General features: G+C 65.3%; 52 protein-coding genes and 1 pseudogene (2 of these 53 only partly in view). 28 read left to right on the forward strand and 25 right to left on the reverse strand.

The window, feature by feature from the left end; all coding sequences use genetic code 11:
* Positions 1-748: the 3' portion of an MFS transporter gene (locus AC1DYL_RS18925; RefSeq protein ID WP_477174362.1), read on the forward strand. The gene continues 479 nt to the left of window position 1, outside the view; the window shows 748 of its 1,227 coding nt (coding positions 480-1,227); its start codon lies off the left edge, out of view; the stop codon is at positions 746-748.
* A gap of 105 nt (positions 749-853) precedes the next feature.
* Positions 854-2,107, forward strand: a complete 1,254-nt coding sequence (locus AC1DYL_RS18930) for a multidrug effflux MFS transporter (RefSeq protein ID WP_477157611.1) — start codon at positions 854-856, stop codon at positions 2,105-2,107.
* 8 nt (positions 2,108-2,115) lie between these two features.
* Here AC1DYL_RS18930 and AC1DYL_RS18935 read toward each other — a convergent pair whose 3' ends face one another.
* Genes AC1DYL_RS18935 through ttcA form a run of 3 tightly spaced genes read right to left on the reverse strand, consistent with a single transcriptional unit; the run spans position 2,116 to position 4,607 of the window.
* Positions 2,116-2,835 carry an SAM-dependent methyltransferase gene (locus AC1DYL_RS18935; RefSeq protein WP_477174363.1) on the reverse strand — a complete coding sequence of 240 codons (720 nt, stop codon included), beginning with the start codon at positions 2,833-2,835 and terminating at the stop codon, positions 2,116-2,118.
* A 32-nt stretch (positions 2,836-2,867) separates the two neighbouring features.
* Positions 2,868-3,689, reverse strand: coding sequence for an inositol monophosphatase family protein (locus AC1DYL_RS18940; protein ID WP_477174364.1), 822 nt, complete (start codon positions 3,687-3,689; stop codon positions 2,868-2,870).
* A gap of 27 nt (positions 3,690-3,716) precedes the next feature.
* Positions 3,717-4,607 (reverse strand): tRNA 2-thiocytidine(32) synthetase TtcA, encoded by an 891-nt coding sequence (gene ttcA / locus AC1DYL_RS18945; RefSeq protein ID WP_477174365.1) that lies wholly within the window; start codon positions 4,605-4,607, stop codon positions 3,717-3,719.
* Between the two features lie 140 nt (positions 4,608-4,747).
* Between ttcA and sbmA the strand changes: the two genes are divergently transcribed.
* Positions 4,748-6,178, forward strand: a complete 1,431-nt coding sequence (gene sbmA, locus AC1DYL_RS18950; RefSeq protein WP_477174366.1) for a peptide antibiotic transporter SbmA — start codon at positions 4,748-4,750, stop codon at positions 6,176-6,178.
* Positions 6,179-6,250: 72 nt separating this feature from the next.
* Here sbmA and rpsD read toward each other — a convergent pair whose 3' ends face one another.
* The 5 genes from rpsD to AC1DYL_RS18975 all read right to left on the reverse strand — a co-directional run bounded on the left by rpsD (position 6,251) and on the right by AC1DYL_RS18975 (position 10,632).
* A complete protein-coding gene (gene rpsD / locus AC1DYL_RS18955; RefSeq protein WP_477174367.1) occupies positions 6,251-6,868 on the reverse strand; it encodes a 30S ribosomal protein S4 in 618 nt (205 codons plus the stop codon).
* A 313-nt stretch (positions 6,869-7,181) separates the two neighbouring features.
* A complete protein-coding gene (locus AC1DYL_RS18960) occupies positions 7,182-8,420 on the reverse strand; it encodes an MFS transporter (RefSeq protein ID WP_477174368.1) in 1,239 nt (412 codons plus the stop codon).
* A 60-nt stretch (positions 8,421-8,480) separates the two neighbouring features.
* Entirely contained in the window at positions 8,481-9,278 is a 798-nt protein-coding gene (locus AC1DYL_RS18965; RefSeq protein ID WP_477174369.1) for an RNA methyltransferase, read from the reverse strand.
* Positions 9,279-9,343: 65 nt separating this feature from the next.
* A complete protein-coding gene (locus tag AC1DYL_RS18970) occupies positions 9,344-9,931 on the reverse strand; it encodes a GNAT family N-acetyltransferase (RefSeq protein ID WP_477174370.1) in 588 nt (195 codons plus the stop codon).
* Positions 9,932-10,065: 134 nt separating this feature from the next.
* Positions 10,066-10,632 (reverse strand): GNAT family N-acetyltransferase, encoded by a 567-nt coding sequence (locus AC1DYL_RS18975; protein WP_477174371.1) that lies wholly within the window; start codon positions 10,630-10,632, stop codon positions 10,066-10,068.
* Between the two features lie 81 nt (positions 10,633-10,713).
* Here AC1DYL_RS18975 and AC1DYL_RS18980 point away from each other — a divergent pair, with 81 nt between their 5' ends.
* From AC1DYL_RS18980 to AC1DYL_RS18990, 3 genes are read left to right on the forward strand one after another with little or no spacing between them, the layout of a single operon-like run.
* On the forward strand, positions 10,714-11,160 hold the full coding sequence (locus AC1DYL_RS18980; RefSeq protein ID WP_477157604.1) for a GFA family protein: 447 nt from the start codon (positions 10,714-10,716) through the stop codon (positions 11,158-11,160).
* Entirely contained in the window at positions 11,157-11,486 is a 330-nt protein-coding gene (locus AC1DYL_RS18985; RefSeq protein WP_477174372.1) for a TfoX/Sxy family protein, read from the forward strand. The genes AC1DYL_RS18980 and AC1DYL_RS18985 overlap by 4 nt, the downstream gene beginning before the upstream one ends.
* Positions 11,483-11,827 carry a TfoX/Sxy family protein gene (locus tag AC1DYL_RS18990; RefSeq protein WP_477149585.1) on the forward strand — a complete coding sequence of 115 codons (345 nt, stop codon included), beginning with the start codon at positions 11,483-11,485 and terminating at the stop codon, positions 11,825-11,827. The genes AC1DYL_RS18985 and AC1DYL_RS18990 overlap by 4 nt, the downstream gene beginning before the upstream one ends.
* Positions 11,828-11,845: 18 nt before the next feature.
* On the opposite strand, the gene fabF is transcribed toward AC1DYL_RS18990, so the two are convergent.
* Positions 11,846-13,117 (reverse strand): beta-ketoacyl-ACP synthase II, encoded by a 1,272-nt coding sequence (gene fabF / locus AC1DYL_RS18995; protein WP_477174373.1) that lies wholly within the window; start codon positions 13,115-13,117, stop codon positions 11,846-11,848.
* 63 nt (positions 13,118-13,180) lie between these two features.
* The gene (locus AC1DYL_RS19000) at positions 13,181-13,675 is read right to left on the reverse strand and encodes a MarR family winged helix-turn-helix transcriptional regulator (protein ID WP_477174374.1); all 495 of its coding nucleotides are present in this window, start codon (positions 13,673-13,675) and stop codon (positions 13,181-13,183) included.
* Positions 13,676-14,029: 354 nt separating this feature from the next.
* Here AC1DYL_RS19000 and AC1DYL_RS19005 point away from each other — a divergent pair, with 354 nt between their 5' ends.
* The 5 genes from AC1DYL_RS19005 (at position 14,030) to AC1DYL_RS19025 (ending at position 18,806) form a co-directional block, all read left to right on the forward strand.
* On the forward strand, positions 14,030-15,244 hold the full coding sequence (locus AC1DYL_RS19005) for an NADP-dependent isocitrate dehydrogenase (protein WP_477174375.1): 1,215 nt from the start codon (positions 14,030-14,032) through the stop codon (positions 15,242-15,244).
* A gap of 20 nt (positions 15,245-15,264) precedes the next feature.
* A complete protein-coding gene (locus AC1DYL_RS19010) occupies positions 15,265-16,221 on the forward strand; it encodes a glycosyltransferase family 8 protein (RefSeq protein WP_477174376.1) in 957 nt (318 codons plus the stop codon).
* A gap of 119 nt (positions 16,222-16,340) precedes the next feature.
* Entirely contained in the window at positions 16,341-16,742 is a 402-nt protein-coding gene (locus tag AC1DYL_RS19015; protein ID WP_477157601.1) for a DUF6855 family protein, read from the forward strand.
* Between the two features lie 129 nt (positions 16,743-16,871).
* Complete coding sequence (locus tag AC1DYL_RS19020; protein WP_477149591.1) at positions 16,872-17,846, forward strand: DMT family transporter; 975 nt, start codon at positions 16,872-16,874, stop codon at positions 17,844-17,846.
* A complete protein-coding gene (locus AC1DYL_RS19025; protein ID WP_477174377.1) occupies positions 17,847-18,806 on the forward strand; it encodes a DMT family transporter in 960 nt (319 codons plus the stop codon).
* Here the strand turns inward: AC1DYL_RS19025 and alaS are convergent.
* The gene (alaS, locus tag AC1DYL_RS19030; RefSeq protein ID WP_477174378.1) at positions 18,803-21,445 is read right to left on the reverse strand and encodes an alanine--tRNA ligase; all 2,643 of its coding nucleotides are present in this window, start codon (positions 21,443-21,445) and stop codon (positions 18,803-18,805) included. The two genes, AC1DYL_RS19025 and alaS, sit on opposite strands and share 4 nt — an antisense overlap.
* A gap of 434 nt (positions 21,446-21,879) precedes the next feature.
* Positions 21,880-22,917: a recombinase RecA gene (recA, locus tag AC1DYL_RS19035; protein ID WP_477149594.1), complete on the reverse strand. Its 1,038-nt coding sequence runs from the start codon at positions 22,915-22,917 to the stop codon at positions 21,880-21,882.
* Between the two features lie 296 nt (positions 22,918-23,213).
* On the opposite strand from recA, the gene araD1 reads away from it, so the two are divergent.
* The 6 genes from araD1 to AC1DYL_RS19065 all read left to right on the forward strand — a co-directional run bounded on the left by araD1 (position 23,214) and on the right by AC1DYL_RS19065 (position 31,786).
* Positions 23,214-24,206, forward strand: a complete 993-nt coding sequence (gene araD1 / locus AC1DYL_RS19040) for an AraD1 family protein (RefSeq protein WP_477174379.1) — start codon at positions 23,214-23,216, stop codon at positions 24,204-24,206.
* Positions 24,207-24,473: 267 nt separating this feature from the next.
* Positions 24,474-26,573, forward strand: a complete 2,100-nt coding sequence (locus tag AC1DYL_RS19045; protein ID WP_477174380.1) for a calcium-binding protein — start codon at positions 24,474-24,476, stop codon at positions 26,571-26,573.
* 235 nt (positions 26,574-26,808) lie between these two features.
* On the forward strand, positions 26,809-28,527 hold the full coding sequence (locus AC1DYL_RS19050) for a type I secretion system permease/ATPase (RefSeq protein ID WP_477174381.1): 1,719 nt from the start codon (positions 26,809-26,811) through the stop codon (positions 28,525-28,527).
* The gene (locus AC1DYL_RS19055) at positions 28,520-29,818 is read left to right on the forward strand and encodes an HlyD family type I secretion periplasmic adaptor subunit (protein ID WP_477174382.1); all 1,299 of its coding nucleotides are present in this window, start codon (positions 28,520-28,522) and stop codon (positions 29,816-29,818) included. Before AC1DYL_RS19050 ends, AC1DYL_RS19055 begins: the two co-directional genes overlap by 8 nt.
* A gap of 304 nt (positions 29,819-30,122) precedes the next feature.
* Positions 30,123-31,169 (forward strand): aldo/keto reductase, encoded by a 1,047-nt coding sequence (locus AC1DYL_RS19060; protein ID WP_477174383.1) that lies wholly within the window; start codon positions 30,123-30,125, stop codon positions 31,167-31,169.
* A gap of 23 nt (positions 31,170-31,192) precedes the next feature.
* Positions 31,193-31,786 (forward strand): HAD-IA family hydrolase, encoded by a 594-nt coding sequence (locus tag AC1DYL_RS19065; protein WP_477174404.1) that lies wholly within the window; start codon positions 31,193-31,195, stop codon positions 31,784-31,786.
* 3 nt (positions 31,787-31,789) lie between these two features.
* On the opposite strand, the gene AC1DYL_RS19070 is transcribed toward AC1DYL_RS19065, so the two are convergent.
* From AC1DYL_RS19070 to flgB, 8 genes are all read right to left on the reverse strand, one after another.
* Positions 31,790-32,968, reverse strand: coding sequence for a class I SAM-dependent methyltransferase (locus AC1DYL_RS19070; protein WP_477174384.1), 1,179 nt, complete (start codon positions 32,966-32,968; stop codon positions 31,790-31,792).
* A gap of 43 nt (positions 32,969-33,011) precedes the next feature.
* Complete coding sequence (gene cckA / locus AC1DYL_RS19075) at positions 33,012-35,576, reverse strand: cell cycle histidine kinase CckA (protein ID WP_477174385.1); 2,565 nt, start codon at positions 35,574-35,576, stop codon at positions 33,012-33,014.
* Between the two features lie 146 nt (positions 35,577-35,722).
* The gene (gene flhB / locus AC1DYL_RS19080) at positions 35,723-36,811 is read right to left on the reverse strand and encodes a flagellar biosynthesis protein FlhB (protein ID WP_477174386.1); all 1,089 of its coding nucleotides are present in this window, start codon (positions 36,809-36,811) and stop codon (positions 35,723-35,725) included.
* Complete coding sequence (gene fliR, locus AC1DYL_RS19085; RefSeq protein ID WP_477174387.1) at positions 36,812-37,582, reverse strand: flagellar biosynthetic protein FliR; 771 nt, start codon at positions 37,580-37,582, stop codon at positions 36,812-36,814.
* 2 nt (positions 37,583-37,584) lie between these two features.
* Positions 37,585-37,851, reverse strand: coding sequence for a flagellar biosynthesis protein FliQ (fliQ, locus tag AC1DYL_RS19090; RefSeq protein ID WP_477149604.1), 267 nt, complete (start codon positions 37,849-37,851; stop codon positions 37,585-37,587).
* A 29-nt stretch (positions 37,852-37,880) separates the two neighbouring features.
* Positions 37,881-38,207 carry a flagellar hook-basal body complex protein FliE gene (fliE, locus tag AC1DYL_RS19095; protein ID WP_477149605.1) on the reverse strand — a complete coding sequence of 109 codons (327 nt, stop codon included), beginning with the start codon at positions 38,205-38,207 and terminating at the stop codon, positions 37,881-37,883.
* Between the two features lie 23 nt (positions 38,208-38,230).
* Complete coding sequence (gene flgC / locus AC1DYL_RS19100; RefSeq protein WP_477157587.1) at positions 38,231-38,644, reverse strand: flagellar basal body rod protein FlgC; 414 nt, start codon at positions 38,642-38,644, stop codon at positions 38,231-38,233.
* Positions 38,645-38,647: 3 nt separating this feature from the next.
* Positions 38,648-39,046, reverse strand: coding sequence for a flagellar basal body rod protein FlgB (flgB, locus tag AC1DYL_RS19105; RefSeq protein ID WP_477149607.1), 399 nt, complete (start codon positions 39,044-39,046; stop codon positions 38,648-38,650).
* 190 nt (positions 39,047-39,236) lie between these two features.
* On the opposite strand from flgB, the gene AC1DYL_RS19110 reads away from it, so the two are divergent.
* Both AC1DYL_RS19110 and fliP read left to right on the forward strand, forming a co-directional pair.
* Positions 39,237-39,854 carry a hypothetical protein gene (locus AC1DYL_RS19110; protein ID WP_477149608.1) on the forward strand — a complete coding sequence of 206 codons (618 nt, stop codon included), beginning with the start codon at positions 39,237-39,239 and terminating at the stop codon, positions 39,852-39,854.
* Positions 39,805-40,599 (forward strand): flagellar type III secretion system pore protein FliP, encoded by a 795-nt coding sequence (fliP, locus tag AC1DYL_RS19115; protein ID WP_477149609.1) that lies wholly within the window; start codon positions 39,805-39,807, stop codon positions 40,597-40,599. Before AC1DYL_RS19110 ends, fliP begins: the two co-directional genes overlap by 50 nt.
* Here fliP and AC1DYL_RS19120 read toward each other — a convergent pair.
* From AC1DYL_RS19120 to AC1DYL_RS19140, 5 genes are all read right to left on the reverse strand, one after another.
* Positions 40,596-43,970: a hypothetical protein gene (locus tag AC1DYL_RS19120; protein WP_477174388.1), complete on the reverse strand. Its 3,375-nt coding sequence runs from the start codon at positions 43,968-43,970 to the stop codon at positions 40,596-40,598. The two genes, fliP and AC1DYL_RS19120, sit on opposite strands and share 4 nt — an antisense overlap.
* Positions 43,971-44,084: 114 nt before the next feature.
* The gene (locus tag AC1DYL_RS19125) at positions 44,085-45,089 is read right to left on the reverse strand and encodes a MotE family protein (protein ID WP_477174389.1); all 1,005 of its coding nucleotides are present in this window, start codon (positions 45,087-45,089) and stop codon (positions 44,085-44,087) included.
* Positions 45,089-45,520, reverse strand: coding sequence for a DUF6468 domain-containing protein (locus AC1DYL_RS19130; RefSeq protein ID WP_477149612.1), 432 nt, complete (start codon positions 45,518-45,520; stop codon positions 45,089-45,091). Before AC1DYL_RS19130 ends, AC1DYL_RS19125 begins: the two co-directional genes overlap by 1 nt.
* Positions 45,520-46,677 (reverse strand): flagellar motor switch protein FliM, encoded by a 1,158-nt coding sequence (gene fliM / locus AC1DYL_RS19135; protein ID WP_477157584.1) that lies wholly within the window; start codon positions 46,675-46,677, stop codon positions 45,520-45,522. Before fliM ends, AC1DYL_RS19130 begins: the two co-directional genes overlap by 1 nt.
* On the reverse strand, positions 46,677-47,168 hold the full coding sequence (locus AC1DYL_RS19140; RefSeq protein WP_477149614.1) for a flagellar basal body-associated FliL family protein: 492 nt from the start codon (positions 47,166-47,168) through the stop codon (positions 46,677-46,679). The genes fliM and AC1DYL_RS19140 overlap by 1 nt, the downstream gene beginning before the upstream one ends.
* A 276-nt stretch (positions 47,169-47,444) precedes the next feature.
* Between AC1DYL_RS19140 and flgF the strand changes: the two genes are divergently transcribed.
* The 9 genes and pseudogenes from flgF to AC1DYL_RS19185 all read left to right on the forward strand — a co-directional run.
* Positions 47,445-48,182 (forward strand): flagellar basal-body rod protein FlgF, encoded by a 738-nt coding sequence (flgF, locus tag AC1DYL_RS19145; protein WP_477149615.1) that lies wholly within the window; start codon positions 47,445-47,447, stop codon positions 48,180-48,182.
* Between the two features lie 14 nt (positions 48,183-48,196).
* Entirely contained in the window at positions 48,197-48,982 is a 786-nt protein-coding gene (gene flgG / locus AC1DYL_RS19150; RefSeq protein WP_477149616.1) for a flagellar basal-body rod protein FlgG, read from the forward strand.
* A gap of 14 nt (positions 48,983-48,996) precedes the next feature.
* Complete coding sequence (flgA, locus tag AC1DYL_RS19155) at positions 48,997-49,944, forward strand: flagellar basal body P-ring formation chaperone FlgA (protein ID WP_477174390.1); 948 nt, start codon at positions 48,997-48,999, stop codon at positions 49,942-49,944.
* A 20-nt stretch (positions 49,945-49,964) separates the two neighbouring features.
* Entirely contained in the window at positions 49,965-50,705 is a 741-nt protein-coding gene (gene flgH / locus AC1DYL_RS19160) for a flagellar basal body L-ring protein FlgH (protein WP_477174391.1), read from the forward strand.
* A gap of 204 nt (positions 50,706-50,909) precedes the next feature.
* Positions 50,910-52,418: a carboxypeptidase M32 gene (locus AC1DYL_RS19165; RefSeq protein WP_477174392.1), complete on the forward strand. Its 1,509-nt coding sequence runs from the start codon at positions 50,910-50,912 to the stop codon at positions 52,416-52,418.
* Positions 52,419-52,432: 14 nt separating this feature from the next.
* Positions 52,433-54,061 (forward strand): MFS transporter, encoded by a 1,629-nt coding sequence (locus AC1DYL_RS19170; RefSeq protein WP_477174393.1) that lies wholly within the window; start codon positions 52,433-52,435, stop codon positions 54,059-54,061.
* 53 nt (positions 54,062-54,114) lie between these two features.
* A pseudogene (locus tag AC1DYL_RS19175) lies at positions 54,115-54,624 on the forward strand (ATP-binding cassette domain-containing protein); the annotation flags it as partial.
* Positions 54,625-54,744: 120 nt separating this feature from the next.
* Positions 54,745-55,722: an ABC transporter substrate-binding protein gene (locus AC1DYL_RS19180; RefSeq protein ID WP_477174394.1), complete on the forward strand. Its 978-nt coding sequence runs from the start codon at positions 54,745-54,747 to the stop codon at positions 55,720-55,722.
* A gap of 80 nt (positions 55,723-55,802) precedes the next feature.
* Positions 55,803-56,002 carry the beginning of an ABC transporter permease gene (locus AC1DYL_RS19185; RefSeq protein ID WP_477174395.1) on the forward strand. It continues 931 nt past the right edge of the window, so the window shows 200 of its 1,131 coding nt (coding positions 1-200); its start codon is at positions 55,803-55,805; its stop codon lies off the right edge, out of view.

Raw genomic sequence — 56,002 nt, forward strand, 5'->3', positions numbered from 1 at the left:
GATCGGCCAGTCCTTCATTACCAATTTCGGCTGGCAGACCACCCTGCTCTACGCCGCCACCATCCTTGCGCTGGTGATCCCGCTCACCTACGCCCTGCGCGGCCGCACCGAGCGGGCCGCCGGCCAGGCCGACCTCAAGTTCATGCAGGCGCTGAGCCGTGCCTGGGGCCATGGTTCCTATCGGCTATTGGTCATCGGCTTCTTCGTCTGCGGCTTCCATCTCGCCTTCGTCAACGTCCACATGCCGGCCTATCTGGTGCAGTGCGGCCTCGCCCCCGAAGTCGGTAGCTGGGCCATCGCCGTCATCGGGCTGTTCAACATCGTGGGTTCGCTGCTCGCCGGCTACCTCGGCGGCCGGCTGCCCAAGCAATTGCTGCTCGCCAGTATCTATTTCAGCCGCGCCGTCGCCATCGGGCTGTTCGTGCTGTTCCCCGTCACCGAGGTCAGCGCCTACATGTTCGCCGCGGCGATGGGGTTGCTCTGGCTCTCCACCGTGCCGCTGACCGCCGGGCTCGTCTCGCTGTTCTTCGGTGCCCGCTACATGGGCATGCTCTACGGCGTCGCCTTCTTCAGCCATCAGCTCGGCTCGTTCGCCGGCGTGTGGCTGGGCGGTTTCGTCTACGATCACACCGGCTCCTACAGCCTCGTTTGGTACCTGGGTATCCTGCTCGGCCTCGGCTCAGCAGCCCTCCACCTGCCGATCCGCGAACTCAGTGCCAAGTCGTTCCAGCTGAAGCCGGCTCAATAGCCTCTGCCTTTCGTCAGTATTGATCAACGCCGGGTTGCCAAAGGCCGGAGATGCGCGCATCTTCCCGGCCTTTCCGGCCCCCTCCCGGCCATTCTGAGCCCAAACATGTCCAGTACAACTGTTGCAACGCGGGACCTGTCCCGCGTCGAGTTCATTGCCCTTATGGCCGCCCTGATGGCGCTCAACGCTCTCGCCATCGACGTGATGCTGCCGGCGCTGCCCTACATGGGCGAGGCCCTCGGCATCAGCCACGAGAACGAGCGGCAGTTCGTGGTCGGAGTCTACATGCTCGGCTTCGGCTTCGCGCAGCTGATCTTCGGCCCACTCACCGACCGCTTCGGCCGGCGCGGACCACTGCTCGTCGGGCTGGTGATCTATGTGGTCTGCGCCTTCGCCGCCGTGTTCGCTCCCACCTTCGCCATCCTGCTGGCGATCCGCTTCACCCAGGGCCTCGGCGCCGCCGCCACCCGGGTCATCGCCACCTCGGTGGTGCGCGACAAGTTCTCTGGCCGCGCCATGGCCGAGGTGATGTCACTCACCTTCATGGTGTTCATGGTCATCCCCATCGTAGCCCCCGGCATCGGCCAGGTGATCCTGCTGTCCGGCCCGTGGCAGTACATCTTCCTGTTCATGGGCGGCCTCGCGACGGTGATCAGCCTGTGGGCGTTCTTCCGCCTGCCGGAGACGCTCCACCCGGAATATCGCCGGCCGCTGCGGCTGAGCGTCATCGCCGAGGGTTTCCGGCTGGTGTTCACCAACCGCTCGGCGCTGTTCTACGGCCTTGCGGGCATGTTCCTGTTCGGCGCCATGTTCGGCTTCATCTCGACCAGCCAGCAGATCTTCGTCGAGATCTTCGGGCTTGGCGCGCTATTCCCGGTCGCCTTTGCGCTGATGGCCGGCACCATGTCGATCGGTGCCTTCACCAACTCGAAGATCGTGCGCCGCTTCGGCATGCGCCGACTGAGCCACTTCGCCATCCTCGTCTATGTCGGCGCAGCCTCGATCCTGCTCGCCTTCAGCCTTGGCGGGTTCATGCCCCTCTGGCTGTTCTTCGGCGTGGTGCTGGTAGTGCAGTGGATGTTCGGCTGGGCTGCCTCGAACATGAACTCGCTGTCCATGGAGCCGCTCGGTGCGGTCGCCGGCACCGCTGCTTCGGTGTTCGGCTTCACCCAGACGGTGGGCGGCGCGCTGCTCGGCACCGTCATCGGCCAACAGTTCAATGGCACGGTGACGCCGGTCGTCGCCGGCTACGTGACCATGGGGCTGTTGGCGCTCGGCAGCGTGCTGATCGCCGAAAAGGGCAAGCTGTTCGGCGTGAGCCCGCAATACGCGCACCCCGGAGCCGACGCGGGCCACTAGGCCCCGCCCTAGTCCTTCTTGCGACCTACGAAGATGGTCCAGCCGAGCAGCGGCCGGATCGTCTTCTGGTAGTACATCCAGTCGCTGCGGCTCTTCTCCAGCACCGCAGCATGGTCCGCGTGCTTTGGGTTCTCGCGCGCCCAGGTCAGCGTCGCGTGCCGATGGTGGCTGGTGTAGCGCTCGAAATCCGCCTCCGAGGCACTGATCGTCGCCGACACCTCGGCGCCGTGGCGCTCCACCACCCCCATCATGTCCACCGTATTGGGCGGCAGGATATCGCCCTTTGGCACCGCCGGGGGGTGCTTCAACACCAGGTCGCCCAGCACCACCGAGCCGCCGGGCTTGGTCGCCGCCGCCATCCATTCCAGCGCCTGCGGCACCTCGCCGATGGCGAACGAAGCGCCGAGGCAGAGCACGATGTCGTACGAAGCCGGCTCCACCCGGAACGTCTTTGCCGATGCATTGTGAAAGGTCAGGCGCCCTCGTGCCGGTGGCTTGCGCCGGGCGACCTCCAGAAAGCGCGGGTTGATGTCGATGCCGACGCCCTCGATGGCGTGCTTGTCCGCCCATTGCCGCATCAGCCAGGCCTTGCCGCAGCCGATATCGAGCACGCTGAGCCCATCGCGCACGTCGCAATAATCGTCCAGCAACCGCAGCTTGCGGTCGGTGATCGGGTTCTGGATCTCGATATCGCGCTCGGCGATCGCCCAGTAGTTCAGGTTGTCCAAACCGCGTCTCCCCTCGCCGATTTAGACCGCCACTATAGCGTAAACACCTCTGCGCGCAGTAAATTCCAGGTATCGCGATTGCTGGCAATTAGCAGCCCGCCGGCGCGGTGGCTCGGCAGGTACGCGGACCCGTCGAAGCGCGCCACATAGCCCCCGGCCTCCTGCGAGATGAGGCACCCACCGAGGTGGTCCCACGGCATCAGCTTGTTGAACGCCACGAAATGCGAAAACCCGGTCGCGAACGTCCGGTAGTCGTGTCCGGCGACCCGATAGTTCGCGGCCACCCGGATCTTGGCGAGGTTGGCCAACACCGTGGGCTTGCTCTCCGCCGGCAGGAAGGTGATCGAGACGTGCCCCACGAGGTCGCCCAACCCCGGCGCCGTCGCCACCTCCAGCCGCCACTGCGTGCCATCCGGACGCCGCTGCCACGCACCGCCACCCTTCTCGGCCAGCACCCAATCGTCGCCCATCGGGTCATAGATGATGCCGGCAATGGTCTCGCCGTTCCGCACCACCGCCGCCATGGTGGCGAACAGTGGCAGCCCGGCCGCGAAATTGGCCGTCCCGTCGACCGGGTCGACCACGATGGCGAACTCGGCGCGGTCCAGCTCATCGAGCAGCGCCGGATTGGCCGCCACCGACTCCTCGCCGACGAACAGCGCCTCCGGCCAGGCCTCTTCCACCGCCGCCTTGATCCGCCGCTCCGCTTGCTCGTCCGCCTCGGTCACGAGATCGATGGCATCCGTCTTCTGCCGCACCATCCCGGCGTCGAGATGCCGGAAGCGCGGCAGGATTTCTGCGTTGGCGGCATCGCGGAGGATGACGGCCAGGCGGTCGATATCGAAGGAGGACATGGTCAACTCTTGGTCGGTGTGGTCGGGTCAGTCGCCGGTGGCGGTCGAAGCGTTCTGCAGCCCGCGGAAGTCGAACAGCTTTGGATCGAGCAGATGGCTCGGCCGCACATTTCCCAGCGCCCGGATCATGATGTCCTTGCGCCCCGGCATCCGCTTTTCGATGTCGTTGAGCATCGCCTTCATGGCATTGCGCTCGAGCCCCTCCTGCGAGCCGCAGAGGTCGCAGGGAATGATCGGGAAGGCCATGTGCTCGGCAAACTTCTCGAGGTCAGGCTCGGCGCAATAGATCATCGGCCGCAGCACCTCGACATCGCCGTCGTCGTTCATCAGCCGCGGCGGCATCGCCGCAAGCTTGCCGCCATGGAACATGTTCATGAAGAACGTCTCGAGGCTGTCCTCGCGATGATGCCCCAGCACCAGCGCCGAACAGCCCTCCTCCCGCGCGATGCGGTAGAGGTTGCCGCGCCTGAGCCGCGAACAGAGCGAGCAATAGGTCGCCCCGGCCGGTAGCGTGCTGGTCACCACCGAGTAGGTGTCCCGGTACTCGATCCGGTGCGCGATGCCGTTCTTGGTCAGCCACTCCGGCAGGATGTGCTTGGGAAAGTTAGGCTGCCCCTGGTCGAGGTTGCAGGCGATCAGTTCCACCGGCAACAGCCCCCGCCACTTCAAATCGAGCAGCAGCGCCAGCATCCCATAGCTGTCCTTGCCACCCGAAATGGCCACCAGCCACTTCTCCCCGGCCCGCGCCATCCCGAACTTCTCGATCGCTTCGCGCATGTTGCGGACGAGGCGTTTCCTGAGCTTGTTAAACTCGACGCTGCGCGGCGCACCCTGAAACAGCGGATGCGCGCCGGAGAGGTCTTCGGCCAAGGGGTCGGCTTGGGCTTCGAGCGCGGCTGGGCTGACGATCTGGTTCATGGCGCTGCTGTACCAAACCCCGCGCCTTACCGGAAGCTTTCGGCGATTTTAACTCTCGGCAAGGTTCCACCGGATTTCTTGCCGGTTCCGGATTTAGTCAGTTAGATGACCCGACCCTCCGGAACCCCAAGGAGTCTCCCTTGTTCCGCTCATTTTTCCCTAATCCCAGAGTGTTCTTTTTGTCCGCCGTGGCGTGGACGGCGCTGTGCATGATCGCCTGGTTCACCATCGGGCCTGCCCTGCAAAGCGTCCTCAGCCTCGGCCCTTGGCTCGGCATCGCTCCAACTGAGGCGGTGCCGACCCCGTTCTTCAGTTCCGATAAGGTGTGGCTCTACCAGTACATCCTGGCCGCCGGCTATCTGTTCTGCATTCCTTGGTATTGGATCGGTGGCAACCATCGCTGGTATTGGTGGAGCGTTGTGGGGTCGGTCACGATCATCGAGATCGTCTTCTTCAACGTGCAGATCAACGCCTGGCTGAATGACTGGTACGGCAGCTTCTACGACTTGATCCAACGGGCCCTTGCAGCGCCCAACACGATCACGTTCGACGAGTACATGATCCAGATCTTCACGGTCGCCATCGTGCTCAGCGTCAGCATCACCATCCTGGTCCTGAACTCATTCCTGAACTCGCACTACCTGTTCCGCTGGCGGCGGGCCATGTCGTTCTACTACCAGGCGAACTGGAAGCATATCAGGACGACCGAGGGCGCCGCGCAGCGCATTCAGGAGGATACCGAGAGCTTCTCATCCATCGTCGAAAACCTTGGACTCTCTGTCATTGACTCGGTGATGACGCTTCTGGTGTTCCTGCCCCTTTTGTGGGGCTTGTCCGAGCACATTACCGCTCTGCCTTGGATCGGGCCGGTGCCCGGCAGCCTCGTCTGGGTCGCATTGCTCTCGGCCATCTTCGGGACGGTCCTGCTGGCCGCGGTCGGCATCAAGCTTCCAGGGCTCCAGTTCCAGAACCAGCGTGTTGAAGCTGCCTACCGTAAGGAGCTCGTTTATGGCGAAGATTACGCCGCCAGAGCCGAGCCGCTCACGGTCCGGGAGCTGTTCGTCAACGTTCAGCGCAACTATTTCAAGCTGTACTTCCACTTTCTGTATTTCAACGTCGCCCGATACGCCTACCTGCAGGGATCGGTGTTTTTCCCATACATCGCGATGGGGCCATCGGTCGTGGTTGCCTCGCTGACGTTCGGCTTGTTCCAGCAGGTGCTGAATGCCTTCGGTCAGGTCGCCGACTCTTTCCGGTTCCTGGTGAACTCATGGACGACGATCATCAGGCTGATCTCGGTGTACAAGCGCCTGCGCGGACTGGAGGAGGCCATGCCCAAGCCGCCGGTGTTTGCAAACGACTACGACGATCCTCGCTATCTCAACTCACGCGTCGGCGACGAGACAACCGGGGGAGAGTTTGAAGTCGTCGGCGAGGTCACCGGCGTCGACTACTCGGGCAGCGAGCCTGCCTTCATCGTCAATGACACATCGGTCGCCATTTCGAAGGTCGTCTCTATTCGAGCTCGAACTACTACCGCGCCCGTGGGCGACGAAAATCCAGCCACGTAGCGTTTCAGCCCAAAACAAAAGGGCCGCCCCATCGGGGCGGCCCTTTCCAATTCCAGTGATGTTCCCGCGCGATTAGCGCGAGTAGAATTCCACCACGAGGTTCGGTTCCATCTGGACCGGATACGGCACGTCGGCAAGGGCCGGGACGCGCACGTAGACGGCGGTCTGCTTGCCGTGATCGACTTCCACGTACTCAGGAATGTCGCGCTCGCCGAGCTGGTTGGCTTCGAGCACGATGCTGAGCTGCTTGGAACGCTCCTTGATCTCGACCTTGTCGCCAACCTTCACCTGGTAGGAGGGAATGTTGACGCGCTTGCCGTTGACCAGGATGTGGCCGTGCGACACGAACTGGCGGGCCGCAAACACGGTCGGCACGAACTTGGCGCGGTAGACGATGGCATCGAGACGGCTCTCGAGCAGGCCGATCAGGCGCTCGCCGGTATCACCCTTCACGCGGGCGGCTTCGGTGTAGAGCTTCTTGAAGGCCTTCTCGGTGATCGAACCGTAGTAGCCCTTGAGCTTCTGCTTGGCGCGCAGCTGCAGACCGTAGTCGGAGGTCTTGCCCTTGCGGCGCTGGCCGTGCTGGCCGGGGCCATAGGCACGGTTGTTGAGCGGGGACTTCGGACGGCCCCACAGGTTTTCGCCAAGACGGCGGTCGATCTTGTGCTTAACTGAATCGCGCTTCGACATCGGAATCCTTTCATAGATCGTCGAAAGTGATTGCGCCCTCCTCTGCCCATCCTTGCGGAACGGACCGACAGATTCCTGAATTTCAGGGAATCCCGGGTGCGCTCGAGGAGCCCTGGGGCTCGACAAGTGGGCGCGTGATAGAGGCGGAACCCGCCGGAGTCAAGCGTCAGGCGGGCAATTCAGCCCGTGTAGCCCTCGATCACCACGATGGCGATGTATCCCTTGTAGGCTTCGGGGTCTTGGATATCGACCGACGCGATCCAGTAGCCCTTTGGCATGAGCGACCTCCTCCGGAGAGGTCGCCGCCCTGCCCCTAGACCATCTTCCTGTCGAGCGTCCGCTGCGTGCGCAGCCCCGGGAACAACCGGCTCCAGATCACCGCTATGGCGATCGAGCCAATGCCGCCGATCACCACGGCCGGGACCGGGCCGATCAAGTGCGCCACCGTGCCGGCACGAAACTCGCCCAACTCGTTCGAGGCGCCGATGAAGACACTGTTCACGGCGTTGACGCGGCCGCGCACCTCTTCCGGGGTCCAGAGCTGCATGATGGTTTCGCGGATAGTGACGCTCACCATGTCCGACGCGCCGACCAGCGCCAGAGCGGGGATCGATATCCACGCAGTCGTCGAAAGCCCGAACAGTACCGTGAAGGCGCCGAACAGCCCTACGAACAGGAACAGGAGCCTGCCCGCATGGTCGCGGATCGGGAAGCGCGTCAGCACCAGCGCCATGACGATCGCACCGACACCCGGCGCAGCGCGGAGGAACCCGAGCTCCTGCGGTCCGGCGTGGAGGATATCCTTGGCATAGATCGGCAGCAGCGCCACCGCTCCGCCCATCAGCACTGCGAACATGTCGAGCGAAATGGCGCCCAGCACCACCTTGTTCGAAAAGATATAGCGGAAGCCGGCCAGCATGGTTTCGAGGCTGGTCGCCTGGCGCGACTCCCGCACCTGCGGCTTCGAGATCATCAGCACCGAGGCCATGGCGATGACCAGCAGCACCGCGCCGGTGCCGAACGCCACCGACGGCGCGATGCCATAAAGCAGCCCGCCCACGGCAGGTCCGGCGATCGAGGCGAACTGCCAGGCCGACATGTTGGTCGTAATGGCATTGGCCAGCGCCTCGGGCGGCACCAGGTTCGGCGCCAGCGATTGCGCCGCCGGGCTCCAGAATGCCCGCGCCGTACCGAGCACCACCAGGATGGCGAAGATCGGCCACACCTCATGCGCCTGCGCATTGACGAAAGCCAGGAACCCCAGCGCGCACAGCAGTTCGACCCCGAGGCAGATCGCCATGATCAGCCGGCGGTTGAAGCGGTCGGCGGTGAGGCCGGTGACGAGGATCAGCACCAGCGCCGGCAGGAACAACGAGAGCCCAACCAGCCCGAGCAGGAACGCCTCGCCGGTCACGTCGTAGATCTGCCAGGCGATCGACACCGACATGATCTGCACCGCGAAGCTGACCAGCAGCGTCGTGAGCCAGAAGAAGCGGAAGTTGCGGTAGCTGAAGGCGAGCTTGGATGGCTCGGCGGTGGCGGCTGAGGTCATGGTGCCCGCTGATGCCACGCCGCACAACGGCGCGTCAAAGCATACTTGGCACCGGAGGGCTCAACTTTCGTCAGCGCTCTTCCTCTTGCGCCCCTGTCGCAGGTGCGAGCGATCGATCGACGAAATCACCCCGCGCAGCGTGCGGATTTCCTGCGTCGACAGCTGCGCCCGGCTGAACGCGGCGCGCAGGTTGTCGACCATCGTCGGCCGCTTGTCTGCGGTCTTGAAGAACCCGGTCCGGTCCAGCGTCTCCTCGAGGTGCAGGAATAGCCCGATCAGTTCCTCGCGCGGCGCGATCGGATCGAGCCCGCCGGTGAACGGCAGCACCTCGCCCTTGTCCGCCTGCTGGCGCCACTCGTACGCCATCAGCAGCACCGCCTGCGCGATGTTCAGCGATGCGAACGCCGCCTCCACCGGGAAAGTAACGATCGCATCGGCCAGCGCCACTTCCTCGTTATAGAGCCCCCAGCGTTCCCGTCCGAACAGCAACCCGGCCTTGGCCCCACCGGCAATGTGCGAGATCATCCGCTGTGCCCCTTCCTCGGGGCCATAGACCGGCTTCTGCATGTCGCGGCGGCGCGCGGTGGTGGCGAACACCAGTTGCAGGTCGGCGATCGCTTCCTCCACCGTCGCGAACACCCGGACCTTTTCGATCACATGGTCAGCTCGCGACGCCGCCGCGATGGCGCGTTCGTTCGGCCACGGGTCGCGCGGGTTGACGATCCGCAGGTCCCACAGCCCGAAATTGGCCATCGCCCGCGCGGTCGTGCCGATATTCTCGCCCAGCTGCGGCTCGCAGAGGATGATGGCAGGGCTCGGCCGATAGCTGAACTCCTGCGACTTGTCGGTTCCGGCCATGCGCCAACTGCTCCCGTTCGGCCGGGAGATAGGGCCTAAGCGGCACCAAGATCAAGCGCGCTGCGTCACGCCACCATGTGGCGGTTGAGTTCCTTCACCTTGGTGCCCCGCAGCCATTCGCGATCGAGGATCGCGAAATGCAGTTCCTCGTCCCATTCGCCCTGGAACAACGCGTGCTCCCGATAATGCGCCTCGAGCCGCATGCCGAGGTCCTTCAGCAGCTTCGCCGAAGGCTGGTTTCCGCCTGAGGTGCGCGCAAAAATCCGATGCAGCCCGAGATCGTTGAAACCGATGTCCAGCGCCGCTCGCACGGCTTCGCGCGCATAGCCTTGCCGGCGCTGTGCCGGGCTGAGAATGAATCGCAGTTCCGCTTGCCCCGCCGTGGCGTCGGTCCAGCGCAGCGACACCTGCCCAACCAGCAGATCGTCGGATTTGCGCACCACGGCGAGCGTGATGATGTCGCCCGGCCGGTGCAATCGCTGCTGCGCGCACATCGCGTCGAGCGCCGCCTTCACCTCCACCCGATCGCGCGCCTTCCAGTCGAGATAGCGCTGCACTTCCGGCAGGGCATGATAGGCCATGACGGCGTCGAGATCGGATTTCTGGAAGTTCCTGAGAATAAGTCTTTCGGTCTCAATCGGAAAATCAGGCATGGCCATCTCCGCTCTCCCCTGACGGTTATGCTTACCGCAGCAACGCGACGGGTTGATGGCAGTTCCGGCTTTCCTATTGAAATTTCGTGCTAAATTGGTAAGCCGCGAGCAAATTGGCTAGGCCGTGGCAACACTTAGGCCACTGCGGCCCGCCACTCGCCTTCGAGCAGCGCATAGACGAACTCCTCGTCCCAGGCGCCCTTGACGAAGCTGTGCTCGCGGAAATGCGCCTCCCGCCGCATGCCCAGCCGCTCCATCACCTTCCACGACGCATCGTTCGCGGCGGCGCAGCGCGCGTAGATCCGGTGCATCCCGGCCCCCTCGAATCCCATCTCCAGCAACACCCGCGCCGCTTCGGTGGCGTAGCCGTGGCCATGAAATTCCGGATGGAAGATGTAGCCGATCTCACCCTGTCGCGACGGCGCGTCGCGCAGGATCAGCGAGAGTTCGCCGATGACGTGCTGCGGCGCCAGCAGTTCCGCCGCGAGGAATATCTTGTCGCCCTCGGCCGCCAGTTCGTGCTGCCCGACCCGCTGCTGTACCACCTCGGTGACGCTCTCGTGGCTCATGGGCCCATCGAACAGATATTTCGCCACGTCCTCGCGTTGCCGATAGGCGAATACCGCGTCGACATCGCCACGGGTGAACGGGCGTAGCCGAAGTCGCTCGGTTTCGATCGGATAGTGAGGCGAATAGAGCATGGGCAAATCGTCTAGAGGCAGCGCCCGTGCCGATCAAGCAGACCGCTTGCGGATGGCAAACACCTGATGTCAGCATGCGCCATGGCCACCGCCGACAAACCCGAGATCGACCTCTCCGCCCGCTGCGCCTGCGGCCGCGTCACGCTGTCGGTGAATGGCCGCATCCGCTCGATGTTCATGTGCTCCTGCGAGGATTGCCAGCGCGCCACCGGCACCGGCCACTCCACCGTGGCGCTCGCCCGCCCTGCCGATGTCACTGTGACCGGCGACACCAGGAGCTTCGCCCGCCCCGCCCATTCCGGCGCCACCCTCACCCGCTGGTTCTGCCCGCATTGCGGCACCCCGCTCTACGCGCAATCGAGCCGCGCTCCCGACCTGCTCATGCTGCCGGTCGGCCTGTTCGGCGCCGCCACGAACTGGTTCGTTCCCAACCAGTTGATCTTCGCTCGCAGCCATCGCGACTGGGACGCTCTGCCCGATGGCCTGCCGCAGCACGACACCTACCGCAAACAGGACCCCATCGCATGAGTGCAGCATCCGACGCGCTGGGCGACCGCCTGCGGTCGCTCCTCGCACCCGGCCTCGTCGAAAAGAAGATGTTCGGCGGCATCGGCTTCATGCTCAACGGCAACATGGCGATCGGCACCACCGCCAAGGGCGACCTCCTGGTCCGCATCGATCCCGAGAAACAGGCCGAGGCCCTCGAGCGCCCGGGCGCTTACCAGATGCACATGGGCACCCGCCCAATGACCGGCTTCATCGCCGTCGACGAAACCGGCATTCCGGACGACGCCGCGCTCGGTGGCTGGATCGCCTACGCCATGCAATTCGCGGAGACCCTGCCCCCGAAATGAAATCCACCTCGACTACCATGACCCACCTCGCCGAGCGCATCCGCGACATCCTCGACGGCGATCCGCGCATCACCGAAAAGACCATGTTCGGCGGCCTGACGTTCCTGCTCAACGGCCACATCCTGGTCGGCTGCAAGAAGGACGGCCGTATCCTGCTCAGCGTCGGCAAGGACAATAACGAAGCCGCCCTCGCCCGCCCCGGCGCCACGCAGATGATCCACGGCGACAAGGCGATGCGCGGCTTCATCTGGGTCGATGCCGACGCCATCGAGGACGACGACGACCTGCGCGACTGGGTGGAAACAGCCGAACGCTGGGTCGCCGCCATGCCGGTGAAATAGCCCGGCGCCGCCTCCGACCTAGATCGCCGAGAACACCAGCGAGGCGTTCACTCCGCCAAAGCCGAACCCGTTCGAAAGCACGTGCCGCAGGGCCTTCTTCCTGGCCACCTTCGGCACCAGGTCGAAGCGCTCACCGACATCCGGATCATCGAGGTTGAGCGTCGCCGGAACGATGCCGTGCCGGATCGCCTCGATCGAATAGACCGCTTCGATCGCGCCTGCGGCGCCCATCAGGTGGCCGGTCGAGGACTTGGTCGAGGAGATCGCGAGATCCTTGCCGCGGTTGGAGAACAGCGCACCGATGCCGGCCAGTTCTGCCGCGTCACCCACCCCGGTGGAGGTGGAATGCGCGTTGATGTAGTCGATTTCGCCGGTCGAGAGCCCGGCCATCCTCAGCGCATTGGCCATTGCCACCTGCGCTCCCGCGCCAGTCGGCTCGCCGGAGGTGAGATGATAGGCATCCGCCGACGTCCCGTAACCGGAGAGTATCGCGAGCGGCGTCGCGCCGCGCGCCACGGCGTGGCTCAGCCGCTCGATCACCAGCACCGCCGCACCCTCGGCCAGCACGAAGCCGTCGCGCCGGCGGTCGAATGGCCGCGACGCTGCCTGTGGATCGTCGTTGAACGCGGTCGCCAGCGCCCGTGCCGCGCCGAATCCGCCCACCGAGATCATGTCCACCGATCCCTCGGCGCCCCCGACTACCGCCACTTCGGCCTCGCCCGTCAGGATCAGCCGCATACCGTCGCCGATCGCCTGAGCCGAGGCCGCGCAGGCCGTGACCGGCGCCCCGATCGGCCCCTTGAAGCCGTAATTGATCGAGATCCATCCCGCCGCGAGGTTCGGCAGGAACGCTGGCACGGTGAACGGTGACAACCGCCGCGGCCCCTTTTCGATGATCGTCTCGACCGCGTGTGCCATCACCGGCGAGCCGCCGACGCCCGAGCCGATGATCGTTGCCGTCGCCGCCCGCTCTTCCGGTGTCGTCGGGTGCCAGCCAGCCTGGTTCAGCGCTTCCTGTGCCGCCACCAGTCCGTACTGGATGAACAGCCCCATCTTCTTGATATCCTTGGCGTCGATCACCACCAGCGGATCGAAACCCTCCGGATCATCAGCCTTCTCAGGCACCAGCCCGGCGATCTTGGCGCTGTAGTCGGTTACGTCGAACCGGGTATTTGGCCCGATCCCACTCCGCCCCTCGATCAATCGAGTCCAATTGACGTCCACGCCAACCCCTAGAGGGCTGACGGCGCCCATGCCGGTGACGACGATCGGATCAGCTTGAGAGGTCATCGGGTTCTCCGTTCAAGTGTAGATACACGGGCAGCGCCGGAACCCGGCCCGCCCAAGGGGAAATCAAACGGCGGCAAGCCGCTTCAGTGTCTTCAGTGTGTCGTCGAAACCATCGGCGCCGAGTTCCTCGCGGATCTCCGCCTGCGCCTTGCGCCACAGCGGCAGTAGATCGTTGACCAGGGCCTGCCCTTCGTCGGTCAGCCCGCAGATCCGGCCGTTGCCGTGCTCCGCCGCCCGCGAACTGATCAGCCCCATCTTCTCCAGCCGGTCGAGATTGCGCGTCAGCGTTGTGCGCTCGAACCCACGGGCCTCGGCAAGCTCGCTCACCGTCTGCTCGCCCGCCGCTACGATCGTCCCCAACAACGAGAACTGGGTCGACGTAATCCCGAACGGCCGAGCATAGGCATCGTAGCGCCGCGTAATCGCCCGCGCCGCCATCCGGCTGTTCGAAACCATGCACTGGGTGAAATCATCCATGGGCGGATAGATAGTGTGTATATGCACGGTGTCAACTGATCCGGAAATCCGCACCAACTTATCCCCGTGCTCCTCACCCATGCGATCCTCTTCCCGTCACCCACACGGGCGCGGTCGCGTACGGACGGCTGGTGGGGCGACTTCGGTGCCGGGGGAGCCGTCTCCTGGCGGCCGCGGCTATGGGCACCCGTCCACCGTTTCCGTGCTTGGCGCACGGCGTGCGAACGCTTCCCCATGGTCCCCGCAAAAACTCCGAACAGTTCCGGCGTGGCGACGGCCTTTCATCTGCGGACTACCCGCGTGGTCGAAACCCACGCCGGAACCGCCCGACCACCTCAAATCCTGGAACCGAAAGGCCGCCGGGCGCTTCCGCTCGGCCGATTTCATGCTATTAGCCCCCGCATCATATTTTCCGCGCCGCTGAGGAGCTTACGCATGGCCAAGATCAAAGTTGCCAACCCGGTCGTCGATCTCGACGGCGACGAGATGACCCGCATCATCTGGCAGGCGATCAAGGACAAGCTGATCCTCCCCTACCTCGATCTCGACATCGAGTATTACGACCTCTCGGTGCAGAACCGCGACGCCACCAACGACCAGGTGACCGTCGATGCCGCCAACGCCATCAAGAAGCACGGCGTCGGCATCAAGTGCGCCACCATCACTCCCGACGAGCAGCGTGTCGAAGAGTTCAAGCTCAAGAAGATGTGGAAGTCGCCCAACGGCACGATCCGCAACATCCTCGGCGGCGTGATCTTCCGCGAGCCGATCATCTGCTCGAACGTGCCGCGCCTCGTCCCCGGCTGGACCCAGCCGATCATCGTCGGCCGTCACGCCTTCGGCGATCAGTACCGGGCCACCGATTTCACCTTCCCGGGCAAGGGCACGCTGACCATCAAGTTCACCGGCGACGACGGCAAGGTCATCGAGCACGAAGTGTTCCAGTCCCCCGGCGCCGGCGTCGCCATGGCGATGTACAACCTCGACGAGTCGATCCGCGATTTCGCGCACGCCTCGTTCAACTACGCCATCAACCGCAAGGTCCCCTGCTACCTCTCGACCAAGAACACCATCCTCAAGGCCTATGATGGGCGCTTCAAGGACATCTTCCAGGAGATCTTCGAGAGCGACTACAAGGCCAAGTTCGACGAACTGAAGATCTGGTACGAGCACCGCCTGATCGACGACATGGTCGCCTCGGCGCTGAAGTGGTCCGGCGGCTATGTCTGGGCCTGCAAGAATTACGACGGCGACGTGCAGTCCGACATCGTGGCCCAGGGCTTCGGCTCGCTCGGCCTGATGACCTCGGTGCTGATGACCCCCGATGGCAAGATCGTGGAGGCCGAGGCCGCCCACGGCACCGTCACCCGCCATTACCGCCAGCACCAGCAGGGCAAGGAGACCTCGACCAACTCCATCGCCTCGATCTTCGCGTGGACGCGTGGCCTCCAGCACCGCGCCAAGCTCGACAGCAACGCAGAGTTGGCGAAGTTCGCGCTGACCCTCGAGAAGGTCTGCGTCGACACCGTCGAAGCCGGCCAGATGACCAAGGATCTTGCCCTGCTCGTTGGCCCCGACCAGAAGTGGCTCTCCACCCTCGGCTTCCTCGACGCCATCGACGCCAACCTGCAAAAGGCCATGGCTGCCTGATCGGCGCCTGCGAAGCGACGATGACCGACCCAGCTCCGATCGTCGTCGCCAGTGCCGTCGATCGGAACTTCCTGCCCATGATCGAGGTCGTCGCGACCTCGATCGCCGCCACGGTAAAGACCGACCGTCCGGTCGAGTATCATGTGCTCTACATGGGCCCGGCTACCCGCCTGAGCCGGCGCCTCCGGGGCTGGCAACGTGGTGCCGTGACGATCCACCTGCACCCTTTCGCAAATCCCTGGGACCGCTTCGGCCGGGTGAGCGGTCTTCCGCCTTCGACGCTTGGCAGGTTCTCGCTGCCAGATGTGCTGGCCGACAAATCCCGGGTCATCTACCTCGACAGCGACGTGGTCGTTGAAGCCGACCTTGCGGACCTCTTTGATGCGCCCCTCGATGGCAGGCCGGTCGGCGCCGTCATCGACCGCCACGTGATCGAGGAGGCCCTGAAGCCGGTTGCTGGTAAGGATCGGCACCGGGCCGATTTCTTCGCGTATCTGACGGACTTCCTCGAACTCGAGACCGAACAGCAGATACGCGACTATCGTCAGGGAGGCGTCCTGCTGATGGATCTGGACGCAATGCGCGCGATGAACTTCGCTACCCAGATGGGCCAGGTGCTCGAGCAGAAGGCCCACGGTCTGCGCTATGCCGATCAGTGCGCGATCAACCACCTGCTGGCCGGCCAGATGGCAGTGCTTGATCCTCGCTGGAATGTGCTGGCGCACAGTATGACGCCGGACGAGTCAGTCTCTGTCCTCCCCGGTTTCGAAGACTATGTCGCCTTGCAATGGAGCCAACCCTTCATTGTCCATTTCGCCGGCAAGAAACCGTGGCTCAGGCGGCGGATACCCGGCGCCGAGCTGTGGTGGCGGCGCGCCCGGGAGTCAGGTCGCGGTACACAATTCTACCTTGGTTATGTCCAGGAACGCGTGAAGCGACTCGTCGACCTCTCCAAGCGCAAGCTCTTGGGTACCTAGATAATTCCTGGTTGCGCCCGTGGTCCCGAACGGTCCGCTCCACCTCACCAAATTGTGCAGAGAAACTAACTCCCCTGTCGTCCGGCAAAGATATGCTCCGGTCAACGAGGGCAGGTGCGATGGCTGCAGGTACCAAAGACGATCCGTGGTTGCTCAAGACTCCACCCGGTTCGAGCGATATCACGCTCTATCGTGCGCCCGACGCGGTGCCGCCGGCGCTTGTCTGCGTCGCCGGGGGCACCGAACTCCGCTACCAGCTTCGCGCCATCGAAGACCTCCACGCCATGCTGAAACAGCACGGGGACTGGATGGAACTCGGCAACGCTGATGAACAGAAGGACGCCAAGCCCGGCACCGTGGAGGCTTGGGCCCGCTCACCCGACAATCCGGTCGGCGGCTGGTATGGGCTGAAGAAGGGCTTTCGCGGGCGTTTCGCCAACTACGTCACCCCGGTCCTCGAGGCCCTCGGACTGGTCGAACTGGAACACGGACCGCGCAACAACCGGGTGCGTGCAATCTAGTACGACTGCTCCAAAATAGAGACGAAATAATTAGCCGATGCGACCTTGGCGCCCATCGACGCCCCGATAAGCGCGTCGTATACGATCTGCCATACCAGCCGCGTCCCTCCCCCGTTTGGATATCCGAAGATGCCCTCCGGCGTCGCTTTTTCGCTCATTGCCTATCTGCTCTATTCCTGCTGCGACGCGATCATCAAAGGGTTCGGTACGAGCCTGTCGGTTTTCGAGATCGCCTTCTGGACGGCGCTGTTTTCCTTCCTTCCGGCCATCTTCACCAAGCCCAAGGGCGAGCACTGGCGGCAGTTCCACCACATGCGCCATCCGTGGCTGGTGCAGCTGCGCAGTGTCACCGGCGTCATCGGCAACCTCTGCATCATCTACGCCTTCACCCACATCCCGCTGGCCGAGGCCTATTCGATCGCCTTCCTCGCGCCGATCTTCGTGGTGGCGCTGTCGAGAACCATCCTCAAGGAAGACGTCACCTGGCAGCGCTGGCTGTTCCTCGGCGCCAGCTTCCTCGGCGTGCTCTTGGTGGTGCGGCCCGGCTTCCGCGACCTGCAACTGGGTCACCTGCTCGCCCTCGGCGCGGCGCTGATGGGCGGCATTACCACCACGACGCTGCGCAAGGTCGCGCCGGTCGAAAAGCGCGTCAGCCTGCTCGGCTGGCCGCTTGGCTACATCGTGCTGGTCAACGGCATCCTGATGCTGCCGACCTTCCACTGGCCGACGTGGGAAGAGTTCGCCCTGCTGCTGGCCATCGGCGCGCTCGGCGGCACCGGCAACATCTTGTTCATCGCCGCCACCCGCCGTGCCCCGGTGAGCCAGATCGCGCCGGCGCAGTACAGCCAGATCGCCTGGGCGGTGGTCTTCGGCGCCATCTTCTTCCACGAGTTCCCCGACACCGTCGCCTATTGCGGCCTCGTGGTCGTGGCCTTCGGCGGCATCCTCAACGTGATGTCCGACGAGACCCGTATCCGCATCTTCTCCCGCCTGTCGGTGTTCGGTCCGGCCAGCGCCATCTCCGAAGTCAGTGCGCCACTGGGTGAGGATGCCAACCTGCCGCGCCGCAGCGACGCCGACGAGGCGCCGGCGACGGGGAAGTAGATGTTGCGCAGCCTCACGCCCGCCTCGCTCGGGGTGCTTTGCGCCCTCATCGCCTATGGCGTCTATTCCACCGCCGACGCCATGATCAAAGGCCTGGGCGCCGACCTCAGCGTGTTCGAGATCGGCCTCTTCACCACCGTGTTCTCGGTCATTCCTGCGCTGTTTTCCAAGCCCAAGACCGAGCGCTGGCGCGACACGTTCAAGTTCAAGCGCCCCTGGCTCCTGGTGCTCATTGCCGTCTGCCGCACGGCGAGCTCCATGCTGATCACCTATTCATTCGTCACCATCCCGTTGGCCGAGGCTTACTGCCTCGTCTTCCTGATCCCGGTGATGACCACCATCCTTTCGGTGTTCATCCTGGGCGAACGGGTCGCGCTCGATCGCTGGGCACTGGTGATCATCAGCTTCCTCGGTGTCCTGCTGGTCGTGCGTCCGGGCTTCCGCGAGCTTGAACTCGGCCACCTCACGGCGCTCGGCTGCGCGGTCAGCGCGGCCATCTCGGTCACCGCCATGCGGCTCATCTCGGGCGAGGAGCGCAAGGTCAGCCTGTTCGCGCTGCCCGGCCTCTTCACGCTCGCCGCCAACGCCATCGGGCTGGTGATCTTCGGCTTCATCTGGCCCGGTTGGATGCTGCTCGGCGCGCTGCTGGTCTGCGGCATTCTCGGCGGCATCGGCTACCTGCTGCAGATCGCCGCCGTGTCGCTCGCCCCGGCCAGCCGCGTCGCGCCGATGCAGTATAGCCAGGTGGTGTGGGCGCTGCTGTTCGGCGCGCTGTTCTTCGCCGAAGTGCCCGATGCGCTCGGGCTGGCGGGGCTCGGCGTCGTGGTTGCCGCCGGGCTCGCCAATGTGTTCAGCGATGGGGCACGGGCCCGCATCGCCGGCCGCTGGGCCGAGTATCGGGCGCGCCGGGACAACCCCTCGCCCGATACCTTCAAGGGCCCGGGACCGGACCCCGTTTAGAGCGCCGCGCGCACCGCCGCGATCGCCGCGTCGGCCTTGCCGCCATCCGGACCGCCGCCCTGCGCCATGTCGGGGCGGCCGCCGCCGCCCTGCCCGCCGAGTGCCACGGTGGCGAACTTCACCAGTTCGCCCGCCGCGTACTTGCCGGTCAGGTCGTCGGTGACGCCGACGGCGACGGTGCCGCGGCCGTCCTCGCCCTTCAGCACAACCGTAACCACGCCCGAACCGATCCGCTTCTTTTCGGTATCGACGAGCCCCTTCACGTCCTTGGGCGAAATCCCCTCGACGGCGCGGCCGACGAAGGTGACGCCGTTGACGCTGTCATCGGCTGCCGGGGCGCTGGCGCCCTGCCCGCCACCTAAGGCCAGCTTCTTGTTGGCATCGCTCAGCGCCCGCTCGGCCTTCTTGAAGTTGTCCTGCAGCGTCTCGATGCGCTCAAGCACTTCGTGCGGGCCGGAACGCAAGAGGTTCGCGGCGTTCTCGACGATCCGTACGTTGTCGTTACCGCGATGCCGCGCTGCCTTGCCGGTGACCGCCTCGATGCGGCGGACGCCGGCGGCGACGCCGCCTTCGGCCACCACCGAGATCAGCCCGATATCGCCGGTACGGCGCGCATGGGTGCCGCCGCAAAGCTCGACCGACCAGCCGAGCCCGTTTCCGGTGGGGAGGCCCATCGACACGACACGCACTTCGTCGCCGTACTTCTCGCCGAACAATGCACGGGCGCCCGACGACTTGGCGTCTTCGACGCTCATCAGCCGGGTTTCGACCGGCGTGTTCTGCAGCACGATATCGTTGGCGATGTCCTCGATCTCGGCCAGTTCCTGCGGCGAGATCGCCTTGGTGTGGACGAAGTCGAAGCGCAGCCGGTCCGGCGCAACCAGCGAGCCGCGCTGCGCCACGTGATCGCCGAGCACGATACGGAGCGCCTCATGCAGCAGGTGTGTGGCCGAGTGGTTGGCGCGGATCGCCGTGCGGCGCGCATGATCTACATGCAGCGCAAGGCCCAGGCCGCGCTTCAGCGTGCCTTCGTCCACCTTCACATGGTGAGCAAACACGCCGTGATGCTTGGTGGTCTCGGTGACGGTCACCGCGACGCCTTCGGCTACCAGCCGGCCGGTGTCGCCAACTTGGCCACCACTCTCGCCGTAGAACGGCGTCTGGTTGAGCACGACGAAGCCTTCGTCGCCGGCCTTGAGGCTGTCGACTTCCTTGCCGTCCTTCACCAGGGCGACGATCTCGCCCTCGGCGTCCTCGGTTTCGTAGCCGAGGAACTCCGACGGGCCGACCTTGTCGGCGATCGAGAACCACACTAGGTCGGTCGCGGCTTCGCCCGAACCGGCCCAGCTCTTCCGCGCCTCGGCCTTCTGCGCGGCCATCGCGGCATCGAAGCCGACGGTGTCGACGCTGATGCCACGGGTACGCAGCGCGTCCTGCGTCAGGTCGAGCGGGAAGCCGAACGTGTCGTAGAGCTTGAACGCGGTGCCGCCGGCCAGCACGCCGCCTTCGCCGAGGTCCTTGGTCTCGTCGGCGAGAATCTGCAGGCCGCGGCCGAGCGTCTTGAGGAACCGGTTCTCCTCGAGCTCGACGGTCTCGGTGATCATCGCCTCGCCGCGCACCAGCTCGGGATAGGCCTGGCCCATCTCGCGCACCAGCGTCGGCACGATCTTGTGGATCACCGGTTCGCTGGCGCCGAGCAGCGTCGCGTGGCGCATGGCGCGGCGCATGATGCGGCGCAGCACGTAGCCGCGACCTTCGTTCGAGGGCAGCACGCCTTCGGCGATAAGGAAGCTCATCGAGCGCAGGTGGTCGGCAATGACGCGGAGGCTGGCATTGCTGCTCTCGCCATTGAAGCCGATGGCCTGCTGCGCCGACGAAATCAGCGCCTTGAACAGGTCGATCTCATAATTGTTGTTGGTGCCCTGCATCACCGCGGCGACGCGCTCGAGCCCGGCGCCGGTATCGATCGAGGGACGCGGCAGCCCGGTGCGGGAGCCGTCAGCAGCCTGCTCGAACTGCATGAACACGAGGTTCCATATCTCGACGAAGCGATCGCCATCTTCCTCGGGCGAGCCCGGAGGGCCGCCCCAGTACTTGTCGCCGTGGTCGTAGAAGATCTCCGAGCACGGGCCGCACGGGCCGGTGTCGCCCATCTGCCAGAAATTCGACTTGGCGCCGAGCCGCACGATGCGCTCCTCGGGCAGCCCGGAAATCTTCTTCCAGAGCGCCATCGCCTCGTCGTCGTCCTGGTAGATCGTCGCGGTCAGCTTCTCCTTGGGCAGGCCCCACTCCTTGGTCAGGAGGTTCCAGGCCAGCTCGATCGCGTGCTCCTTGAAGTAGTCGCCGAACGAGAAGTTGCCGAGCATCTCGAAGAAGGTGTGGTGCCGCGCGGTGAACCCGACATTGTCGAGGTCATTGTGCTTGCCGCCGGCACGCACGCATTTCTGCGAGGTGGTCGCCGTCGAATACGGGCGCTTCTCGACGCCGGTGAAGACGTTCTTGAACTGCACCATGCCGGCATTGGTGAACATCAGGGTCGGGTCATTCCGCGGCACCAGCGGGCTCGAGGCAACTTCCTCGTGACCGTTCTTGGCAAAGTAGCCCAAGAAGCTCGACCGGATATCGTTCACGCTCGTCATGACGGGTCTCTTACAGACAAATGGCGAGGCCGCGGCCCCGCCAAGAACAACAGGAAAGGCCTTCTATCGCGGGGGTCGCGGTTGTGTCCAGCGCAGGGGTTGCAGGATGCCACATATTGGCGGCCGAAGCCGCTTCAGCCATGCCCGTTTCCGCCACCGGCCGTCATCCCGGCGAAAGCCGGGACCCAATGCTCCGGCCGTTCCACTCGCGCTGATTTGTCCCCTTGCTGTGATGGACCGGCGCGGCCCGTGCTAACCCAGCCGTCCGAGCAGTGGGTCCCGGCTTTCGCCGGGATGACGGCTGGTGGGTGGGTGAGATTGGGACACGAGTAGGGTCTAGCGGACGGCCCGTGGGCAAGCGGCAATGAGGCCAGTCCCAAATGAAGAAGGGCGCCACCTGGGCGCCCTTGAACTCGTTGTGCAGCGGGAACCGATCACGCCTCGCCGTCGTCAGCCTCATCGCCTTCGGGGCCGGCCAGGAGGGCTTCGGCCAGGACGCCTGAGCTTTCGCGGACGCCTTTTTCGATCTGGTCGGCGATCTGCGGGTTGTCCTTGAGGAACTGGCGGGAGTTCTCGCGCCCCTGCCCCAGCCGCTGGCTGTCGTAGGAGAACCAGGCGCCGGACTTCTCGACGAGGCCCGACTTCACGCCGAGATCGAGCAGTTCGCCAGTTTTCGAGATGCCTTCACCATACATGATGTCGAATTCGACCTGGCGGAACGGCGGGGCAAGCTTGTTCTTGACCACCTTGACGCGGGTCTGGTTGCCGATGACTTCCTCGCGCTCCTTGATCGCGCCGATGCGGCGGATGTCGAGGCGGACCGAGGAATAGAACTTCAGCGCGTTGCCGCCCGTCGTGGTCTCGGGCGAGCCGTACATCACGCCGATCTTCATGCGGATCTGGTTGATGAAGATCACCATGGCCTTCGACTTGGAGATCGAGCCGGTAAGCTTGCGCATCGCCTGGCTCATCAGGCGGGCCTGCAGGCCCGGCATCGAATCGCCCATCTCGCCTTCGAGTTCGGCCTTCGGCGTCAGCGCGGCAACCGAGTCGACCACCAGAACGTCCACCGCGCCGGAGCGCACCAGCGTGTCGGCGATTTCCAGCGCCTGCTCGCCAGTATCGGGCTGCGAGATCAGCAGTTCGTCGACCTTCACCCCAAGCTTGCGGGCGTAGATCGGGTCGAGCGCATGCTCGGCGTCGATGAACGCGGCGATGCCGCCCTTCTTCTGGGCCTCGGCTACCACGTGCAGCGCCAGTGTCGTCTTGCCCGAGCTTTCCGGCCCGAACACTTCAACGATACGACCCTTGGGCAGCCCGCCAATGCCGAGCGCAATATCGAGCCCGAGCGAACCGGTGGAAATCGCTTCGACCTGGGCAATGGCGCCCTCGCCGAAACGCATCACCGTGCCCTTGCCGAAATTCCGCTCGATCTGGCTCAGCGCTGCAGCCAGCGCCTTGTCCTTATCCATCGATCCCTCAATAACCCGCAGTGGCGTCACAGCAGCAGCCATAACCATCTCCCCTTATTCCACTTCGGTTCGCGCCGCGCAAACCGATATCTGTCCATCTAATGTACGCAGTTTGTTCTCATTTCGTTTCCAAAACGTCAAGGGGGTAAATTCGTTGTGCCTTACGCACCGATGCAGCCCGATTCGCGCCGTACGCCCCTTGGGCATCCGCAAGTGCGATCTACATCCAAAATCCAAATGCAATCGTCCGGCGCTCGCGCTATAGGGCGGCAACGAAAACCGAGAGAATGGGCTTCATGCATCTCATCCAGTTCGAGGACGACAAGGGCGCCCGGGCCGTCGGCGCTACCGAAGGCGGCCTGACCAGCGTCGTGACCGGAGCTACCAGCGTCTATGCGCTGGCCAGCGAAGCCACCGAACGCGGCCTGTCGCTGCGCGCCGTGGTGATCGAGAAAGGCCTTGGCGCCAAGCTCGATCGCGAAGCGCTCGCCAAGGAAGGCCGGCTGCTGGCCCCTGTCGACCATCCCGATCCGGCGCACCTCTATGTCACCGGCACGGGCCTCACCCATCTCGGCTCGGCCTCGACCCGCGACGCCATGCACAAGTCGAACCAGCAGCAGGCCGAGGCGCCACTGACGGATTCGATGAAGATGTTCCGCATGGGCCTCGAGGGCGGCAAGCCCAAGCCGGGCGAGACCGGCGTGCAGCCGGAGTGGTTCTACAAGGGTAACGGCTATGTCGTGGCGGCGCCCGGCAAGCCCATCCCCTCGCCTGCCTTCGCCAAGGACGCCGGCGAAGAGCCCGAGATCGCCGGCATCTACTATATCAGCAAGGACGGCACGCCCTTCCGGCTCGGCTTTGCCCTCGGCAACGAGTTCTCCGACCATGTCACCGAGCGGGTGAACTACCTGTTCCTCGCGCATTCCAAGCTCCGCTGGTGCTCGTTCGGGCCGGAGCTGCGCGTCGGCGAGCTGCCGCGGAACGTCTCAGGCATGTCGCGCATCCTGCGCGACGGCAAGGTGGTGTGGGAAAAGCCGTTCCTCTCGGGTGAGGACAACATGAGCCACACCATCGCCAACCTCGAGTACCACCACTTCAAGTACGACCTGTTCCGCCAGCCGGGCGATATCCACGTCCACATGTTCGGCACCGCGACGCTGAGCTTTGCCGACGGCATCAAGACCGAACCCGGCGACGTGTTCGAGATCGAGGAAGCCCAGTTCGGTCTGCCGCTGCGCAACGCGGTGGCCTGGAACAAGGACCGGCCGGTGGAAATCCGCCAGCTCTAGGCGGCCCGACCGCCGATCGATGACTGCTTCAGAGCCGGGCCCAGTGCCCGGCTCTTGCATATCGGCAACTTTTCCACAGCGTGCACATTTCGGCCCCCTCACCGCCCAGATTGGCGGGCGAGGTTGGGCACGTGTTCCCTGCGGCTTTTGACGCAAATCTTATCGATCGGCCTCAGCCGGGGTTAGCGCCAAGCGGGAACACTGCCGTCGCGGTGCAAAAGGGAGGCATTCGCGTCCACTCCACTAGTTGCGAAAGGTACTCCCCCAATGATCACCGTTTCCGCCTCGACCTCTGCGGCCGAGCTGCAGGCCATTGTCAACTCAGCACCAGCCGGCGAAACCATCCTGCTGGGCGCCGGCACCTTCGAGTTCGACCAGACCGTCGTCATCAACCGCGACGACGTCACGGTGATGGGCACCGGATCGGGGGCGACGACCATCGACCTCGTCGGCAATGCCCGGGCCGGCGGCGCCTTCCAGGTGGGCGGCGTCATCGACGTGCCGAGCTACTCGGGCGCTTTCTCGCTGAGCGAGGCGGCGAGCAAAGGCTCGATGTACCTGCATATGGACGATGCGTCCGCGCTGCAGACCGGCGATCACCTGTGGATCGAGCTCGAGAACACCGACGCCTACCTCGACTCGATCGGCGACACCCAGTGGCGCGAAGACAAGCCGCTGCGTACGTCGATGGTCGAGGTCGCCTCGGTCAACGGCAACACCGTGCGGCTCACCAACGGGCTGGCCTTCGATTTCTCCACCATTGCCTCGGTGCAGAAGATCGAGGTGGCGGAGAACGTCAAGCTCGGCGGCTTCACCGTGCAATCTGGGTTGGCCGAACAGGATCCGGGCAATTTCAACAACGTCTCGTCGGCCTTTGATCGCTCGAACGTCATCTCGCTGTCGGCCACCAGCCACGTGAAGCTGTTCGACATCGACATCGAGAACGCCCCCTCCAACGGCTTCACTTTCTCGCAATCGATCTTCCTCGATGCCTCGAATCTCTCGGTCGATGGCGCGGTGAACAAGGGGGATGGCGGCAACGGTTATGCCTTCCAGCTCAAGGCGCTCTACGACAGTGGGCTGGTCGGGCTCGAGGCCTTCGACACCCGCCATGCTCTGCTGTTCGCCAGCTGGACCAGCGAGGCCAACAATTCCATCCAGGTGCGCGAGACCAACCGCGACATCAACTTCCACGGCGGCGACGACCATGACAACGTGGTCGAGGTGCTGAGCTCGGTACGCACGGCCCTCGAAGCCACGTACCTTTCGCCGACGCTGTTCGTGAACGACGAGGGCACCAGCTACGGTGCCCCCACCGACCGCGACGCCAACACCGTGACCTTCGCCAACGTCGCGGGTACGACCAAGGCCGAGATCATCGTCGCGGACGATTCCGGCGTCGAGTTCCATGCCAATTCCGGAGCCGACACGCTGATCGGCGGCGCCGGCTGCGACCGCCTGTACGCCGACAAGGGCGACGACCTGGTGGTTGCTTCGAAGGGCAACGACCTCATCGACGGTGGCCTCGGCACGGACGTCCTGTCCTACGCCGGCGATCGCGACGATTACACGCTCACCCGCGACCTCTCGGGCCGTTTCGTGGTCCACAAGGCCGGCGGCAGCTACGACATCATCGGCGGCATCGAGGCCTTTCGCTTCGCCGACGGCACCGTCGCCACGTCGACCCTCACCGACCTGCCGACCACCTATTTCGGCACCGACGACGCCGACCGGATCGTCATCAGTTCCGTCCACGACGTGGTGCTGTCGGGCGCCGGATATGACCGTATCATCTCCGCCAATACCTACGTCCTTGGCGCAGAGAACGAGGCGCTGGAGCTGACCGGCACCCGCGACGTCAACGGCTTCGGCAACGCGCTCAACAACAGCTTCACCGGCAACGACGCGGCCAACGAGCTCTTCGGTTTCGGCGGCAATGACCGCTTCTTCGGCCGTGCCGGGAACGACTACCTGTCGGGCGGCGATGGCGATGACGACCTCTACGGCCAGACCGGCAACGACCGGCTGTTCGGCGGCGACGGCATCGACCTGCTCAATGGGGGCTCGGGCGCTGACACATTCGTGTTCTCGGCCGGCCACGACACGGTCGAGGACTTCTCGCTCAAGTCTGGCGACCGGCTGGATATCGGGCTGACGGGCTTCTCGTCGCCTGCTGCGTTCCTCTCGGCATTCCGCGAGGCGGCGGCCAGTGGCGGCGACACCTATGACAGCCTCGGCATCGACGTCGACGGCAGTGGTTATCACGTCGAGATCCGCGTCGCCGATGCCCACGGCGATGCGCTCGCCATGGGGCTCAACGGCGCCACGCTCGATTCCCTTCTGGCATCGTCGGACTGGATCGTCTGACGCTGCCTCTCAATTCAGCACCGGACGCCCCAAGTCCCGGCTGCTGAAAATTGCGGCACCAACCCCGCAATACCTAAGCCCCGGAGCCCCCGTGTTCCGGGGTTTTTTCATTCCCACCCAATCCCGGATATGCCGTTTCAGCATGGCTGCTATCCGAGGGCGCCGGTTCATGCATGGCTCCCGGGCACAGAGACTCCACGGCACTCGCCCAACCGGGCAGCGACGAGGTATCGAAATGTCGAACGGCGCCCGGCGCGAAAGCGTCGTCCGCGCCCTCCTGAGGCGCACCGGGTTCCCGCTGCTGGCGCTCGGCATCGTCAGCCTCTGCACCAACCTCCTGGTGCTGACCGGCCCGCTGTTCATGCTGCAGGTCTATGACCGCGTGCTGGCCAGCCGCTCCGTGCCGACGCTGGTGGCGCTGTTTGCGCTGGTCGCCGGGGTCTACGCCTTCCTCGCCCTGCTGGACCTCTTGCGCTCGCGCATGGCCTCGCGCTTTGCCGGCGCACTGGAGGCCTCGGTGGCCCCCGATGTGTTTCGCGCCTCGCTACGAGCCGGACTGACACCGCTGGGCGTAGCGCGCCCCGATGCCGTGCGCGATCTCGATAGCATCCGGCAGTACGTCGGCGGGTCCGGTCCGCTGGCGTTGTTCGATTTGCCGTGGCTACCGGTCTACCTGCTGATCGTCTTCCTGTTCCACCCTGCATTGGGCTGGCTGGCGACGGGCGGCGCGTTGGTGGCGACCACGCTGCTGGTGATCAACGAGCGGCTCTCCGGACGGCCAACGGCCGAAACGGCGGCGGCGCTGACCCGGCGCCAGTCGCTGGGCGAAGATGCCCGCGCCAACGCCGAACCCGTGTTCGCCATGGGCATGCTCGACGACGTAACGGAGCGTTGGCGGACCCGGTCAGAGGCGCTGTCGGCGGTGCAAAACCGGGCCGGCGATGTCGGCGCGCTCTACTCATCGGTAACGAAATCGTTCCGCTTTCTACTGCAATCGGCCGTACTAGCTCTGGGCGCCTACCTCGTGATCCGCGGCGAGCTTTCGGCGGGGCTGATGATCGCTGCCTCGATCGTCACCTCGCGAGCCCTGGCGCCGGTTGAACAGGTGGTCGCGCAATGGCGTGGCCTCGCAGCCGCCCGTCAGGCCTTGCAGCGGACAGAAGTGCTGCTGGCGGCGCAGCCGGCGGAAGCGCCCCGCCTGAGCCTGCCCGACCCCCAATTCACCCTGCAGGTCCGCCAGTTCGCCACTGGACCAGTGTTGCAGGGGCCTCCCCTCATCTCCGGCGTCAACTTCACCCTCGCGGCAGGTGAGGCGATGGGCGTGCTCGGCCTTTCCGGTTCGGGCAAGACCTCGCTGGCGCGTGGATTGGTCGGCATCTGGCCGGTGCTGCAGGGCGAGGTGCGGCTCGATGGCTCGGAACTGGCCCACTACGAACCGATGCAGATTGGCCGGCGGATCGGTTACCTGCCGCAGAGCGTGGGGCTGTTCGACGGGAGCGTTGCCGAGAACATCGCCCGGTTCCGGCCGGATACCGACAGCGACGGCGTGCTGAAGGCGGCGCGGCTTGCCGGTGTGCACGAACTGATCACCGGCCTGCCCGATGGCTACGACACCCGTATCGGGGCTCGCGGCGCGGCTCTTTCCGCTGGCCAGCGCCAGCGCATCGGCCTCGCCCGGGCACTCTACGGCGATCCCTTCCTCCTGGTGCTGGACGAGCCGAACGCCAATCTCGATTTCGCCGGCGACACCGCCCTGACCAATGCACTCACGGCGGCCAAGCATCGGGGTGCGGTGGTGATCGTCATCGCCCACCGGCCGAGCGCCATCGCCGTCTGCGACAAGCTGATCTACGTGGTGAATGGGCGGCAGAGCGCCTTCGGCAGCAAGGACGAAGTGCTGCGGCAGGTCACCGCCCCTGCCCCACGCATCGAGGAGGTGCGGGTCCATGGCTGACCCGATCCGCAGCCTCCGGCGCCACGCCCTTGCCGGCCTCGGCGCCATCGCGCTGTTCATCGGCGCGCTTGGCGGTTGGGCCGGCACCACCGAGATCGCCGGCGCGGTAATCGCGCAGGGCACCGTGGTGCCGCTTGAAGGTACCAAGCGCGTGCAGCATCCCGAAGGCGGCGTGGTGGCGGCGATCCTGGTGAAGGACGGCGACCCGGTGACCGCGGGACAGCTGTTGCTGCAGCTCGACAGCACGACGGTCTCCGCCAACCTCGCGGTGATCGTCTCGCAGTTGAGCGCCGCCTTTGCCCTGGAAGCGCGGCTGACCGCCGAGAGTATTGGTAACGACCACCTGACGCTTCCCGCCAGCCTCGATAGCTGGCCGGATCGCGCGACCCTCGACCAACTGCTCGCCGCGCAGGAGGGACTGCGCCAGAGCCGTGCCGATGCGCAGGCCGGGCTCGCCACGCAACTCGAGGAGCAGATCGGGCAGCTCGGCGAGCAGATCGTCGGGCTGGAGGCGCAGCAGGCCGCGGTTGCCCGGCAGGTCGCCATCCTCTCCGATGAAGTCGGCGACTCCGAGACGCTGTTCAAGGACGGCCTCGTCGAGGCGAGCCGGCTGAACAGCTCGAAGCGCGAGTTGGCGCGGCTCGAAGGCGAGGCGGGCAACCTCACCGCCGAGATCGCTTCGGCGCGAACCGCCATTGCCGGCAGCCGCGCCAAGATCGCCGAAAACACCGCCACCTTCCGCGCAGGCGTGCTGGAAGACCTGCGCAACGTCGGCCTGCAGATCGCCGAGCTGCTGCAGCAGAAGATCGCCGCCGAGGACCGGCTGGCGAAGCTCGAGATCCGGGCGCCGCAGGCCGGCATCGTGCACGAGTCGATCGTCCGCACGGTGGGCGGCGTGGTGTCGGCGGGCGAGACGCTGATGCAGGTGGTGCCGCGCTCCGACCGCCTCGCGCTGGAGGCGCGCGTCTCGCCGCTCGATGTCGACAAGCTGACGGTGGGCCAGGCGGCATCGGTGCGGCTGGTCGGGCTGGACGCGCGGACGACGCCGGAACTCGCCGCCAGCGTCGAATCCATTTCCCCCGATCTGTCGCGCGACCCGACAACGGGCGTCGCCTATTTCTCGATCCGCCTGAAGCTTGCGGAATCCGAACTGGCCCGCCTGCCGCACCAGCAACACCTGGTGCCCGGCATGCCGGCGGAGGCGTTTTTGCGCACCGCGGACCGCACGGTGCTGTCGTACCTGCTGGGGCCCCTGGCGGCGCAACTGAGCCATGCCTTTCGGGAGGACTGAGGAGCATCGCGCCTCATCTCCCCCTTGGCGGGGGAGAAAGCGAAAACTTGAGCTTAGCGCAGCTAAGTCCTTAGTTTTCGCAAGAGAGGGGGTTGGCGGAGGGTACACAAGCTCCGCACCCCCTCTCTTGCGATTTCTAAGGCTTAGCCAAACGGCTAAGCCCAAGAAATCGCACTCTCCCCGCCAAGGGGGAGAACCCGACTGATGGAAAGGTTCCCCCTTGCCCTAAGCCCTTTGGCTGGTTTACCCGATGCCACTAACATGTCAGTGTCCGCCGCCGTTGGGCCAGGGAGTAGAGCAGTATATGAGTGCCACGAGTTTCAAGACGCGCCAGGTCGGTCGCACCAGCCTCGAAATCACCGAACTGGGCCTTGGCGGCGCGACGCTCGCCGGCATGATGGGCAACGAAGTTCCCGACGAGCAGGCGCGCGCCCTGGTCTCAGCCGCGCTCGATGCCGGCATCGGCTACTACGACACTGCTCCCCACTATGGAGACGGGCGTTCCGAGCACCTGATGGGCGATGCCCTGCGCTACCGGCACGATGACGTCGCGATCTCCACGAAGGTCGGCCGCATGCTGCGGCCGGTGCGCTCGGAAGCGACGCGGTCGGTGCCGCGCGGTTGGACCTATCCGTTCCCGTTCGAGATCGCCTACGACTACACCTATGACGCCGTGATGCGCTCCTACGAGGACAGCCTGCAGCGGCTGGGCCTGGGCCATGTCGAAATCCTGCTGGTCCACGATATCGGCACGAAATCGCACGGCGAAGAGGGCTACAAGAAGCACTGGGCCGACCTGGCTGGCGGCGGCTACCGGGCGCTCGACGAGCTGCGTCGCAACGGCGACATCAAGGCCATCGGCCTCGGGGTCAACGAAGTGCCGATCCTGCTGCAGTCCTTCGACATCGGCGACTGGGACGTGTTCCTGCTCGCCAACCGCTACAACCTGCTCGAGCAATCCCCCCTCGAGACGCTGTTCCCCACCTGCGCCGAGCGCGGGACGTCGGTGATCGCGGCAGGCCCCTTCGCCGCCGGCATCCTTGCGGGCCTCAACATTTGGGGACCCGACACCGGCCGCTACCAGGAAGCGCCGCCTCATATCGTCGAGAAGGTGAAGGCGCTCACCGCCCTCTGCGACGCCCACAAGATCCCGCTAGGGGCCGCCGCCCTCCAGTTCGGCGTCGCTCACCCGACGGTCGTCTCGGTGCTGACCGGCCCGAAATCCCCAGCCGAGCTCGACGGCATCCTCAAGTGGTGGAACACCGCCATCCCCGCCGCCTTCTGGGACGGCTTGGCCGACCAGAAACTGGTTGATCCGGGTACGCCGCTGCCCGATGGCCGCATCGCCTAGTGGCCGCGCCGGCCAAGGTGCTGATGATGGACGTCGACGGCGTGCTGGTCAGCGGCCGCCCGACGGATGGCAGGCATCTGTTCGCCGAGCTGGAAACGGATCTCGGCCTGTCGCCCGACAGGCTGAGGGAGGTGTTCTTCACGCCGTTCTGGGAGGCCATCGTCACCGGACGCGAAGGACTGACCGAGCGGCTGGCGCCAGTCCTGATGGAGATCGCTCCCAAGGTCTCGGTCTCGAGGTTGATCGCCTACTGGTTCGAGAACGACTCGCGGGTCGATGTGGCTGTACTCGCCGCGGTGAAGCAGTATCGGCAGCGAGGTGTGCCGGTGTTTCTCGCCACCAACCAGGAGCACATGCGCGCTGATTACCTGATGCAGAAGGTGGGCCTCGGCGAGCACGTCGACGGCATCATCTACTCGGCGGCCTTGGGTTGCCGGAAACCGGCCGCAGAGTTCTTCGACCAGGCCGCGGATATTGCGGGCGCGGACCCGACCGACATCGTGCTCGTCGACGACACCCTCGCCAATGTCGAGGGGGCTCGGCAGCGAGGCTGGTCCGCTGTGCACTGGACCAACGAGCAGCCGCTGGCCGAGGCTTTGGCGCCGTATCTGGGCTGAGGCCTAGAGCCCCACAGCATCCTCGAGGTAGTGTCGGCGGATACCAAAGAAATCCTTGGCGTCCGCGAGTTTCCTGAGCGGCGCAGCATCCTTGCCGCGTCTCGTCTTGGTCGCCACGATCAGCACGTTCTTGGGCGTATGCACGTCCGAGATGAACTCGAACACCTTGGTCGAGTAGCCGAAGTGCTCGAGGATCATGGCGCGCATGGCGTCGGTGACCATCTCGGCCTGGCGCTCGAGAAAGATGCCGTGGCGGGTGACGAAATCGAGCGCGTTGCCGTGGTTCGAAGTCTCCATCTCGCGGCGGATCTGCTTGTGGCAGCACGGGGCGACGACGATCAGCTCCGAGCCGGCGGAGATGCCCTTTGCGATGGCGTCGTCCGTGGCGGTGTCACAGGCGTGGAGCGCGATGAGAACGTCGGCTCCGGCGGAGTCGAAGTTCTCGATGGTGCCTTGCTCGAAGCTGAGATTGCCCACGCCGGTAGCTCGAGCAGTCTCGTTACAGAATTTCACGAGATCGTCGCGGAATTCGACGCCAACCACCGCGGTCGAAGCCATGGATTTCTGGGCCAGGTAGTCAGCCACCGCGAAGGTCAGGTACCCCTTCCCGGCCCCCATATCGACCACCCGTTTCAACCGCTCAGCCGGAATCGCCGTCAACAACGGACCAAGGATTTCGACATAGCGGTTGATCTGCCGGAACTTGTCGCCGGCCGCCTTCAGCACCATGCCATCGGCACCGGTGACGCCCAGTTCGGTCAGCCAAGCCTTGCCCGCGGCGGGGATCGGGCGGGCCTTGGCGCGGTCGTGCGCGAGCGAGGCGGGGGCCTTGCTGGTCGCCTCGGTCTGCTTCAGGCGGGGCGACTTACCCTGCCTGTCGAACTGCAGGTCGAACGCCGTGGTGAACAGGAAGGCCTGGTGAAAGTCCTTTTCCATCAGCCGCTTGAGCTGGCCGATCGCGCCGGTAGGCGGATGGTTCTGCGTCAGGTCGCGGGTCTGGTGGTGAAAGGTGAAGCTGAGCTTGATGTCGCCGCGAATGGTCGCGGGCTTGATGTCGACGCTCTTCAGCGTCTCGTCGGCGCCGAACGGCAGGCGCAACGCCAGGCGCACGAAGCTGCCATCGGCGACGGCGCTTTCGAGGGCGGCGAGGAACTGGTCGATCTTGGGGAGGCTGGTATCCATCACCGGCATATAGGCCGAGCCGGACGAAAACGCTACCGCGGAGCTACTCCTGCCCCTGCTCCACCTTGCCGAGCACGTCCTTGACCTTGGTGTTGATCTGGTCGAGCGAGTACGGCTTGGGCAGGAACTCGACGCTCTGGTTGTCGGCAATGTCCTGCCGGACATTCTCCTCGGCATAGCCTGAAACGAAGATCACCTTCAGCTCAGGCATCCGCTCGCGCACCTTGGTGAGCAGCGTCGGGCCGTCCATCTCGGGCATCACCACGTCCGAGATCATCAGGTCGATCTTGTAGTCGAGCTCCTCCAGCACATCGAGCGCCTCGTCGCCGGAATCGGCCTCGAACACCTCATAGCCGGTAGTGCGAAGCGCGCGGGCGGAGAAGGCGCGGACGCTGTCCTCGTCCTCGACGATCAGGATGCGCTCGTGGCCGGTGAGGTCCTTGACCTGCGCTACCACCTGCTTGACCGGCGTCTCGCCCTCGTTGGGGATGTAGCGCGGCAGGAAGATGCGGAAGGTGGTGCCCTTGCCGACTACGGAGTCGGTGTAGATGAAGCCCGACGACTGCTTGACGATGCCATACACCGTCGAAAGGCCGAGGCCGGTGCCCTTGCCGAGTTCCTTGGTGGAGAAGAACGGCTCGAAGATCTTCTCGAGGATTTCCGGCGGCATGCCGGTGCCGGTGTCTTCCACCTCGATCAGCACGTAATCGGCCGGCGGCATGCCGGTATAGGTGAAGCCCTGCGCTTCCTGCTCGGTGACGTTGCGGGTGCGCAGCGTGATGGCACCGCCGTTCGGCATGGCGTCGCGGGCGTTGACCACGAGATTGACCACCACCTGCTCAAGCTGCACCAGGTCGGCCTTCACTGGCCAGACAGCGGCAGAGTGCTCGACGTCGAGGGTGATCTGTTCGCCGATCAGGCGCTTCAGCAGCACCGTCAGGTCGTCGAGGTGGCCCGGCACTTCCAGCACCTGCGGCCGCAGCGTCTGGCGGCGCGAGAACGCCAGCAGCTGGCGCGTCAGCCCGGCGGCCCGGTTGGCGCTGTTCTTGATCGACATCAGGTCGGCGAAGGACGGGTCGCCTGGTTTATGCTTCAGCAGTAGCAGGTCGGTGAAGCCGATGATGGCGGTCAGCACGTTGTTGAAGTCATGCGCGACGCCGCCGGCGAGCTGGCCGACGGCCTGCATCTTCTGGCCCTGCGCGAACTGCGCCTCGAGCTTGCGCTGCTCACTCATGTCGAGCGCGTACACATTGATCCGCTCGGCAGCGCCTTCGGCTTCCTCGGAGCTGGAGACGTAGAGGCGCACGGCGTGGTCGCTGCCGCGGGTGAGCGTCGCATCGACCGGCTCGATCTCGGAGCGGCTGGCCAGCGCGGCGTTCACCGCCTTGGCGAAGGCCTCGCGGCTGCCCTCGGCGATGAGGTCGGCCATCGGCTCCATGTCGATGGATTTGTCGTTGCCCGACCAGTCGAAGATACGGCTGAACGGCGCGTTGGTGCGGATGATACGGCCGGATTTGTCCAGCGTCGCGATGGCGAAGGGCGTATCGTTGAAAAAGCGCGAGAAGCGCACTTCCGAGGCGCGGAGGGCTTCTTCCTTGTCGGCGCCCTGACGGCGATCGAGCACCAGGGTGCGGGTCTCGCCCAGTTCGCCATCGGCGAGGCGGGCGGCGCGATGCATCAGGCGTACCGGGAAGCTGGTGCCGTTGCGGCGGACGAGGTCGATATCGATGATCTCGGTGCGGATTTCGCCATCCGAGCGGCCGCGCATCAACAGGCTTGCGCCGTCGCCGCGCACGATGTCGTCGAGCCGGATGGCGGTGGATTCGAACTCCGCGAGGTCGTAGCCGAGCCAATCGGCCAGCGTCGAGTTGAGGTACTGCACCCTGCCCTTGGCGTCGGCGGAGAAGAAGCCGGCCGGGGCGTGGTCGAGATAGTCGATGGCGCGCTGCAGCTCGAGGAAGGCGTTGTCCTGCCGCTCGCGGTCGCGGGTGATATCCTCCACGGTCCACAGCACCAGCGGTTTGCCGCCCTCGTCGATGGTCGGCAGTGCGCGGACGCCGACGCGGTACCAGAATGGCTTGGTCGAGCCGCCGACCGAGCCACCCAGGCCGCCGATGATGCGGATATCCTCGATTGCTGGGCGGCCGTCTCGAGCGGCGCGTGCAAGCCGATAGACCGCCTCCGACGCTTCCGGCTCGCCTGCGAACAGCCGGGGCACCGAGACGGGAACGCCGTCGGTGAGGCCGCCGGCGAACTCGCCGTAATGGGCGTTGACGTAGCTGATCTTGCCTTCGCGATCGGTGACCAGCGCGCCGAACGGCAGGCTGTCGACCACGGCGCGGCTGAGGGTCTGGGTGTCCTCGCTGGCCGAGAAGCGGAACAGGCCCGCCGCGATGGCGAACAGGCAGAAGACGCCGACGACAGCGAGCAGCCCGAGGAACACCAGGATCAGGTCGGCGGGAATGCGATCGCCCATCGTCGCCAAGAGGATGGCGCCGGCGATGAAGAACGCCGCGAGCGCGACGACGCGCCACAACCCGGCACTGCTGCGGCCGCGGTTCATCAGCGGGTTGGGATAGTTATCCTCGTCGAGCGGCAGAGGTGCCATGCGCTTGGTGGTGCCCCGGGGAAAAACGCGCCGAATCGGCCTTCTCAAGGTCTAGCAAAGCCACAAGTCGGTTGGGTAGCGACAAAGGTGTTATCCCCGATGCGCAGGGCAGATTTGTGGAGGATGCTCAAGCAACTCGCTTGCGGCTAGCTCGCCGGCTTCCAACCGCCCTTGCCCCGCTTCAGCCGCAGCACGAAGCCGATGACTTCGGCGACGGCCTTGAAGTGTTCGGCGGGGATGGTGTCGTCGATGTCCATCGAAGCGTAGAGGGCGCGAGCGAGCGGCGGGTTCTCCACGATCGGGACGTCGTGTTCCTTGGCCAGTTCGCGAATGCGGAAGGCGACGGCGTCGGCTCCCTTGGCCACACATTGCGGAGCGGCCATGTCGCTGTCGTATTTCAGCGCCACCGCGAAGTGGGTCGGGTTGGTGATCACCACCGTCGCCTGCGGCACGGCGGCCATCATGCGCTTGCGGCTGCGCTCCATGCGGACCTGCCGGATGCGGCCTTTGACCTTGGGGTCGCCTTCCTGCTGCTTGTATTCGTCGCGCGTCTCCTGGACAGTCATCTTCAGCCGGTTCCACCAGCGCGTCCGCTGGTAGACGTAGTCGGCGATGGCAACGATGGTGACCACCGCCAGCACGGCGCCGAAGATGTTGAGGCTCAGGTCCATGAACTCGGCGGCGATCATCGCCGGCTCGAGCTGGATCATCATCTCGAGGCTGTCGATCTTGGGCGCCAGCACGAACCACAGGACAGCCGAGACCACAGCCAGCTTGATCAGGCCCTTGACGAAGTTGACCAGCGCTTCGGTCGAGAACAGGCGCTTGGCGCCCTCGAGCGGGTTGATCTTGGAGAATTTCGGCTTCAGCGGATCGAGCGAGAGCAGCGGCCGGTGCTGGATCAGGTTGGCGGTTATGCCGAAAGCCGCGATGACGATCGACGGCAGGATCGCCACCATCAGGATCGAGCCCGAGAGGTTCCCCCAGAACGACGCAAGCGCCTGGCTGCCGACCTCGAACTTCTCGGCGTTGCCGAGCAGCACCTTGAGGGTCTCGACGAGGCTGGCGCTGGTCGGCCCCGCCATCATGGCGAAGACCAAGGCGGAACCCGACAGGATGAACCAGTTGTTGACCTCCTGGCTCTTGACCACGTCGCCCTTCTCGTGGGCGTCGCGTAGCTTCTTTTCCGAAGGATCTTCGGTTTTTGATGACTGTTCCGGGGCCTCGTCGCTCATCTAGCGAACGCCGCGCAGCATGGCGAGCACGCCCTCGAAATGCATCAGGTAGAGGCCCATCATCATGGTCAGCAGCAGCGCCATGAGGATCAGCCCGACGCCGACGGTCGCCGGCATGGCGATGAAGAACACCTGTAGCTGCGGCATCAGCCGGCTGAGGATGCCCATGCCCAGGTTGAACACCAGCCCGAAGACGATGAACGGCGCTGACATCTGTACCCCGATGACGAAGGCGCCCGCGACGGTATCGACGACCGTTTGCGCCGCGTCACCGAACATCAGCGGCTCCTTGGGGGTGAAGATCATGTAGCTGTCATGGATGGCCGACAGAGCCACGTGATGGAGGTCGGTAGCAAAGATCAGCGTGACGCCGAGGAAGCTGAGCAACGCGCCGATCAGCGCCCCCTGCATGCCGCCATTGGTGGGATCGGCGGCCTGTGCCACCGAGAGGCCCGACGAGGAAGCGATGACGGCGCCGGCAGTCTGCGTACCGGACACGGCGAGCCGCGCGATGGCGCCGAGGATCAGCCCGACGGCGATCTCGTGCATCACCACCACGACGATTTCGGGCAGATTGGTCGGCAACCCCGGCAGTTGGGCCGAGATCAGCGGATAGAGCACCGCCGACATAGCCAGCGCGAAGCCCAGTCGCATGCGAGCCGGGATGGCGGTTTCGCCGAGCGCCGGGATCAGCATCAGCATGGCGCCGACGCGGGCGAAGATCAGCAGGTAGAAATAGGCCGTTTCCGGCAGCCAGTTGAGCGAGATCATCGTCAGCTGCCGGCGATGATCATGTCGGCGAGCTTGGTCATGTAGCCGCTGAGGATCGCGCCCATGAAGGGCAGCGCCAGGAGCATGGTGACGAAGATCGCGAGGATCTTGGGCACGAACACCAGCGTCATTTCCTGGATCTGGGTCAGCGCCTGGAACAGCGCAATGACCACGCCCACGACCAGCCCGACGATCATCATCGGTGCGGCAACGAGGATCATCACCCAGATGCCCTCACGGGCGAGATCGAGAACTGTGGCGCCGGTCATTCGCTACTCCTACCGCGAGTCGCGAACCGTCAGATCGGCATCCGCATGATTTCCTCATAAGCCGAGATCACCCGGTCGCGGACCGTGACCATGGTGTCCATGGCGAGTTCGGTCTGGCTGATGGCGGTAACCACGTCGACCATGTCGCCCTTGCCGTTGACCATCTCCATCGCCTTGGTGTCGGCGACCTTGCCGCTATCGACCACGCCCTGCACGGCCTGGCCGAGCATCTTGGCGAAGTCCTGCCCGCCCCCCAGGTCGGCGACCTGGTTGAGCAGCTGTGGCTTGCCGCCCTGCCCCATGAGCTTGGCCGCGTTCGAATAGGCAGCCGTGGCGGCGTTGATTGGAATGGCCATCTGGGAGGCTCCGGAAAGGCGCGTCAGCCGCGCAGGATATCGAGGGTGGAACCCAGCATCTGCCGGGTGACGGTAACGACGTTGAGGTTGGCCTCGTAGCTGCGCTGCGCCTCGCGCATGTCCATCGTCTCGATCAGCGAGTTGACGTTGGGATAGCGGACATAGCCGGTGGCGTCGGCGGCCGGGTGGCCGGGCTCGTAGCGTGAGGTGAAGTCGGACTGGTCGTAGGCGATGCGGCCGATCTCGACCTTGGTGGCGCCGAGCTCGTTGTCCATCACCGCCTTGAAGGTCGGGATCTTGCGCCGGTAGGGGTCCTCGCCCGGCGTCTTGCCGGCAGAATCCGCGTTGGCGAGGTTTTCGGCGATGACCCGCATGCGGGCCGTCTGGGCGTGGAGGCCCGTCGCCGCGATCTTCAGGGACGAGAGAAAGTCGTTCATCGCTTAGGCCTGCTTGCCGAGGGCGGTTTTGATGAGCTTGACCGAGCGCGTATAGAGCGCGGTGATCGCCTGGTAGTCCATCTGGTTGCCGGCAACCTTCATCATCTCGTCCTCGAGCGTGACGCCGTTGCCTTCGGGGGTGATCTCGAAGCTGTTCATCGAGCGGGCACCGAACCCGTCCGAGTCGGTGCCGGCGACCGAGATGTGACCGGGCTGGGTCGCCACGGTCGCGATCTTTGTCGTCGACAGGTTCTTCATGTGCTCCTCGAAGCCATAGGCCTTGAGGTCGCGACCGCGGTAACCGGGCGTGTCGGCATTGGCGACATTTTCGGCGAGCAGGCTCTGGCGCGCCTGGTGCCACCGCATCTTTTCGCTGATGGCGTCGAGCAGTCCTAATTTCATGGTGAGGTGGGTCCGGAATCCCCTTAAGAACTGGGCAAATCCTGCCTACCAGACGTTAACGAGACATTAACCACGAGCTTCTTCACGGCCAGATGTCTCGCATTTTGCATAATCTTGGCGCATTACTCGGCAAGAAGTTCCACTGATTTGCGTTCGGATGGCCACCCCGAGCGGACAGGGAGTCGGCACCATGCAGTTCATGACGAGTTTGCTCGGGGAATCGGGGGGAACGATCGTTACGTCGGTGCTAGCGCTGGGCATCGTCCTGGTGCTGATCGTCCTCGGCCTGTGGGCCCTGAAGCTCGTCACCCGTACGGGTACCGTGGTCGGCCGCGGCCGCAACCGGCGGCTCAGCGTCATCGACCACATGCAGGTCGACGCCAAGCGGCAGTTGCTGATCGTGCGCCGCGACAATGTCGAGCACCTGATCCTGACCGGCGGACCGCAGGATGTCGTCGTCGAAACCGGCATCCCGGTTGAGCGCCCGCCCATGCCGGCGCATCGGCCGGCGCATCTCGAAATGCCGCCACCGCCCACCCCCACGCTCACCAAGTCCGAGATCGAGAAGCTGCGCGAGTTCGTCCGCCCCGGCGGGGCGCGCAAATCGACCTCGCTGCGCCATACCGGCCTGCTGCGCCCCGTGAGCACCATGGAGCCCGCGGTGATTCCGATGCCGCCGATGACTGGGGATAACTCCGGCCGCGGTAAAGCCGACTCAGCTACAACGCCCGCAGGCATGGACAACGGGCGGGCTGCGCTTGGCGCTCAACGCAATCTCGGGGACGAACCCAAGGCGGAAACCCGGTAACCGCCCGGCGCTTCGGCGCGTCCTCACGCTCGTCGCATTTTTCGCAGCTCTGATCCTCCCGGGTTTTGCCTTCGGGCAGGACATCTCGATCGATTTCGGCAACGACGCGACGATCACCGAACGAGCGGTCCAGCTCGTCGGGCTGATCACCCTGCTGTCGCTGGCGCCATCGATCCTGGTGATGGTGACGAGCTTCACCCGCATCGTCGTGGTGCTGTCGCTGCTGCGGACCGCCATCGGATTGCAGAGCGCGCCACCCAACTCGGTGATGGTCAGCCTGGCGCTGTTTCTTACCATCTTCGTGATGGGGCCGACGCTGCAGCAGAGCTACGACAACGGCATCGCGCCGCTGGTTGCAGGCACCATCCCCATCGAGGAGGCCTTCACCAGGGCTTCGGGGCCGGTGCACGACTTCATGGCCGCGAACGTCCGGCCCGCCGACCTGCAGCTATTCTTCGACATGTCGTCGACACCCCCGCCCGCCGACAGCGCCGCGATCCCGCTGCAGGTGCTAATCCCGGCCTTCATGATCTCCGAGTTGCGGCGCGCCTTCGAGATCGGGTTCCTGTTGTTCCTGCCCTTCGTCATCATCGACATGGTGGTGGCGTCGGTGCTGATGTCGATGGGCATGATGATGCTGCCGCCGGTGGTGATCTCACTGCCGTTCAAGCTGATCTTCTTCGTGCTAGTCGACGGCTGGCACCTCGTCGCCGGCTCGCTGATCCGCAGCTTCGTCAGTACCTAGGCCGCTCCGGGCGCCGACTTTTCGGGCACCATGGTCTCCGCGCTGCCGTAGAGCTCGCGGTACGAGGCGAGGAACGCATCGAGTGAATCTGCGCTCGCCACCTCGCGCGCCACCTTGCGGAACTCCACCGACTGCGGGGCGATGTCGCGGGTGACGTATTCGAACAGCGGCCACTCGGCCGAGTTCGCCATCTGCTCGGCGAACTTCGAGCGAATGCGCGACAGGCCGAGCTCATCCCCGGCAAGGACGAAACCGACGGCAGCCTTGACCACGCTCATGCGGGCCGGCTGCGGCAGTTGCGTGACCCCGGGAGCCGGCGCGTTCAGCACTTCCAGCAGCTCGGACGCCATGGCGTAGTTCTTCGACTTCCAGTAGCCGTCGACGCGCAGGATGTCGGCGTCCTTGCCGTCGAGCTTGGAGATCAGGTCGAGCGCCAGCTCCTGCCGGCCGGCATCGATCAGCGCGCGGGATTCGAGGATGCGCCGCTGGCGCTCGAGCTGCGGCGGCAGGTCGGCGAGACGGGTGCGGTTGAGCACCCGGAGCGCGCTCTCGGGGTTGCGGTCGGCGATGCGGATCAGCGCCAGGTCGGCCGCGACCTGCGCCTGCGCCACCCCGGTGAGGCGGCTGTCGATCTGGTATTCGAGCAGGTCCGCCGCCTGCGTCAACAGGTCGACTTTCACCAGCCGCCGGGCAAGGTTGCGGATCATCTCGTCGCCGCGCGCACCGGGCGGCGTGAGCTGGCGGAAATCGTAGTAGAGCGACAGCGCATCGAGATCGCTGAGGGTATCGGCCGCGCCGTTGAGGTACAGATCCTCGAAGGTCGACTGGGCCTCGCTGAGCAACGTGTCGGTCGAGGCGCTTTCGGGGAAACTGGCGGCAGCCTGCTTCACCGCGTCGAAGCCGTCGCGATAATCGCGGTTGGCGAAGTAGAGTTCGGCCAGGAGCTTCTGCATGTCGGCTTCGAGCGCCGTGCCCCGCCACATCAGAGCTTCGGCGGAGAGCGTGTCGGTGGCCTTGGCGAGGTCGACCTTGCCCTCCTTGCGCAGCAGCAACAGCGTCCGGTAGACGGCCTCGGCTCGGGTGGGCCGGAAGTCGTAGGCGATCACTTGGCCATAAGTGTCGACGGCGTCCTGGTCGTGTCCTTCGAGCTCGGCAACCCGACCCTGCATGAGCTGGAAATAGCTGACCTGCTCCGGGTCGAGCATCGGGAAATCGACCTCCGCGACCAGCCGCAGCGCCATCGGCGTATCGTTGGTCTCGACCGCCGCCCGCAGCGCCGCGAACAGGAACTTGATCTGCACCCAGGACGGATAGGTGTCGGCGATGCCTTCGGCGGCCAGCGCATCGAGCCGCGCACCGCGGAAATCGCCCGCGTCCGTACGGGCGATGGCGCGCCACAGCAGGGCATCGCTCTCTTCGGGGAAAGTGCCACTATTGAGCGCGGACAAAGCGTCGCGCCAGCGTCCGGCCAGCGTATCGGCAATGGCGCGCACCAGCTTGGTCTTCTTGCGCAGGTCTTCGCTCTTCAACTCCGCGTCGAGGACGCCGAGCACACCGATGGCCTCGTAGGAGAGATCGTTGCCGATGTAGAGTTGCGCGAGGTCAAGCCGCGCCACATCCCTGAGGCGGCCTTCGGCGCCCGCGGCCCGGGCCATGGTCTCTTCCTTGCGGGCGGTGAACTTTTCCGGGTTGTCCTCCCGCCAGACGCCGAGATCGAGGTAGCTCTGGCGGAACTCCGGGGAATTGCCGGCGTCGAGCTTGCGCGAGGCTTCGAGCGCCGAGAGCGTCAGGCCGGATTTGGCGGAGATCACCGCCACCTTCTCTTCGATCTCGACGTCGAGATCGTCGTTGCGCGGCTTGATCACCAGCCCATGGGCCGAGCGCAGCGCATCGAAATCGACGAACTGCAGGTTGCGGGTCAGGCCACGGGCCGGCGGCATGACGGTGACGACGCGGAGTGTGTCGCCGACCACGGGGTCGCGCAGCACGTGCACCTTGCCCGGGCGCTCGATGTCGGCGGTCATCTCGAACCGGCCTTCCTCGTCGCGCTCGCGGTCGAGCGTCATCGGCTCGGTAGCGCTGAGCAGCGCGTCGCCAAGCGACAGCACCCAGGCCCTGCCCTCTGATCCCAGCGTCGCCAGCCGGTCGACCGCAAGGTCCATGCGGACCACCTTGGTTTCACCAGCGCTGACCGTCTCGACGCTCGTGGCGATACTCGACAGCGCATCGGAAGGCGGCGGGGCAACGACGGACTGCGGGGTGTCGAAGACCATCCACACTGTGTCGCCGCGGCGGAACACCGCCGCCGGGGTATCGGCATCGAACGGGAAGGCGACGCGGACGGTATTGCCCACCGTCGTCACCGACGGCGTCACCACGCCACGGGTGGTGGGATAGAAATCGGTCGTATCGTCCTTGCCGGTCTCGAGCCCGAGCCGCGCGGCGCGCCGCTCCTCCTGCTCGGCGGCGGCCACCTCGAGATCGAGGCGCGCCTGCTTGGCCTTCTCCTCGGCGGCGAGGGCTGCCTTCAGCCCTTCGGCCGGAGCGATATCCACGTCGATGACGAACTGGCGTGGCGACAACTGATAGAAGCGCGGCACCACGCCCTCGGCGACCGCGAAATCGACCACAGAGCCGGCGGGGCTGACGGCGTTGGTCGCTCCCTTGAATTCCGCCGGCAGGTCGGCCTTCAACGCGTAGAGATCGATAGGCACCGGCCAGTCGAAGCCAAGGGAACCTTTGGTCCCCTTCAGCGCAAACTTGGCCTTGGCATCGACATTCCAGTCGAACTGAATGCGGAGGAAAGTCGGGTTGCGCCCGACTCGCACGGAGGCCACCGGCTTCAACGCCTTAGCCTCTTCTTCCTTGCGCTTCTGCTCGGCAAGCAGAGCGGCGCGCTGCGAACGATCCGCAAGCGCCGCGACCACTTCGGGCGGCAACGACGGCGGGAGGCCGACCCAATTGGTGGGAAGCAGGTCGATATAGAGCTTCTCGCCGGCATCCATGCGGTTGATGTTGAAGGTGGTACGCAGTCCGATGCGGATGCCGCGCTGGTCCGGATCGACCCGCGCAATCGTCGCGTATTCGGGCATGGCGAGCGAGATGTCGGGGAGCAGGATGCTGATCGGCTGCTCGAACTCTATGGCAAGCACGCCGTTCTCGTACTTGACCTTGTACTTGGGCAGATCCATCCGGTCGGGGAAGGCGATGATCAGCCGGCCAAAACCCTTTTCGGGCGTGGCGAAAATCTGCGCCTTTTCCTGCGCCGATGCGAGGCTGGGCCACAGGCTGCAGGCGATCAAGAGCGCCAGCGCAACCCAGCGCCACGGGAACGCAAGCGTCCCTCGCCGATATGCGACCCGTGATGTCATGCCGGCTTCTGCCCGCCCTACACTCTTCTGGTGCGGCGAGCATAGGCAGGTGGGCTTAACGGGGGCCTAACCGGCACCGTCAGAAACGCGGAGAAATCGTGGCTTCAGCGGGAGTTACTGCCCGACGATCTGCGGCAGGCTGTTGAGGTCTTCGGCCGCGACGTCGAGGGTCGGCTCGGCCTCCTCGAGGGCCAGGCCGGACGTCAGGCTTTTCGCCTTCATCGGATCCATGCGGGCGAGGATCGGCGCCATCTTGCGCGGGTTCATGGCGCGCGCAACGCGCAGCAGCACCGGCATATCGAGCTGGTTGAAGATGGTCGCCGCTTCCTTGGGCTTCATCGTCTCGTACATGGCGACGATGCTGGTGAACTGCTCCTTCTCAGCAGACTTCTTCTCGTCGACCAAGGCATTGATCTTGGCCTCGATGGCCTTGAGCGTGGCGGTGCGCTCGTCCAGCCGCTTCTCGGCGGCCTCGACCAGCGCCATGCGCATATCGAGTTCCTTTTCGCGCGAGTCGAGAGCATCGCGGCGTTCGCCGAGCCGGCCCAGCAGGTCGGCCTCGCTACCGGCATCGACCGCCATCGGTGCCATCACGCCGGCGCTGTCCACCTCCATCGGCAGGGCGTCGCCGTGCTCGTTGACCGCGGCGGCGGGTGGGCATTCGACGGCGCCGGCATCGGCCGCCGGGGCGGCTTCCGCGGGCGGTTCCTGGCCGGCAGGTTCGGCGGGAGCGTCCGGCGGACAGGCGACTTCCACGGGGGCCGCGGCATGGTCCGCAGCAGCGGGCTCTTCAGCGGCTTCGGCGACAGCTGCTTCGGTTCCGTGAGCGCCGCCCTCAGCCGCATCCTCGGGGCCCAATGGCAGCACCGGCGCACCGTCGTCGAGCGTCGGGCTGGTATCGGCCATCGTGGCGTCGGCTGGCAGCGCCATCGTCGGATCGGTGCCGGCTTCTGCCGTTGCCGCGCCACCGCTGTGCCCACCGCCAGCACCGCCAGCTGCAATCGCGCTGCCCGTGCCGGTCAGCACATAGCCGCCAGTGGTCACCAGCCCGATGCCCTTGAAGAGCAGGAGCGCGGTGGCGGCAGCTATGACGACCGGGAGCAGGCGCGGCGTCTTCATCAGGCTGCGTTGCCCCTGATCCGGGGACGCATCGAGAGTTGCTGCAGCGCCGACTGCACCTTGTTGGGTTCATCGAGGCGATCGTCGAACGGCTGGGTGCCACGCGCGGCGCTTGTGATGCGGGCCAGCCGGTCCATGATCTGCTGGCCGGCACTGACATGGTTGGCGAGTTCGACCCCGAACCGCTCCGCCTCGCCCAACCGGCTTTCGAGCACCGTCTCGGCCTCCTGCGCTGTGTGCTTCAGCTCCTGGATCGCTGCGTTGGCGAGACCGGTGGCCTGCACCAGGTCGGCGACCATTTGCTTGAGCTCGCCGCGATCGGAGTGCAGCCGCTTGAGGCGCTGGTTGAGGATCACGCAATATCCGATTGTCGTAGCCAGCAAAATCGTGACCAGCGTTTCGATCACGAGACCCAGTGGCAAACCGAACATCAGCGCCCCTCCCGTTTGTTTTCATCGATGGCCTCGAAGGCCGCCATCGTTACCTTCGGCCCGTTGAGCGGGCGCGACACGCGCACCGACACGTGGTTGCCGATATGCCCCATGATCGCTTCGGTGAGCTCGACATCGCCGCAGCGCAGACCGATCGGGTCGGAGGGCGTACGATCGAACATCACCGTGTCGCCCGGCTGCATCGTCAGCACCCGGCTCAGCGGCAGGTCCATTTCGTGGAGGATCGCGTCGACCTCGACGTCGGCAGCAAATATCTCGGTGGCGAGGTGGCCTTCCCAGATCGGATCGCGGCCGAACTTCTCGCCCATATACATCTGCAGCAACTGCTCGCGGATCGGCTCGATCGTCGCGTAGGGCAAGAGGATTTCGATCTTGCCGCCGCGATCGTCCATCTCGATGCGCAGTTCGATCAGGATCGCCGCATTGGCCGGGCGCGAGATAGCTGCGAAGCGCGGATTGGTCTCCAGCCGCTCGACCTTGAAGTTCACCTCGGTCACCGGCTCGAAGGCGCGGTGCGTGTCTTCGAGGATCACCTCGATCATCCGGCGGGCCAGCGCCATCTCGATGGTGGTGTACGGCCGGCCCTCGACGCGGATGGCGCCGCCGACCCGTCGACCGCCGAGCAGCACGTCGATCATCGAGTAGATCAGCGCCGAGTCGACGGTGAGCAGGCCATAGTTCTCCCATTCCTCCGCCTTGATCACCGAGAGGATCGCGGGCAGCGGGATGGAGTTGAGATAGTCGCCGAAGCGCACCGAGGAGATCGAGTCGAGCGCGACTTCGACATTGTCTGAGGTGAAGTTGCGGAGCGAGGTCGTCGCCAGCCGGACCAGCCGGTCAAAGACGATTTCGAGCATCGGCAGACGTTCGTAGCTGACCAGAGCCGAGTTGATCAGCGCCTGCACGCCGGTGAGTTCGGCGCCGCCGCCGGCATTGGGATCGAAACCGAGCAGGCTGTCGATCTCGTCCTGGTTCAGGACGCGATCGGCCGCGCCGGCATCGCCCTCGTTCTCGAGCATGGCCGCCCACTCTGCGCCCAGTTCGTCCTCGCCGCCTGCAGCAGGCGTCGCAGCCGAACTGCCGCCGTCGAGGCCCCAGTCGTCGGTGAGTTTGTCCTGCTCGCCCGGTCCGGCCATTACTGCACCAGGATTTCCTTGAAGAGGATCGAGTCGACCTGCGCCGGGAAGATTGCGATGTTGACGCGCCGGCGCAGCTCTTCCTTCAGCCGGTAGATGCCGGCCGAGCCTTCGAGATCGCTCTTGCGCAGTTCGCGCAGGTACACCTGGAAAGCGTCGACCACCTTGGCCATGCGCGGCTGGATCTCGGTCATCACCTCTTCATTGGCGACTTCGAGCGCCACGGTGAGCTTCATGAACTGCTCACGCTCGCCGTCACCGCGCAGATTCACCGTCATGGTGGGCAGGTTGAAGATGAAGGTCTCGGGCACGGCCGCGAGGTGCGCCTCGGCGCTGGCATCCTTGGGGGCCGAGAACAGCAGGAAGTACGTAGCCGCACCGCCACCCAGCAGCACCGCCGCCGCCACGATCATGGCGATCAGCATGATGGGAAGCTTCTTCTTTACGGGAGCGGCGACTTCGCCACCCTCGATATCGGCTTCAGCCGCCATGCCCCAAACCCCTGCCCCACCGAACGATTCCGGTCAGGATCGAGCTAATCGCCCGAGGGTTAACGATTAGTTACGAAGTGACCCGAGGCGGCACAAATTGCCGGGCAGTTTTTGCCACACGTCGTGCCGGGCGGCGCGCTTTGCCGAGCTAGCTTTCAGTCTAACTCATTGATTTTTCTAACGATCGCGACTTGGCATGGTTGCTGCACTGTTAACAGCGAGCCTGACGGCCTGGGGAGGTCGGACGGCTCGGGGACTTAACGGGGACTTGGCGCCATGGAAAATGCGCAGCTTATCGGCCTGTCGCGGCAGATTGCCTTGCAGCGGCAAATGGACGTGGTGGCGAACAACATCGCCAACATCAACACCACCGGCTTCAAATCCGAACAGCTGCTGTTCGAGGAATACCTGATGCCGGTCGCCAAGGACCGCGACTTCCCGACCCTCGACCAGCCGCTGAGCTATACCGAGGACTGGACCACCATCCACGACATGACCGGTGGCGCCCTGGTGCAGACGGACAATCCGCTGGACGTAGCGCTTGATGGCGAAGGCTTCCTCGCCGTCGAGACCCCCCAGGGTGAGCGCTACACCAAGTCCGGCTCCCTCGCGATCGATGCCACCGGCACGCTGGTCGATCTCAACGGCAACCCGGTGCTCGGCAATGGCGGGCCGATCCAGTTCGCTGCCGGGGAGACCGACATCGCCATCGGCGAAGACGGCTCGATCTCGTCCAGCGCCGGCCAGAAGGGCCGGCTGCGCATCGTCGAGTTCGCCGACCCGCAGGCCACCGAGCGCGAAGGCAGCAACCTCTGGTCGGGCACCGATCCGATCGACGCGACCGCCACCCGCGTCCTGCAGGGCTCGATCGAGAAATCCAATGTCAACGGCGTCGGCGAGATGACCGAGATGATCCGCGTGCAGCGCGCCTACGAGAGCGTCGCCTCGCTGATCTCCAAGCAAGACGACCAGCGCCGCACGGCGATCCAGAAACTCGGCACCCTCAACGGCTGATCGGAGCACATAAGATGAAAGCCCTCTACATCGCTTCGACCGGCATGGCTGCCCAGGAACGAAACGTCGAAGTCATTTCCAACAACATCGCGAACATGCGCACCACCGGCTACAAGCGGGCGCGTGCGGAGTTCCAGGACCTGCTCTACCAGTCGCAGCGCCGCGCCGGCAGCTCGACCTCCGAGACGGGCACAATGGCGCCCGTCGGCATCGAGATCGGCTCGGGCGTCCGCACCGCTGCCACGCCGCGGGTGATGAGCCAGGGCACGGTGGCGCCGACCGAGAAGGAACTCGACGTCGCCATCCGCGGCGAGGGCTTCTTCGTGGTGCAGATGCCCGACGGCCGCACCGGCTACACCCGCGACGGCTCGTTCGAGCGCAGCCCGGAAGGCCAGCTGGTCAATGTCGACGGCTACGAGATCCAGCCCGGCATCACCATCCCGGGCAACGCCAACTCGGTCTCGATCAGCCCGGACGGCACCGTGGAAGTGTTCCTCGACAACGACACCACGCCGACCACCGTCGGCCAGCTGCAGCTGGCGCGCTTCGTCAACAAGGCGGGCCTTTCCTCTGCTGGCAACAACCTGTTCCTGGAAACCGCCTCGAGCGGCCCGGCGCAAGTCGGCACACCCAACCAGGACGGCATGGGCGACCTGCTGCAGGAATATCTCGAAAGCTCGAACGTCAACTCCGTCACCGAAATCGCCGACCTGATCGCCGCTCAGCGTGCTTACGAGATGAACGCCCGTGTCATCTCCGGTGCCGACGAGATGATGCAATCGGCAAGCCAGCTGCGCTGACCGGGAGAACCTAGATGCACAAGCTCATCCTCCCTGCCCTGCTCTCCTTCCTCGCCAGCTCCACCGCCTTTGCGGCGCCGGTGCTCAAGGCGGAAGTCTCGGTCAACCATCCGGTCATCACCGTCGGCGACATGTTCGAGGATGCGGGGTTGCTCGCCGAGCGGGCACTGTTCCGCGCGCCAGCACCGGGCACCACCGGCATCGTCAGCCTCGATGCCGTGCGTGCCGCGGCGGCCAAGGCGGGCGTCGGCGACTACAGCCAGGATGGCCTGCTCAATGTCCGCGTCGAGCGCCGCGCCACGGTGGTCGATACTACGACGCTCTCGGGTCTCATCTCCGCCGACTTGGCACAGCGTGGGCTGCTGCCGGCCGGCGCCGAGCTTCACGCCCGGTTCGCCGATCCTGCGCTGAGTTTCAATGCCGAGGCAGTCGAAGCACCGGTGACCCTGCTGGCGCTGCACTATCAGCCGGGCGCAGCGAGCTTTGTGGCCCGCTTCCAGATCGCCGGCGTCGAACTGCCGGTCGATGTATCAGGCAGCCTCGACATGCTGGTTGAGGTTCCGCACCTCGCCGCCTCGCTCAAGGCGGGCGCGGTGCTCGGCCCGAACGATATCGAGATGAAGCGCGTGCCGCTGGACTACGCCGACCAATCCGGCATCGAGAACCTCGACGACCTGATCGGCAAGCAGCTGCGCCGCAACTCGCGGGCTGGCGTGATGCTGAAGGCCACCGATGTGACCGAGCCACTGGCCGTGCACCGCAATACCCAGGTGACCGTGCTGCTGCGCACCGGTCCGATGACTCTCACGGTGGTCGGGCAGTCGCTAGCCGACGCCGTGGTCGGCCAGCCGGTGCAGGTGATGAACACCGTTACGCGCAAAATCCTCAACGGCGTCGCGACCGCCAACGGCGCGGTGGAGATCACCACCGCTGCCACGAAGCTTCAGGTCGCCGGGCTGTGACGGGCGAAAGGACAAACGAAATGACCCCGATGAAACTCTTCGCCGCTCTCGCCCTCACTGCGCTCCTTGCCGGGTGCTCGACCTTCGACCAATTGGCTTCGGTCGGCGAGCAGCCCAGGTTGACCGCCATTGCCGATCCCACGGCGCAGGCGGGCTACCGTCCGGTGCAGATGCCGATGCCCGAGCCGGTGGTGGCCTCGTACCAGCCGAACTCGCTGTTCTCCAACGAAGCCCGGGGCTTCTTCAAGGACCAGCGCGCCCACAAGATCGGCGACATCCTGACGGTGATGGTGACCATCGACGACAGCGCCAAGATCTCCAACTCCACTGACCGCGAGCGTAACTCGTCATCGGAAGGCAGTGTCGGCGGTGTGCTGGGCTCGATCTTCGGCGGCAAGGTGCCGTTGGCCGATGTGCAGGCCTCGGGAAAGATCACGACATCGGGCGACATGGCCGACGGCGGCTCGGGCTCGGTGAACCGCAAGGAAAGCCTCGCCACCCAGGTCGCGGCGGTGGTGGTGCAGGTGCTGCCCAACGGAAACCTGGTGATCGAAGGCCGGCAGGAAGTGCGGGTGAACTTCGAGGTTCGCGAACTTATCGTCGCCGGTATCGTACGGCCGGAAGACATCCACGCCGACAACACCATTCCCTCGTCCAAGATCGCCGAAGCCCGCATCTCCTACGGCGGCCGCGGCCAGATCACCCAGGTGCAGCAGCCGCGCTACGGCCAGCAGATCGCCGACGCTATCCTGCCCTTCTAGTTCCCTTTCCCCATCGCCGGCCGCGCAATCCCCCATTGGTGCGGTCGGCCCCGGCAGGTTCCAGAATAGAGCCCGCCATCAAGGGCGCAGTCTCCCCGGCTGCGCCCTTCCCCATTCAAATGCGACGGTCGTTTGGGCGTGACCTCTACGATCCTATTCGCTACTCACTACTCGCCACTCGCCACTCGCATTTCGGAGACTCTGATGTCCGCCAATTCCGCCTTCTCCAAACTCGATGCCCTGAGCCGCAAGCTCGAAGCCATCGAGCACGCGCAGTCGATGCTGGGCGTCGACGAGGCGGTGATGATGCCGGTGGGTGGCGGCGAGAAGCGCGCCGAGACCATGGGGACGCTGGCCGGCATGTACCACGAGATGGCCACGGCGCCGGAGGTCGGCGACTGGCTGGGCGATGCCGAGGCCGAGCCGCTGGACGAGATGCAGACGCTCGCGATCCGTGAGTTCCGCCGCGTCCATACCAACATGACCTGCCTCTCGGCCGATTTCGTCCGCAAGCAAGTGAACGCTCGCATTCGCGCCGAGCAGCTCTGGCGCGAACTGCGGCCGACCGGCGACTGGGCGGGCTTTCTGCCGGCGTTCGAAGGGCTGGTGGCGACAGCGCGGGAAGAGGCGCAACTGCGCGCCGATGTACTGGGCCTGTTGCCATACGATGCACTGATGGAGCAGTACGACCCCGGCAACCGCGTTGCGGACGTGGCGCCGGTGTTCGCCGACCTCAAGACGTTCCTCAAGGATTTCATCCCGGCTGCGCTTGCCCACCAGGAAGAAAAGCTGGCCAAGCGCCCGCTGAAGCCGCTGAACGCGCCGTTCGCCATAGATAAGCAGAAGGCCCTCGGCCTCGTGATGATGGAAGCCGTCGGCTTCGACTTCGAGCATGGCCGGCTGGACGTCTCGCACCACCCGTTCTGCGGCGGCGTGCCGACCGACATCCGCATGACCACCCGCTACACCGAGGCCGAGTTCCTCACCTCGCTGATGGGCATCCTGCACGAGACCGGGCACGGCCTCTACGAGCAGGGGTTGCCGAAGGAATGGACGCACTGGCCGGTGGGCCGAGCCCGCGGCATGGCGATGCACGAGAGCCAGAGCCTGTTCGTCGAGAAGCAGATCGCCCGCTCGCCCGAGTTCTGGGAATGGGCCATGCCGCACGTGCGCGAGAAGCTCGGCGAGGAAGCGATTGCCGGCTGGGACCTGGAGGACGTGCTGGCGCACGTGCACTTCATCGAGCGCGGCCTGATCCGCGTCGACGCCGACGAGGCCACCTACCCGCTGCACGTCATCCTGCGCTTCGAGATGGAGCAGGACCTGATCGGCGGCAAGCTCGCGCCCAAGGACGTGCCGGAGGCTTGGGACGCCAAGATGCGCGAGTATCTGGGGCTCTCGACCATCGACAACATGAAGGATGGCCCGATGCAGGACGTGCACTGGCCGTCGGGCGCCATCGGCTATTTCCCGAGCTACACGCTGGGCGCCATCATCGCGGCACAGCTGTGGAGCGCCATCGAGCGTGATCAGCCGAACGCCCGCGAGGATATGCGCAACGGCCGCTTCGTCGGTATCAACGACTGGCGGCGGGAGAAGATCTGGAGCCAGGCGAGCAAGTACTCGACCCCGGACCTGCTGCAGCGCGCGACCGGCGAGAAACTGAACTCCAAGCACTTCCAGGAGCACCTGACGCGCCGCTATCTGGGCTGATCGGGAGGACGGGTATGGCCAAGGATCGACAATCGGTCCTGCAGCCTCTGCAGCACGGCACATTCCGGAATATCTGGATCGCCAACCTCGTCTCGAGCTTCGGCGCCCTGATCCAGGGCGTCGGCGCGGCCTGGATGATGACGGCGCTGACCAACTCGGTTGACCTTGTGGCGCTGGTGCAGGCTTCGACCTCGCTGCCGATCATGCTGTTCTCACTGCTCGGCGGCGCCATCGCCGACAACTTCCCGCGCCGCCGGGTCATGCTGGTGGCGCAGTTCTTCATGCTGGCAGTGTCGGCGCTGCTGACCATCACCGCGCTGCTGGGGCTGATCACTCCGTGGCTGTTGCTCACCTTCACCTTCCTGATCGGCTGCGGCACGGCCATGAACAACCCCTCCTGGCAAGCCTCGGTGGGCGACCTGGTGCCGCGCTCCAGCGTCGGCTCGGCGGTGGCGCTCAACTCCATCGGCTTCAACCTGTCGCGTAGCCTCGGCCCGGCGGTCGGCGGCATCATCGTGGCCGTCGCAGGAGCGGCAGCGGCGTTTGCGGTGAACCTCTTCAGTTATCTCGGGCTGCTGTTTGTGCTGTTGCGCTGGAAGCCGGCACCGACCCCGGCCGGCCTGCCCCGTGAGGCGGTTGGCGCGGCGATGTTTGCCGGCGTTCGCTACATGGCGCTGTCGCCGCAGATGGGAAAGGTGCTGGTCCGCAGCTTCATCTTCGGCCTCACCGCCAGCTCGGTGCTGGCGCTGCTGCCGGTGGTGGCGAGCCAGATCCAGGACGGCGGCCCGCTGGTCTATGGTCTGCTGCTCGGCGCCTTCGGCCTTGGCGCCGTGGGCGGCGCACTGGTCAGCGCCCGGCTGGCAGAGCAGTTCTCCAGCGAAGCGATCGTCCGCTTGGCATTTCTCGGCTTTGCCGCCTGCGCTGCGACCACTGGGCTCAGCCCCTCTCCCTGGTTGACGGGCGTTGCCCTGCTTCTCGGCGGCGCTTGCTGGGTGCTGGCGCTGACCCTGTTCAACGTGACGGTGCAACTCTCGACGCCGCGTTGGGTGGTGGGGCGTTCCCTGTCGCTCTACCAGACGGCGACCTTTGCCGGCCTCGCGGCTGGTAGTTGGCTGTGGGGTCTCGCCGGCGAGGAGTTCGGCGTGAGCACCGCCCTCCTGGCCTCGGCGATCGCCCTGGTGGTCGGCGCTGCTGTCGGGCTGGTGCTGGCAATTCCGCCGCGCGTTATGCTCGACCTCGATCCGGCGAACCGCTGGCAGGAGCCGCAGATCAGCCTGCCGATCGAGCCGCGCTCCGGTCCGATCGTCATCAGCATCGAGTACAAGATCCGGCCGCAGGACGTGCGTGAATTCCTGCGCGTGATGGCGGACCGGAAGCGGGTGCGGATGCGCGATGGCGCTCGCGAATGGGTGCTGCGCCGCGATCTCAGCCAGACTGACGTCTGGATCGAGAGCTACAAAAGCCCGACCTGGACCGAGTATGCGCGGCACAACCAACGCCTCACGCACGCCGATGAGGTGATCGGCGAGCAGTTGCGCAACCTGCATCAGGGGCCGGAACGCCCGGTGGTGCGGCGGATGATCGAGCGCCCGCCCAACTGGTTCGCGGCAATCGCCGCCAACCGCACCATCGATCCGCCCTGAGGTTGACATCCGGGCCGACGTACCTATTTTCCGGGCATCCGCAACTCAACAGGCTTGCGATCACCGGGCCCGAGCGCGTTGCCATCACTGGGCCGAATGGATCGGGAAAAACGAGCCTGCTGCGGCTGATCACCGGTGCGCTTACGCCGGTGAGTGGCGCGGTGCGGATCGCCCGGCGGCACGCCCTGCTCGACCAGGAGGTGAGCCTGCTCGATCCCCGCCAGACCATCCGCGAAAACTATCTGCGACTGAACCCGGACGATGCCGAGAACGCTGCGCGCGCCGCCCTTGCCCGATTCATGTTCCGGGCCGATGCGGCACTGAAGCCCGTGAGCCAGCTGAGCGGCGGCGAGATGCTGCGCGCGGGGTTGGCCTGCACCATCGGCAGCGGACGTCCGCCCGAGTTGCTGATCCTCGACGAGCCGACCAATCATCTCGACATCCACGCCATCGAGGCGGTGGAGGCCGGGCTGAGCGCCTATGACGGCGCCCTGCTCGTGGTGAGCCATGATCGAGATTTCCTCGGGGCGATCGGAATCCGGCGCGAAGTGGCGCTCGGCTAAGTGACGGTCAAGAATTTATCCAACCAGTTTACAAATATGACTGTGCGGGCCTATCGTTAGCCATCCGGCGGTGGAGTTCTAAGGAGCCGCCGGGCCATAACAATAGAGGGGAGGACTGCGATGCGTCGTGCGTCGACTATGACTGCTGCCCTGTTGGGCACGCTTCTGCTCTCAACTGCCGCCGTCTCGGCCGCCGATATCAAGATCGGCTTCCTGCCGGGCGTGGTCGACCCATTCTACCAAGTGATGCAACTTGGCGTCGAAGCCGCGGCCAAGGACCTCGGTGTCGAAGTCGTCACCCAGGTGCCGCCGACCTGGGGCGTCGAGGCGCAGACCCCGATCCTCGATGCGCTGGTCGCCCGCGGCGACCTCAACTACATCATCACCGCGCCGACTGATAAGGACCAGATGGTGGCGCCGCTGCAGGCGGCGCTCGATGCCGGCATCAAGATCATCACCGTGGACACCTTCCTCGGTGATGGCGACTACGCCAACGGCCCGGTGAAGTTCCCGATCAGCTATATCGGCTCGGACAACGTCGAAGGCGGCCGCATCTCGGCCCGCGGCCTCGCCAAGGCGATCGGCGGCAAGGGCACGGTCTACATCAACTCCACCAACCCCAACGTCTCGTCGGTCGAAGGCCGCGAGCAAGGCTTTGCCGAGGTGATGAAGAACGAGTTCCCCGACATCAAGGTGCTGGGGCCCGACTACAACCTCGACGACCAGAACAAGGCCGCTCAGCAGACCGCTGCCGTGATCGAGCAGAACCCCGACCTCGCCGGCGTTTTCGGCACGAACGTGTTCAGCGCCGGTGGCGCGGGCAATGCGGTGGTGAATGCCGGGCTCGGCGGCCATGTACAGGTCGTGGCCTATGACGCGACGGCCGAAGCCATCGAACTGATGGGCAAGGGCGTGGTGTCGCTGGTGCTGGCGCAGAAGCCCTTCGACATGGGCTACATGGCCGTGCAGTTCGCGGTTGCCGACGCGGCTGGTGTCACCAGCCTGCCAAAGCGCGTCGAGACCGGTTTCGCGATCCTCGACAAGGACAACGTCACCGATCCGAACTTCTCGCGCTTCATCTACAAGACCGGCAACTGACGGTACCCCAGCCTAGCCGTGCCGAGGACGCTGCGGCGCCCTCGGCATAACCTGTCGTTTCGAGCGTTTTCGGGGGCCACGTGGCGGACACCAAGGCAATGGCGGGTTTCGAGGAGCCAACCCTCTCGGCCGGCAAGCGCTTCATCCTGATGGCGAGCCGGCTCTGGGCGTGGGTCTTCCTCGCCCTGATGATCCTGTTCTTCATCGTCGCGGTGCCGCTGTTCGGCGGGGCAACATTCCTTTCCGTTCGCAATAGCCAGAACATTCTCGTCGCTATCGT

It is taken from the genome of Devosia sp. P1_H9 (assembly GCF_056405135.1).

What these genes read in the sequence shown, in the direction of transcription:
- flgB (WP_477149607.1), bottom strand. Translation starts at nt 39,046, where the DNA reads ATGAAATTAGGACTGCTCGACGCCATCAGCGAAAAGATGCGGTGGCAC.
- AC1DYL_RS19165 (WP_477174392.1), top strand. Translation starts at nt 50,910, where the DNA reads ATGTCCGCCAATTCCGCCTTCTCCAAACTCGATGCCCTGAGCCGCAAG.
- AC1DYL_RS19005 (WP_477174375.1), top strand. Translation starts at nt 14,030, where the DNA reads ATGGCCAAGATCAAAGTTGCCAACCCGGTCGTCGATCTCGACGGCGAC.
- AC1DYL_RS18985 (WP_477174372.1), top strand. Translation starts at nt 11,157, where the DNA reads ATGAGTGCAGCATCCGACGCGCTGGGCGACCGCCTGCGGTCGCTCCTC.
- AC1DYL_RS19055 (WP_477174382.1), top strand. Translation starts at nt 28,520, where the DNA reads ATGGCTGACCCGATCCGCAGCCTCCGGCGCCACGCCCTTGCCGGCCTC.
- fabF (WP_477174373.1), bottom strand. Translation starts at nt 13,117, where the DNA reads ATGACCTCTCAAGCTGATCCGATCGTCGTCACCGGCATGGGCGCCGTC.
- AC1DYL_RS19015 (WP_477157601.1), top strand. Translation starts at nt 16,341, where the DNA reads ATGGCTGCAGGTACCAAAGACGATCCGTGGTTGCTCAAGACTCCACCC.
- AC1DYL_RS19045 (WP_477174380.1), top strand. Translation starts at nt 24,474, where the DNA reads ATGATCACCGTTTCCGCCTCGACCTCTGCGGCCGAGCTGCAGGCCATT.
- AC1DYL_RS18970 (WP_477174370.1), bottom strand. Translation starts at nt 9,931, where the DNA reads ATGCCTGATTTTCCGATTGAGACCGAAAGACTTATTCTCAGGAACTTC.
- AC1DYL_RS19110 (WP_477149608.1), top strand. Translation starts at nt 39,237, where the DNA reads ATGCAGTTCATGACGAGTTTGCTCGGGGAATCGGGGGGAACGATCGTT.
- AC1DYL_RS18975 (WP_477174371.1), bottom strand. Translation starts at nt 10,632, where the DNA reads ATGCTCTATTCGCCTCACTATCCGATCGAAACCGAGCGACTTCGGCTA.
- flgF (WP_477149615.1), top strand. Translation starts at nt 47,445, where the DNA reads ATGGAAAATGCGCAGCTTATCGGCCTGTCGCGGCAGATTGCCTTGCAG.
- AC1DYL_RS18980 (WP_477157604.1), top strand. Translation starts at nt 10,714, where the DNA reads ATGGCCACCGCCGACAAACCCGAGATCGACCTCTCCGCCCGCTGCGCC.
- AC1DYL_RS19070 (WP_477174384.1), bottom strand. Translation starts at nt 32,968, where the DNA reads ATGGATACCAGCCTCCCCAAGATCGACCAGTTCCTCGCCGCCCTCGAA.
- flgC (WP_477157587.1), bottom strand. Translation starts at nt 38,644, where the DNA reads ATGAACGACTTTCTCTCGTCCCTGAAGATCGCGGCGACGGGCCTCCAC.
- cckA (WP_477174385.1), bottom strand. Translation starts at nt 35,576, where the DNA reads ATGGCACCTCTGCCGCTCGACGAGGATAACTATCCCAACCCGCTGATG.
- AC1DYL_RS19050 (WP_477174381.1), top strand. Translation starts at nt 26,809, where the DNA reads ATGTCGAACGGCGCCCGGCGCGAAAGCGTCGTCCGCGCCCTCCTGAGG.
- AC1DYL_RS19120 (WP_477174388.1), bottom strand. Translation starts at nt 43,970, where the DNA reads ATGACATCACGGGTCGCATATCGGCGAGGGACGCTTGCGTTCCCGTGG.
- AC1DYL_RS19000 (WP_477174374.1), bottom strand. Translation starts at nt 13,675, where the DNA reads ATGGGTGAGGAGCACGGGGATAAGTTGGTGCGGATTTCCGGATCAGTT.
- AC1DYL_RS18940 (WP_477174364.1), bottom strand. Translation starts at nt 3,689, where the DNA reads ATGTCCTCCTTCGATATCGACCGCCTGGCCGTCATCCTCCGCGATGCC.
- alaS (WP_477174378.1), bottom strand. Translation starts at nt 21,445, where the DNA reads ATGACGAGCGTGAACGATATCCGGTCGAGCTTCTTGGGCTACTTTGCC.
- AC1DYL_RS19025 (WP_477174377.1), top strand. Translation starts at nt 17,847, where the DNA reads ATGTTGCGCAGCCTCACGCCCGCCTCGCTCGGGGTGCTTTGCGCCCTC.
- AC1DYL_RS18960 (WP_477174368.1), bottom strand. Translation starts at nt 8,420, where the DNA reads ATGACCTCAGCCGCCACCGCCGAGCCATCCAAGCTCGCCTTCAGCTAC.
- ttcA (WP_477174365.1), bottom strand. Translation starts at nt 4,607, where the DNA reads ATGAACCAGATCGTCAGCCCAGCCGCGCTCGAAGCCCAAGCCGACCCC.
- AC1DYL_RS19140 (WP_477149614.1), bottom strand. Translation starts at nt 47,168, where the DNA reads ATGGCGGCTGAAGCCGATATCGAGGGTGGCGAAGTCGCCGCTCCCGTA.
- AC1DYL_RS19065 (WP_477174404.1), top strand. Translation starts at nt 31,193, where the DNA reads ATGATGGACGTCGACGGCGTGCTGGTCAGCGGCCGCCCGACGGATGGC.
- araD1 (WP_477174379.1), top strand. Translation starts at nt 23,214, where the DNA reads ATGCATCTCATCCAGTTCGAGGACGACAAGGGCGCCCGGGCCGTCGGC.
- AC1DYL_RS18930 (WP_477157611.1), top strand. Translation starts at nt 854, where the DNA reads ATGTCCAGTACAACTGTTGCAACGCGGGACCTGTCCCGCGTCGAGTTC.
- AC1DYL_RS18990 (WP_477149585.1), top strand. Translation starts at nt 11,483, where the DNA reads ATGAAATCCACCTCGACTACCATGACCCACCTCGCCGAGCGCATCCGC.
- AC1DYL_RS19180 (WP_477174394.1), top strand. Translation starts at nt 54,745, where the DNA reads ATGCGTCGTGCGTCGACTATGACTGCTGCCCTGTTGGGCACGCTTCTG.
- AC1DYL_RS19060 (WP_477174383.1), top strand. Translation starts at nt 30,123, where the DNA reads ATGAGTGCCACGAGTTTCAAGACGCGCCAGGTCGGTCGCACCAGCCTC.
- AC1DYL_RS19170 (WP_477174393.1), top strand. Translation starts at nt 52,433, where the DNA reads ATGGCCAAGGATCGACAATCGGTCCTGCAGCCTCTGCAGCACGGCACA.
- fliQ (WP_477149604.1), bottom strand. Translation starts at nt 37,851, where the DNA reads ATGACCGGCGCCACAGTTCTCGATCTCGCCCGTGAGGGCATCTGGGTG.
- fliR (WP_477174387.1), bottom strand. Translation starts at nt 37,582, where the DNA reads ATGATCTCGCTCAACTGGCTGCCGGAAACGGCCTATTTCTACCTGCTG.
- AC1DYL_RS18965 (WP_477174369.1), bottom strand. Translation starts at nt 9,278, where the DNA reads ATGGCCGGAACCGACAAGTCGCAGGAGTTCAGCTATCGGCCGAGCCCT.
- rpsD (WP_477174367.1), bottom strand. Translation starts at nt 6,868, where the DNA reads ATGTCGAAGCGCGATTCAGTTAAGCACAAGATCGACCGCCGTCTTGGC.
- fliE (WP_477149605.1), bottom strand. Translation starts at nt 38,207, where the DNA reads ATGGCCATTCCAATCAACGCCGCCACGGCTGCCTATTCGAACGCGGCC.
- flgG (WP_477149616.1), top strand. Translation starts at nt 48,197, where the DNA reads ATGAAAGCCCTCTACATCGCTTCGACCGGCATGGCTGCCCAGGAACGA.
- recA (WP_477149594.1), bottom strand. Translation starts at nt 22,917, where the DNA reads ATGGATAAGGACAAGGCGCTGGCTGCAGCGCTGAGCCAGATCGAGCGG.
- AC1DYL_RS19130 (WP_477149612.1), bottom strand. Translation starts at nt 45,520, where the DNA reads ATGTTCGGTTTGCCACTGGGTCTCGTGATCGAAACGCTGGTCACGATT.
- AC1DYL_RS19020 (WP_477149591.1), top strand. Translation starts at nt 16,872, where the DNA reads ATGCCCTCCGGCGTCGCTTTTTCGCTCATTGCCTATCTGCTCTATTCC.
- AC1DYL_RS19125 (WP_477174389.1), bottom strand. Translation starts at nt 45,089, where the DNA reads ATGAAGACGCCGCGCCTGCTCCCGGTCGTCATAGCTGCCGCCACCGCG.
- AC1DYL_RS19010 (WP_477174376.1), top strand. Translation starts at nt 15,265, where the DNA reads ATGACCGACCCAGCTCCGATCGTCGTCGCCAGTGCCGTCGATCGGAAC.
- flgH (WP_477174391.1), top strand. Translation starts at nt 49,965, where the DNA reads ATGACCCCGATGAAACTCTTCGCCGCTCTCGCCCTCACTGCGCTCCTT.
- fliM (WP_477157584.1), bottom strand. Translation starts at nt 46,677, where the DNA reads ATGGCCGGACCGGGCGAGCAGGACAAACTCACCGACGACTGGGGCCTC.
- flgA (WP_477174390.1), top strand. Translation starts at nt 48,997, where the DNA reads ATGCACAAGCTCATCCTCCCTGCCCTGCTCTCCTTCCTCGCCAGCTCC.
- flhB (WP_477174386.1), bottom strand. Translation starts at nt 36,811, where the DNA reads ATGAGCGACGAGGCCCCGGAACAGTCATCAAAAACCGAAGATCCTTCG.